Raw genomic sequence first — 53,879 nt, 5'->3', positions numbered from 1 at the left:
TATGCTAGCAACGCCTGAGGCCGCCGCTCTCCGCTAATCACCGCCGCATCTTTGCGTAGATGCTACTATATGGCGAGAGGTCGCCGGTAGTCTGATCTCACGTCAACGGCTGCCAGGCGTGCGCCAGCGACTAGCTTCTCGACACGGTGCTCAAGCAGCCCTGGCGCTAGCGAGGCATTAGTTCGAGTGCCGTCTCCTGCCGTGGTGGGCCCGGCTTGGTCAGCCGCCGTAGATGACGCGCCCACCGAAGCGGCTGGCGATGCGGCGTGCCTCCCTGCAACTCGTCGGAGGCGGTTGCTGACCGGCGGGCCGGTCGTAAAACCACACGCGGCATTCGCCCGGAGGGGGCAGATGGCCAGCCGGGATGGCGCTGCGACGATAACGCCGGCGGTCGCGATCGTCCCAATCGTCGTCGCGCCAATCCCTTCGCCCGTCCCAGCGGTCTCGGTCGCCCCAAGAATAGCCCCGATTGCCGCTCTCGTCGCGGTAGGGATCGGCGAGAGCGGGCGTCGCAACCAGCGACAGGCCCGCCGCGATGATCAACGTCTTCAACATTGTCGGACTCCTCGACCAACAAATGATCCAAGCCGGACGGTTGTTTCAGGTAGCCGCTGAATTGCCGCTGAGGCGAGCTGACAGGAAGGCGCAAGAATGGGCCAGGCCATGAATGAGTAGCCATCGGCCCCCTGGCCCGACAAGTTTGGCGGCCCGTCCTCGCAGTGGGCTGCCCAGTCTCGTGCGTCGCTCTCAATGTCGATGTCGCTAATGAGAATGACTTGCAGCTCTCCGCCGACGTCGATATGGGCCGTCGAAATTTGCAACGGGGAACATCATGAGGTCGATTGCTCGGGTAAGCGTACTAGCTATTGCCATCGCCACGCCGATGTCGGCGGCCGGTGCACAAGATCAGGCCAGCGGAATCGGGCAGACGGCGGAGCGGGCGCAGGATGACGATACGATCCTCGTGACCGCTTCGCGCAGCGGCACGGAGCTGTCCGACCTGCCGATCTCGACCTCGGTCGTAAGCGAGGAGGAACTCGCAGAGCAGCTCGACTTCAGCACCAACATCATGCGCGCGCTGGAATTCACCGTCCCCGGGCTCGCGCCGCAGCGCGAGGCACGCAGCAACTGCTCGCCGAACATCCGCGGGCGGGCCACGGCGATCCTGATCAACGGCGTGCCGGTCAACGAAACCCTGCGCCAAAGCACCTGCAACCAGATGTACCAGCTCAGCCCGTTCGCGGTCGGGCAGGTCGAGGTGATCCGCGGCGGAACCGCGCTCTACGGCGCGGGCTCGCCGGGCGGGATCATCAACTTCGTCACCCGCCGGGCCGAGGGCGATGCGCTCGAAATCGACGTCGTCGCGCAAACCAGCTTCAACACCTCCGAGACCGACGACAGCTTCACCACCGACCTCTATCTCGGCGGCGGACAGGACTTCGGCAGCATCGACTACTACCTCGGTGCCGCCTACACCGACGGCGGCTTGGGCCGCACGCCCGGCGGCGGTTACGTACCGGGACGGATGTACGAAAGCTTCGCGCTCAACGGCTCGGTCGGCGCCGAACTCGCGGGCGGCGAGCTGCGCGCGACCGGCACCTGGTACCGCGAGGATTACGGCAGCGAGTGGTCGGGCGATGGTTCGCAGGGCATCGGCAATTTTGCGCCGGTCGTCCCCGTGGCGCCCCACCCGCAGAACGACGAGGCGGTTCTGCGCTCGACCACGCTGGCGCTGTCCTACGACCACCCTGACCTTCTCTGGGGCCAGTCACTCGCGGTCAGCGGGTTCTACCAGGACCAGCTCTACCGGCAGCGCGACAACTTCTGGTCGGCCGACTTCGGCGACGATTTCTTCGCTTCGGATTCGGATCACGAGCGGCTCGGCCTGCGCTCGACGCTGGTCAAGCGGGCAAGCCTCGGCATGGTCGACTTCGTCGGCAGCTACGGCTTCGACTTCACCCGCAACAGCTACTACCGCCCGGCGATCGATCCGGTGACCGATGCGATCCTCTCGTTCGTCTCGCCCGATGTGACGTTCGACACCTACTCGCTATTCGGCCAGGCAGAGTTCGACTTCGGCCGCCTGAAGTTGGTGGGCGGGGCGCGCCAGGAGTGGTACCGCGGCGAGATCGGCGAGCGCGGCTACGACCCGGCGCTCGGGGGCGCGGCCACCCCTGGAGCATTGGGCAAGACCAGCCTGACGCTGTTCAACGCCGGCGCGGTTTACGACCTGGCCGACCGGGTGCAGCTCTACGGCGGTTTCAGCCAGGGCGCGGAGATCTCGCAGCTCGGCCGCGCCGCGCGCAACCAGACCGATCCCTCGCTCATCTCCCCCGAACCGGCGACTTCGGACCAGTTCGAGATTGGCATTCGTGGACAGCTCGATACGGTGAAGTTCGAGGTCGCGGGCTTCCGTTCGACTTCGGAAAATGCCTCGCTGCTCCAGGCGGACCCGAGCTGCGCCGGCGAGACGCTGTGTCCGCTTATCCCGCTGCGCGCGCCGCAGCGGTTCTGGGGCTTCGAGGGCAGCGCCGACTGGGCGGTCACGCCGCAGCTCGATCTCGGCGCAGTGCTGACCTGGCAGCGCGGCAAGATCTTCGATGACGCCGAGGGGCGCTACATTCCCTACAGCACCGACATCGTCGCTCCATTCCGCCTCACCGGGTCCGCCAATTACCGCCCGGTCGAGCCGCTGCGCCTCTCGCTGCAGGGCACATACTACGGCGCGGCGAGCTACTTCACTGCGGCCGACGAGGCGCTCGGCTTCGTCGCGACGGATTCGCTCTTCCTGATGGACGCAGCGGTGCACTACGACGTCGGTCCGGGGGAAATTTTCGTGGCCGCGTCGAACCTGCTGAACGAGAAATATGTCAGCGTTGCCGACCAGGGCGTGGGGTTCTTCTACTTCCAGTCCGAGGCGCGCCGGGTGACGGTCGGCTTCAAGGGCCGTTTCTGACGCCGCCGTGCGCCGGCGGACCTTCTTCGTCTGGCACAGCTGGATCGGCCTGACCGCCGGACTGCTGCTGTTCGTCGTCTGCTGGTCGGGGACGGTGGCGGTTTTCAGCCAGGACATCGACTGGCTGATCGACGAGCGGCTGCGCGCGCCGCCGGCGGAAAGTGTGGCCTGGCAGGAGATCGCGCAGAATTTCGAAGCGGCCCATCCCGGCTGGCGGCTCAACTCGATCCAGGCTCCCATCGCGCCGGGTCATGCGGCCGAGCTGTGGCTGAACGATCCCGACGGAGTGATGCATCGCGGCTGGGCCGATCCGGGTTCCGGCCGGCTGCTGGCCACGCTCAGCTATTTTAACGTTCAGCGCTTCCTGCGCAGTTTCCACATGTCGCTGTTCATCGGCGAATGGCGTGTTTGGGAGATTCCGTTCGGCTACTGGCTGGTTGGCCTGCTGGCCTTCGTGCTGGCGGCCTCGCTGGTCACCAGCCTGATCTTTTACAAGCGGTTCTGGCGCGGCTTCTTCAAGCTCCAAACTCACCGGGGCGCCAAGGTGTTCTGGAGCGACCTGCACAAGCTGACCGGCCTATGGGGCCTGTGGTTCGTGACGCTGATCGCCGTCACCGGAATCTGGTACCTCGCCGAGTGGAAGATTACCGACGAAGCTCCTTATCCCGACCCGCCCGCGGCGGAAGGCAGCGTGACGCGGACGCTCTCGATCTCGCGCCTGGTCGCGGCGGCCGAGCGGGCATACCCCCGGCTCGAGGTCCGCACTGTGGTGACCGGTCAGATGGATTCCGGACTGTTCGAGGTCCACGGGCAGGACGGTGGCTGGTTCACCCGCGACCGCGGCGCACGGGTCTGGCTCGACGCGCGCGACGGCAGCACCCTCGCAATCCGTCGCAGCGGAGAGATGCGTCCGCTCCACCGCTGGATCGACATGGCAGACCCGCTCCACTTCGGTAACTTCGCCGGCCTGTGGAGCAAGGTGGTGTGGTTCGTGTTCGGCCTCGGGCTTTCGGGTCTTTGTCTCACCGGCGCCTATCTCCAGGCCAAACGCCAGCAACGGCAAGGCCAGGCCGAGTGGCGTAAGGCAGTTCTGACCGCGTATGCATTCACGGTATCGGTACTGCTCGCCTCCGTCTGGTTCGGATACCAGGAAGCGCTGACGTATGGCAGCGCGGGTGGCTTGCCCGAAGTGCCGACGGGCGTAACAGTGACTATCGTTCTTTTCGTACTGACCATGCTGGCGCCACTTGGACTGTGGGTGCGCGCCCTCCGTTGATAGTTTTCAGCGGGCCAGGTTGCCGCTGAGAGGGGCAGCTTTCGGGAAAGATAGCGACCTCAACCGACGACCCTGTTGGGCGCGATCAGTCTCGCCCCGAAGGATTCGAACTTCCTCACCGCTAGGAAGCGCTGCCCACGCTACGCTGTCGTACTTTGGTCGGCCTCTGCGTCGCAGACGGCGGTATTTGGCGCGCCCGGCAGGATTCGAACCTGCGACCCCAAGCTTAGAAGGCTCGTGCTCTATCCGACTGAGCTACGGGCGCGTGGGCCATGCTCTAAAGCACTTCCCGGAAAAGTAGGAACCGGTTTTTCGGCCGCCGGGCGTCGCTCGCGCTTTCACGGAGGGTGGAACGACGCTATTCGTGCCGCAATGCGCAGGGGGGACATCGAAGCGGTAGAGGGCGAGGCGCTGGCGGGCGCGCGCTTTCGCTATTTCGATTTCGTGATGGCGGCGTTCGTCACCATCCTCCTGCTCTCCAACGTGCTCGGCGCCGGCAAGGTCGCCACGGTCAACCTTCCAGTGATCGGCGAATGGCCGTTCGGGGCGGGTATCCTCTTCTTCCCCATATCCTATGTGATCGGCGACGTGCTGACCGAGGTCTATGGCTATGCCCGGGCGCGGCGGTGCATCTGGGCGGGGTTCGGCGCGCTCCTCTTCATGGCGTTCATGGCCTGGATGGTGGTGGCGCTGCCGCCGGCGGCGAGCTGGGAGGGTCAGGCAGCCTATGAGGTGGTGTTCGGCCAGGTGCCGCGCATCGTCCTCGCCTCGATCGTCGCCTTCTGGACCGGCGAGTTCGCCAACAGCTTCGTTCTCGCGAAGATGAAGGTATGGACGGCGGGCCGGTTGCTGTGGACCCGCACCGTCGGCTCGACCATCGTCGGGCAGGGGATCGACAGCCTGATCTTCTACCCGCTCGCCTTCTACGGTGTCTGGGACGATCAGACGTTGCTGATCGTTCTCGTCACCCAGTTCGCGCTGAAGGTGGGTTGGGAGGCGCTGCTGACGCCGGTCACCTACGCGGTGGTGGGCTGGCTGAAGCGGCGCGAGGGCGTCGATGTCTATGACCGGGAAACGGATTTCACGCCCTTTCGGGCCAAGGTGTAACGATGAGTGTATTTCAGGATGCCAAGCTCGTCCTCGTCCAGGCGACCGACCTCAGCAAGGACGCGCTGCATGTCTATGTCGGGCTCGGCGTGATGCTGCTGGTGGCGATCTTGCTGCGGCGGCCGCTGCGTGACTGGCGGCCGCCCGCGGCGGTTGCCCTGGCGGCGGTGGCCGGAGAGATTTGGGACGTTTTGGGGAGTTGATCCCCGGGTTGAGGCCGGCAGCGGGATGCCGCTGCCGGCCTCTTCGATTCAGGTGCCGGGTCAGGCGACCCAGCGGCAAGTTAGGAGCGACCATGAAATGGTTCGGGCGGAAGGCCGGGGGTCAGCCCCGGCCTTTTTTATTGCGTATGTGGCAGGGGTCGGTGGCGGTGGGGGAATGGCCGCGGTCCTACGAGGCGCAGGTGCGGGAGGCGTATCTCGCCAATCCGGTCGCGCAGCGGGCGGTGCGGCTGATGGCGGAAAGTGTGGCGTGGCGCCGGTCTATTCGCTTGTGCGAGCGGTTTACCGGCCAGGCGCTGATGCGCCAGGGTTCATCGAGACGCTGCCCTCGCGCGGTTCGTGGACGCGGCTCGGGATGGCGCCGGTGAGCGTCATCTCAGGGGTGGACGTGCTGGATGCGGACGGGGCGACCACGCGCTTGCTGCCGAGACTTATGCGATCGACATCGACGCCAATGGCGACAGCTGGGTGCGTGTCACGCAGCCGCTGGACGCCGCGCGGGTGCGGGTGAGCTACCAGGCGGGGCTGGCCGCGGACTGGGTGGCGTTGCCCGAGGCGCTGCGGCAGGGGGTGGCGCGGCTTGTCGCCCATCTCTTCACCCATCACGATGCAGCAGATGGCGGCGGCCCGCCGGCGGCCGTGACGGCGCTGTGGCGGCCATGGCGACGGATGCGGTTGGGGTATTCCGGAGGGAAGATGTTCGAGAACCTTTCCGGATGGGTCGAGCGAGCCGCGCGGCGCCTGGTGAAAGCGCGAGCGGAATAGCTGGCCACGCGAATGCGGGGCGCGTTGCCTCGCGGGATCCAAGTCGAGGCCGTCGAGGACGGCATCCGGCTGGTCGGGCGCGATCTCCTTCGCCGGTTCCTGCTCGATCCGGCGCTGCGCTGGCTGGCCCTCGGACAGGCTCGAGGTGAACGGGAGAGCATGAAATGACGGCTCAGGAAGCCCTGGTGACGGCAGCGAAGGCGGCGCTCGCGAGCCTGGCGGGTGTCGGCGTCTACGACGGATTCCCCGGTGCGGGCATCGGTTCCCTAGGCCGTGATCGAGGTCGGACCCGAGACGGACTGGAGCCACAAGAGCGCCGGCGGACGCGAATTGCGGCTGGCCGTCGCTCTGCGCGACAAGGCGAGACGCCGGCGCGCCTGCGGCGGCTGATGGGCGAGGCCGAAGGGGCAATCGCCGGCATGGGAGGGATGGCGGGATGGAGCTTCGCTATGCCCAATTATCTGCGCTGCTGGATCGTCAGGGAAGGCGGCGAGGCGGCGCCACAAGCCTGGGCGGGCGTAATTGAGTTCAGGGTCAGAATGCTGGCGGCGGGCTCCGGCTAACGCGCATCATTCCGGTCGAGTGCCTTGCTCCATGTGAAGGCGGTAGAGGTCCTTGGTGTTCGTCTCCAGATCCTCGATGTCCATGCTGGCGAGTTCCTCCGCCTCGGCGGCACTCGCGCCGGCGGCTTTCTCGCTCGCCATGATGGCGTTGCGGTAGGCGGCCTCCTTGGCGGCACAGGCGGTGGCCAGCCCCTTGTCAAAGGCAGCTGGACTGGTTTTCGAATCGAGATGGGAGCGCACCGCGCGGTTGAGACAGTCGCCATAGGCGCGGCGGGCCTGGGGCAGGCCGGCATCCGCCTGGGCGAGGACCAGCATCGAAGCAAGCGCAAGCGAAATCATCGCGACTCCCCCGTGCAACAGCTTGAACAATAGGAGAATAAACCATGAGCGCGGAAAAAGGTAGCGCGTTTCTGCTGAAGGTGGGGGACGGTGGACAGCCGCCCGTCTACGCGACGGTGGCGGGAATGCGGACGACGCAGATGCAGGTGAACGGCGAGGCCGTCAACGTCACGAAGGATTCGGGTGGCTGGCGCGAATTGCTGTCAAGCGCCGGCGTGCGTTCGATTTCGGTGGCGGCGAGCGGCATCTTTCCGATCGGAAACAGACGCTTTCGGCTGCTTCGCGGCCGGCGGGGCAGCGAGTGGGCTGCCGCGACCCACGCTCCCGGTGAGGCATTCGATCTGCTGGATGTGCCAGCCTGGCCGTGATCGAGCCGCCGCTGGCGCTTCTCGGCGGCGAGGTGCGACTAGGCGCGAGCGGCCTCGGCGACCCCGTGTCGGTGATCGCAAGCCCGACCTTGACGGGCGAAGCGGTGAGACCGCCGGCGCCGGTTACTTCAAGGCGGAGTGGACCGAAGCCGGAGATCTGGCGATCAGTTGGGTGAGGCGAAGCTGCGCCGGTCGGACCTGGCTGAGCGGAACGGACACCTTGGTTGGCGAAGAGAGCGAGACCTACAGTCTCGTCATTTCCGGCACGGGCTACGAACGGACGGTGCCGTATCGGAGCCGCTCTATCTCTATTCGGCAGCCGAGCAGGCCACCGACAACGCGACCGGTGACATCGCGGTGGATGTCCGCCAGCTCGGCACCTTCGCGCCGTCCCGCCCGGCGAACCTCATCGTTCCAGCCCAGTCATGAGTCGAGCGGGCGAAGACCAAGAGCCGCGCCCCATTCCAACAGATCTGCACAATGACACTGAATTCTCTGGAGAACCCATGAGCGAGACCGAGCGATACCAATTGCCTTTCATCCTTCCCGGTCGGGCACAGAAAGAAGTCTATCGTAACGAGGCGCTGACGCGGATCGATGCGGCGCTGCATGCCGCTGTCGAGGAGGGACCGCTCCCGACCCCGCCCCAAACCCCGCAAATCGGCGAAAGCTGGATTGTCGCCATCGGCGCGAGCGGCGATTGGAGCGGCAAGGAAGATGACGTCGCGACGTGGACCGAAGGCGATTGGCGTTTCATCACGCCGCAGGCCGGGATGATGGCGTGGGACAGGGCGCGGGGCCTGTGGCTACACTGGAACGGCACCGGCTGGAGCAGCGGGGAGTTGCCCGTGACCCGTCTGCTGGTCGATGGCCAACAGGTCGTGGGCGCGCGTCAACCGGAAGCGCCAAGTCCTTCAGGAGGAACGACAATTGACCCGGAGGCCCGTACAGCGATCGACGCGATCATTGCGACATTAATGTCACATGGGTTGATCGATTGATCTTTTTTGTTCCTGCAATGAAACCGACGCGGAGGAGTGTCGTTTGAGGGGCGTCTGGCGAGGGGCCTTGGTTCTGATAACGATGAACTGAGGCATTTCGGCAACAATTGGAGGGATAAGCGTGCTTGCACGGAAACTCCGCTTACCGTATTGAGTTCAAGGTCGTTCCGTTGGGACGCGAATAAGAAAGGGGAAAGATTTATGCGGAAGCTCGCCATAGTTGTGGCGCTGTCATCCACCGTGCTCGCGACTCCGGCACTTGCGCGCGATGGCGCCTGGTATGTCGGCGGCGAATTCGGCGCGATGCTCGTCGAAGACTACGATGTCAGGATCGCCGGTTCAGCCGGAGACGAGAACCTGCCAGGCTCGAACGGCCAGATCCGTGTCTATCACGATTTCGGTTATGACGGCGCACTGTTCGCTGGTTACGATCTTGGCGGCGCCAGGATCGAAGCGGAAGTGTCCTACAAGAAGGCCCAGATCAACGATGGCCGGTTCGCCGTTCCCGTGCCCGGAGATCCTCTCGTAGGCGGCCCGCCCGATGATGACGCGACTGGCTCCACCAGCGCGCTCGCCTTCATGGTAAACGGCATGCTGGACATCGGCGACGATGACGGCCTGCAGGGCTTTATCGGTGGCGGTATCGGTTACGCCAAGATTAAGGCGAACAACTGGCGTCGCTTCGACAATGCCGCGCCTTTCCTGGACGACAGCGATTCACGTTTGGCCTGGCAGGCCATCGCTGGTGTTCGTGCTCCGCTCACCGAGAATATCGACGTTCAGTTGAAGTATCGTTTCTTCAACGTCGCCGATCTGGAGTATGTGGCGTTCAACGGCGCGCCGGCGGAATATCGCTTTCGCTCGCACAGCCTGCTCGGCGGCATCGTCTTCAACTTCGGGGCTGCTCCTCCGCCTCCTCCGCCTCCTCCGCCTCCTCCGCCTCCGCCGCCTCCGCCGCCTCCGCCGCCTCCGCCGCCTCCGGCGGTTCCGGCCGGGCCGTTCATCGTGTTCTTCGACTGGGATAAGTCGGACATCACGCCGCAGGCGGCCGCCATCCTCGACAACGCCGCCGCTGCCTACCAGCAGACGGGCCAGGCGCAGGTCGTGCTGGCGGGCCACGCGGACCGTTCGGGTCCGGCGGACTACAACGTTGGTCTGTCGCAGCGTCGTGCCGACGCGGTTCGCGCCTATCTGGCCGGTCGCGGTGTGCCGGAAGGCGTCATGACCACCGAAGCGTTCGGCGAGAGCCGCCCGCTGGTCGAGACCGCCGATGGCGTTCGCGAGCCGCAGAACCGGCGCGTGGAAATCACCTTCGGCCCGGGTTCGGGCATGTAAGGTGGTCCCTGGCAGCTTCGGCAGCCGGGAGCCAAGCGAAAAAAGGGAGTCGGTCCGAAAGGGCCGGCTCCTTTTTTCTTTGGACGACAGCCCGTCGGGCTGACCGGAGCTGAACTGCCGGTCTGCAACCGCGAAGGGCCTGTTCTGGAGCGACCGCCTTTGTTAAGCGGATCCGGCATTTATCTGATCAGGGAATATCCATGCGCATCGCAATGATCGGGACCGGCTATGTGGGGCTGGTTTCCGGAGCCTGCTTCTCCGACTTCGGCCATGACGTGACCTGCGTCGACAAGGACGCAGCAAAGATAGAAGCGCTTCGCCAGGGCATAATGCCGATCTTCGAGCCTGGGCTGGACGAACTGGTGGAGCGCAACGTGGCGGGCGGTCGGCTTTCGTTCGCGACCGATCTCGCGCCTGCCGTCGCCGCGGCGGACGCGGTGTTCATTGCCGTGGGAACGCCATCGCGCCGCGGCGATGGGCATGCCGATCTCAGTTATGTCTTCGGAGCCGCCGAGGAGATAGCGCGCGCGCTCAGGAAACCGGCGGTGGTGGTGACTAAATCGACCGTGCCGGTGGGGACTGGCGACGAGGTCGAACGAATCATCCGCGAAGCGGCGCCGGCGGCAAAGGCTCGAGTGGTTTCTAATCCGGAGTTTCTGCGCGAAGGCGCGGCGATCGAGGATTTCAAGCGGCCAGACCGCATCGTCGTCGGCACTGAGGACCACCTGGCGGCCGAGGCGATGCGCGAGATCTACAGGCCGCTCTATCTCAACAAGGCGCCGCTGGTCGTTACCAGCCGCCGGACGGCCGAGCTCATCAAATATGCGGCCAACGCCTTCCTCGCGACCAAGATCACTTTCATCAATGAGATCGCCGACCTGTGTGAGATGGTCGGCGCGGACGTGCAGGATGTGAGCCGCGGGATCGGCCTCGACAACCGCATCGGATCGAAGTTCCTCCACGCCGGACCGGGCTATGGCGGCTCCTGCTTTCCGAAGGACACGCTGGCGCTGCTGAAGACGGCCGAGGACTATCAGTCGCCGCTCCGGATCGTAGAGTCGGTGGTCAAGGTAAACGATCTCAGGAAGCGGGCCATGGGCCGCAAGGTGATCCGGGCCCTGGGTGGCGACGCGCGCGGCAAGACGGTGGCGTTGCTCGGCCTCACCTTCAAGCCCAACACCGACGACATGCGCGAAGCGCCCTCGATTGCGATCGTCCAGGCGTTGGAGGACGCCGGAGCTAAGATACGGGCCTACGATCCCGAAGGCATAGAACAGGCGCGGCCGATGATGCCGGAAATCGAATTCTCGACCAGCCCCTATGAAGCGGCCAAAGGCGCTGACGCTGTGGTGCTGGTCACCGAATGGGACGTGTTGCGCGCGCTCGACCTCAAACGGCTGGCGGCGGCGATGGCCGAGCCGGTATTCGTCGACCTTAGAAATATCTATCCGACCGAGGAGGTGGAAAACGCGGGGTTTCGATCTCACGGAATCGGGCGGGCGACGGAGATGGAGACTTGATCGGCCGCGCCCGAAACCGTTCCGCCTCCGGCCCGTTCGGAAGGTGAAACAGGAGGAGAGACAAGATGAAAGCACATATTCTCGCCCTCGGCGCCGTCGCGTCCATTAGCCTCGTCGGCTGTGCGGCTACCGATTATGGCGTGGAGCCGGATGACGATTTTCCGCAGGCATTGACGGCAAGCGCGCAGTTGCTCGACGCCTCGGGCCGGGCGATGGGGACTGCCACGGCCACCCAGTCGGGCGACAGCATCCGCGTGCGGATCGAGGGCGTGGGTCTGCCGTCAGGCGCGCACGGCGCCCATGTCCATATGACCGGGCAATGCATCGCGCCGGGCTTCGACAGTGCCGGCGGGCATTGGAACCCGACCAACCGCGGGCACGGCAGCGAGAATCCCGCCGGCATGCACAAGGGCGACATGCCCAACATCCTTATCGGCACCAATGGCGCTGGCACGCTGGAATATACGATCGCCGCCGCCCGGATCTCCGGGAGCAGTGACGCCCTTCTCGACGAAGACGGCGCGGCGATCGTTATCCATTCCGGCCCTGACGACTATCGCTCCGATCCTTCCGGGAACAGCGGGGCGCGAATTGCCTGCGGTGTTTTCGCGGCGGCGTAGGGCGGCCCGCGGCATAAGGGCGTGATAGCCCAGCAATAAGGTTCGGCGCGATGGTCAAGTCCGTGTTGTTCGTCTGTCTCGGCAACATTTGTCGCTCCCCGCTCGCCGAGGCGGCGTTCAGCCGGGAAGCGAGGCGGCTTGGGCTGGATGTCGATATCGATTCCGCCGGGACGGGCACATGGCACATCGGCCATCCGCCGGATAGCCGCGCCTCGGCCGTGGCGGCGCGAAATGGCGTCGATATCGCGCATTTGAGAGCGCGACAGGTGACCGCCGACGATTTCCGCAGGTTCGATTACATCGTTGCGCTGGATGCCGAAAACCTCACCGACCTGCGCCGCATGCGGCCTGCGGACGGCAAGGCGGAACTGTCGCTGCTGCTCGACCATGTAGAGGGGCGAGTGGGGCAGGCGGTGGCGGATCCCTATTATGGCGGAGAAGAGCATTTCGACGTCACCTGGTCCGACGTGACCGAAGGCGCGAAGGGACTGGCGCGGAGGATCGCCGGGCGGTGAGCGTCTTCGCCCGCAGGGTCGCCGCTCTGACCGGTGCCCCGGAGGAGCGGCTGCAGCGGCTCGCTGGCGGCGATCTGTCGGAAGTGCTGCTGCTTCGTCGAGGCGACGGGCGGTGCACGGTCGCGAAGGGCGGCCCGGCCGTCGCTACCGAAGCGGCGATGCTGCGAACATTGGCCGCCGCCGGCGTGCCAACGCCGTTGGTCGAGGGCGAGCATGAGGGCGTGCTTCTGCTTCAGCATATCGACAATGATGGCGTGTTCAGCCCCCTTGCCTGGGCGGACATCGGCGCGGCAACGCGCGAGTTGCACGCCGTCACCGGGGAGAGTTACGGATGGTCGGTAGACTATGCGCTTGGCTCGGTAGCGCTCGACAACCGGCAGCGGAGCGATTGGCCGGGCTTCTGGGCCGAGCAAAGGCTGCTTGCGACCGCCAGGGTGCTTGATCGGCCCTGGCGGGAGCGGGTCGAGCGGTTAGCGAAGCGTTTGGGCGACCTGCTTCCCCCCGATCCGCCCCTCTCGCTTCTCCATGGAGATTTGTGGAGCGGCAACATCCTCGTCAGGGATGGGCAGCTCGCCGCGCTGGTGGATCCGGCCTGTTATCACGGCCATTCAGAGGTCGATCTCGCGATGGTGACCCTGTTCGACGCGCCGCCGCCTGAATTTCAGGAAGCCTATGGTTCGCTGGAACCCGGCTGGGGCGAGCGGCGAGATGTCTATCAGCTCTTTCCTGCTTTCGTGCATCTCCGGCTCTTCGGCACCGGCTATGCCGGCATGGTCGAACGGCTGATGGATCGGCTGGGCGCCTAATCCAGCCTGTAGCGTTCCACGATCGAGTAAACGGCGCCTTCGGGGGTGAGCTCGCTTTCGTAGAGGCCGAAGCTGTCGACCGGGAAGGGCGCGCTGGAAAGGCCGCCCGACTGTTCGAGGAGGCCGGCAATCGGTCCGGCCGCACGATTGAGGCGGCCCAGCGTGATGTGAGGCAGATAGGCGCGCTGGTCCGGCGCGATGGCGGCGCGGGCGGCGGCCTGATCGACCTTGTTGTGGAGCGCCTTCAGCGGCTCGTGCGGCGTAACTCCGGCCCACAAGGTTTCCGGCTGACCGCGCCGTTCGAAGCTGCCTATGCCGCTCAGCGCTATTTCGAAGCGCGGATGATGGATCGCACCGAGCGCGGCGTGGAGATCCTCCGCCAGATGCCGGTCTACTTCTCCTATGAAGCGCAGCGTGAGGTGCAGCTGGTCGTCGCTCTGCCAGCGTGCCCCACGCACGCCGCCCATGACGTCGAGCAACAGTTCGCGAACGGGGCGGGGTGGCCGGATGGCGACGAACAAGCGGTGCATGATGCCATCAGCCCATAGCGTTTCGAGAGAATGACGGGGAGGGGGCGATGTCCGGTTTTCCTTGAAAGGTACGCCGATTCACCCGATATTGACGGGCGACGGCGATGGTTTCGCCGCAAAGGAGAAGTTTGAAATGGCAAATGGATTTGACCCGCGGGTGAACGCATCGCCGCAGACGACGACGCGCCCCCGCGAAGGCGTGGCCTTCGACGCGGGCCTGCGGTCCTATATGCTCTCAGTCTACAACTATATGGCATCGGGGGTATTGCTCACGGGCATCGTCGCGCTGCTGTTCGCCAGCAGCGGCTATGCCGCCCAGATTCTGATGGGGCCGGGCATCCTCAAATATGTCATCATGTTCTCGCCGCTCGCCTTCGTGATGGTGCTGAGCTTCGGCATCAACCGGCTTTCGACGGGCACCGCCCAGCTCCTCTTCTGGGCTTTCGCGACGGTGATGGGCCTTTCGATGGCTTCCATCTTCCTAGTCTTCACCGGCACGTCAATCGCGCAGACCTTCTTCGCGACGGCCGCGGCCTTCGCGGGCCTGAGCCTCTGGGGCTATACCACGAAGAAGGACCTGTCGGGCTTCGGCACCTTCCTCATCATGGGCGTCGTAGGGCTGCTGGTCGCGATGATCATCAACCTGTTCCTGCAATCCTCGACGATGCAGCTGGTGATCAGCTTCATCGGCGTGCTGCTGTTCGCGGGGCTCACCGCATATGACACACAGCGCATCAAGAGCCTCTATTTCCACGTCGCCGGCAGTGATATGATCGGCAAGGTGGTGATCATGGGCGCGCTGTCGCTATATCTGGATTTCGTAAACATGTTCACCTTCCTCCTCCAGTTCATGGGCAGCCGCGAATAGGCATGGTCCTGATGGAGAAGGGGAGAAGGCCCGGTGACAACGCCGGGCCTTTTTCCTATTCCGGAAGGTCGAGGCCGATCGTGGGTATCTCCCCCGTCTCGTCGGCGGAGGCGGCATGCCGGCGCCCTGCGGGGCGGGGCGCGCCTACAGTGGTGTCTTCGTCCGTCTGAAGCTCAATCTCGGCGTTGAGCTTCGCGCCGAGCAGCAGGATGAAGGCCGAAAGGTAGATCCATAGCTGGAGCACGACGACGGCGGCGAGCGAGCCGTAGCTGATGTCGTAGCGGCCGAAGCGGGCGATATAGAAGCCGAAGGCGAAGGTCGCGAGCAGCCACAGGACGGTCGTCGTGAGCGCGCCGGGAAGAATCCAGGCCCAGCGCGCGTGACGACGCGAGGGCGCGTAGCGATAAAGGAGGGCGCTGCCGACGCTGATGCCAGCGGTGATCAGCAGCCAGAAACTGAGCTTCGCCACGCCCCATCCGAGCGGCGTGCCCTCGGGCATCAGTTCTCCCACATAGCCGAACAGGGCGATCGCCAGCAGCGCCAGCAGCATGAGCGCCGCGCTGCCCAGAGCCAGCAGGATCGGGATGCCCCAGCGCCTGGCGAAGCGCTGCACGTCCCCCTCCCCGTAAATGACGTTGAGCGCGGCCGTGATCGATCGCGCGCTCCGCGCGCCGCCGTAGATGGTGAGCAGCAACGCGAGCAGCAGGGCGAGACCGCCGCCGCGATGGTCGGTGATGACCTCGACGACCCGCCTGGCGACCAATGGCTGAGCCGCCTCGGGGATGATCGACACAAGCTTGCCCACGTCCCGGACCACCTCGGCCGGCGCGCGCACCAGGCCGTATATCATCGCCGTCGAGGCGATCAGCGGCAGCAGAGCCAGAAAGGCGTAGAAGGCAATGCCGGCGGCGAGAACGTTGAGATTGTCGGCCTTGGCGTTGCGCCAGACCCGGATCACGATGTCGCGCCAGCCCACCAGCGGAATGGCGAGCGGCGACTCCGCGCGGCGGCCGCGGTCGCCGGAACCTCTGCTGAGCAACAGCGCCAGCCATCTGACCGTCCTCGTCATGGTCGATAGTCTTTCACTTCGGCGCGGCGGGTCTCTCGGTCAGTCGTTGGCTCCGCGCCGTTGCCAGACCATGAGCGCAGGGAAGGCGGCCAGGGCGGCGAGGAGATAGATGGCGGCGTTGCCGGTGTAGACGGCGGTGCCGATCAGGACCAGGATCGCGGCGACGGCGAGGACGAGCATCGCCCTGCGGGTATTGTCCATTTCTGCTTTCCCCCCTTCGATGCGTATCAGCCGAGATGACGGCCAAGAAAATCCATGGTCCGCCTCCAGGCGAGATCCGCAGCCGCCTTGTCGTACCGTTCCGCCGATGTGTCGTTGTTGAAGGCGTGCTCGACGCCCGGATAGGTGTGGGCGGTGACGTTCGCGCCCGCCTTCTTGAGCGCGGCGGCCCAGGGCCCGCCCGTCTTGTTCACCCGTTCGTCGTTCCCGGCATAGTGGAGCAGCATCGCCGCCTTGACCTTGGCGGCTTCCAACGGATCGGGTGCCGGGCCGTAATAGGCGACCCCGGCATCGAGCCCGTCGCCGGCGGCGACGGCGAGGCGGTTGACGAACGCTCCACCCCAGCAGAAGCCAACGGCGCCGACCTTGCCGTTGCTGTGATCAAGGGCACGCGTCGCGCCGAGCAGGGCGACGGCATCGGCGACGCTGCCCTGCAGTTCCAGGCGCCCGATCATCTCGCGCGCCTTGTCCTCGTCGGCGGGCGTGCCGCCCATCTCCGAAAGGAAATCGGGCGCGACGGCGAAATAACCGCCCAGGGCCACGCGGCGAGCCACATCTTGGATATGGCGGTTGAGGCCGCGATTCTCATGGATGACGATGACGCCGGGAATCTTCTTTCCGGCAGCGGCCTTGGGCGTCGCGACATAGCCGTTCAGCGCGCGCCCCTTGAGGCCGAGCGAGCCCCGGCGGATGATGAGCCGATCGTCATTCTCGGGAACGATGGCCGCGGCGGCCGGACTGGCGGCGATGCCGAGGAGCAGGGCATTGGCCGCGGCAGCGCTGCCGGAGATCCTGGTGAGCTCGGCCATGAAGGCGCGACGGTCTAGGCCCTCATGGGTGAAGCGGTCATAGAGCCTGATAGCGGCCGCGCGGACGTCCTCACTCATCTTTCGCTCCTTTCGGTCAGGCGGGCTGAGGCTCCGGCTTTGGCATCGCGGCGTCATCGAGCTCGTTCGCGCGTCTTGCCGCGGGGCGCGACTGCAAGCGGCCGACATAAGCCTCGAAAGCCGGCCGCTTCTCGATCGTCCCGAACATCAGACCCCAGCCGATCTGAGATCCCACGTAAACGTCGGCGGCGGTGAACTGATCGCCGCAGATATACGGAGCACCAGAGACGGCGCGCTCGAGCGTATCGATCGTCTCCTCGTAGCTGCCGTAGCCGGCCATTTGCTTTTTGTCGGCGGGCGCAAGCAGCCCAAGAGCCTTGCTGGTTACCGCCGGCTCGACGCATCCGGCCGCGAAGAACAACCAGCGGAAATAGGGTCCGCGCCGCGGATCGGCGAGCGGCGGTGCCAGACCCTTGTCGGGAAAGGCGTCGGCCAGATAGGCGCAGATGGCGCCGGCCTCGGTGACGATCGTGTCGCCATGCTTGATCGCGGGCACCTTCCCCATCGGGTTGATCGCGAGATAGTCCGCGTCCTTCATCGTCGTGCCATAGTCGAGGATGACGGTGTCGTAAGGCTCGCCGACTTCCTCGAGCATCCAGCGAGCGATTCGCCCACGCGATTGGGGATTGGTGTAGAAGGTGAGGTTGGGCATCGCCACGCTCCTTCAATGGGAGCGGCACAATAGCGTCAGTCACGGCAAAGCGGGAGTCCACTTGTCATGGGCGTCGAACGACCGGTCCCGCCCGTCGGGGCCGCCAGCGGACGCTCGTCATTGCGAAGACCGGACCCGATCCGGGGGACGAAGCAATCCAGCTGCTCAGCTTGCTGGATTGCTTCGCTATGCTTCCAATGACGACTAGGCCTTCTGCTCTTCGGTCTTCTTCTTGCCTCCACCCTTCTTTTTTCGCGAGGGCTTGGGCGCGGCGGGGACGATCTCGAAGGCGGGCGCGTCGTCCTTGATCGTGACCTTCACCTCGCCGCCGTTGAGGAGCTTGCCGAACAGCAGTTCCTCGGCCAGCGGCTGCTTGATCTTCTCCTGCATCAGCCGCCCCATCGGCCGGGCGCCGTAGAGACGATCGTAACCGCGCGACGTGAGCCACTGCTTCGCCTCGTCGTCGAGGCTGATGTGGACATTGCGGTCCGCCAGCTGGAGCTCCAGCTGAAGGATGAACTTGTCCACGACGCGGGCGACGACCTCGGGCGGCAGATAGCCGAACGGCACCACCGCATCGAGGCGGTTGCGGAATTCCGGCGTGAACATCCGCTTGATCGCTTCCTCGTCCTCGCCCTCGCGAGTGATAGCGCCGAAGCCGATCCCTTCCTTGGCCATGTCGGACGCGCCCGCATTGGTCGTCATGATGAGGATGACGTTGCGGAAATCGACCGTCTTGCCGTGGTGATCGGTCAATTTGCCGTTGTCCATCACCTGGAGGAGGATGTTGAACAGGTCCGGATGCGCCTTCTCGATCTCATCGAGCAGCAGCACGCTGTGCGGATGCTGGTCGACCGCGTCGGTGAGGAGGCCGCCCTGGTCGTAGCCGACATAGCCCGGGGGCGCGCCGATCAGGCGGCTCACCGAATGGCGCTCCATGTATTCGGACATGTCGAAGCGCTGGAGCGGAATGCCCATGATCGAGGCGAGCTGACGCGCCACCTCGGTCTTGCCGACGCCGGTGGGGCCCGAGAAGAGATAGTTGCCGATCGGCTTGTCGGGATCGCGCAGGCCCGCGCGCGAAAGCTTGATCGCCGACGACAGCGTTTCGATCGCCTTGTCCTGACCGAACACGACGCGCTTCAGGTCGCGGCCGAGATGCTCCAGTGCCTTCTTGTCGTCGGTCGAAACCGACTTCGGCGGGATGCGGGCGATGGTCGAGATGACCGCCTCGATCTCCTTGGTGGTGATCGTCTTCTTGCGGCGTGATGGCGGCACCAGCATCTGCATCGCGCCGACCTCGTCGATCACGTCGATCGCCTTGTCGGGCAGCTTGCGGTCGTTGATGTAGCGCGCCGACAGCTCGACCGCAGACTTGATCGCGTCGGACGTGTAGCGCACCGAGTGATGCTCCTCGAACGCCGAGCGCAGACCGGCGAGGATCTTGATCGTGTCCTCGACCGTCGGCTCGTTGACGTCGATTTTCTGGAAGCGCCGGAGCAGCGCCCGGTCCTTCTCGAAATGGTTGCGGAATTCCTTGTAGGTGGTCGAGCCGATGCAGCGGATCGTGCCGCCCGACAAAGCGGGCTTCAGCAGGTTGGACGCGTCCATCGCGCCGCCGCTGGTGGCGCCGGCGCCGATCACCGTGTGGATCTCGTCGATGAACAGGATGGAATTGGGCAGCTTCTCCAGTTCCGTCACCACCGCCTTCAGCCGCTCCTCGAAATCGCCGCGATAGCGGGTGCCGGCGAGCAGGGCGCCCATGTCGAGCGCGTAGATCACCGCTTCCTTCAGGACATCGGGAACGTCGCCCTCGACGATCTTGCGCGCGAGACCTTCGGCGATGGCGGTCTTGCCGACGCCGGGGTCGCCTACATAGAGCGGGTTGTTCTTCGAGCGGCGGCAGAGAATCTGGATGGTGCGGTCGACCTCGGGCCCGCGGCCGATCAGCGGATCGACGCGGCCAGCCTCGGCCTTCTCGTTCAGATTAACGGTGAATTGCTTTAGGGCACTTTCGCTCTTCTTCTTGCCGCTCTCTTCCTTCTTCTCCTCCTCGGCGCCCTTCACCTCGACGGGCTCGGCCGCGGTTTCGCCCTTGCCGACGCCGTGGCTGATGTAGCTGACGGCATCGAGGCGGCTCATGTCCTGCTGCTGGAGGAAATAGACGGCGTAGCTCTCGCGTTCCGAGAAGAGCGCGACGAGGACATTGGCGCCGGTTACCTCGTCCCGCCCGGAGGACTGGACGTGGAGGATGGCGCGCTGGACGACGCGCTGGAAACCGCTGGTGGGGGAGGGGTCGGTCTCGCCCTCCACCTTCAGCGCTTCGAGCTCATTGTCGAGATAGAGGCGGACGCCTTCGCGCAGCTCCTTCAAATCGACGCCGCAGGCCGACATGACCTTTGAGGCATGAGCATCCTCGACGAGGGCGAGCAGAAGGTGCTCGAGCGTCGCATATTCGTGCCTGCGGCCGCTCGCTTCGGCGAGCGCCGTGTGGAGCGTCTGTTCCAGTTCACGGGCGAATGATGGCATTAACTTACTCCTTGCGGCCCGCGACAGGTTTTCACGGGCAACTTATCCTTAATGTCGGGGCGCGTCGCTCGGGCATCAAGGACTCGCTCCTATTAACGGCGGGGATCATCGGCGGTTGCCCCCGCCTGCTTCATTTCTTGAATAGTTCATCCGCGCTTGCGCGATGGTTAACGGCGGCTTCAATCTTTGCCTTCACGCGCGCGATCTCGCTTTCCAGGATGGCGATGCGGGCGTGGAGCTCCTCGACCGACAGTGGATCGAGGTCCTGCTTGACGAGCAAAGTCAGCGGGTCGCCTGGTTTGTCCGGAAAGAGCTCATCCAGATCCATGGCGCCAGAGTCCGCCGACCGCACGTTGGTGTCAATCGCCAGCGCGACATATCCCCAGATTTCTTGTCCGCTGTGTGACCGCTGGGCACTCGCTTGGACGGCTGGCGCTGAATTGCCTGGTGGCTTAATAGTCGGTCATGATCCGGCGCCCGCTCCAGCGGCTTGTTTCCGCCTTCGAATCGCCCTCGATCGAAAGCCGTCAAGGCCTGGTCCTGCTCGCGGGCGTGAGTCTGGTCGGCTGGACACTGGCGGCGCTCCTTTTCGCCGGCCAGGCCTATATCTTCAGCCTCTTTCGCGGATCGCCGCAAGCGTGGTGGCCGACATTCGGCTATGTGATGGCAATCTTCTCGATCTGGGCGCTCGTTACGCCGCCGCTGGTCCTGCTCGTCCGCCGCGTGGAAACAAGCGGCTGGGGTCTTTCCCGGCGCGCCGCTCTCTACATCCTCGGTCTTCCGGCGACAATCCTGTTGCACGTCCTCCTTTTCGCGGGCCTGTTCTGGCCGACCTACAACAATGATGGCCGCCTCCCCACGCGCTGGGCGATGGCAGAGCGCATGCTCCTGTCCAATCTCGACAAGAATCTGCTGCTCTACGCCGGATTGGTCGGAGGCGTGGTCGCGGTCATCGCCTATCGGCGAAGGCATCAGGGATGGCAGATCGATCGAGCGCGTCTCGCGGCCAGCGTCAATGCTCCTCGGCCGTGGCTGCGCGTTCGTTCGGGAGGCACACAGCGCGCCATCGCGCTCGACCAGATCATATGGATCGAGGCGGCCGGCAATTATTCGGAAGTTCACACCGCCGGCGGCTCCCACCTGATCGACGAATCCCTCTCAGCTTTGGATAGGCTGCTTCCACCTGATGCGTTCGCGCGGGTTCATCGCCGCGCGATCGTGCATTTCGACCGTATTCAGCAGGTGCGTGGCATCGGGCGTGGCGATGCTCTCATCGCACTCGATGACGGCACCCAGCTTCGTCTCAGCCGCCGCTTCCGCGACCAGCTCAGACCCTGGCTCTCGGCCGAAAAGGCTTAGCCGGTCCCGCTCGCCATCTCCGTAGTCCCGTTCACGGATCGCCCTCTCCCCGATCGCCAGCACATTGCTCTTAGGGTTTCGTCGGCCAGCGCAATTCCGCCGGCGCGGAACGATAAACACCGGGAAATGAAGATGAAAAGAGCTGCCCTTTCGGCATTCCTCCTAATCACGGCTGGGCTCTCCTGCTCCAGCGCGGGTATAAGCCAGACGCAAGAACCTGTACGGCAGAGCTTCGATGTGCAGGTCCCGGTCTCGCCCGTGCCGGTGCGGATCGGCGACGCGACACGGCTGCGCTACGAGCTCCACCTCACCAACTTCGCCTCCAGGCCCCTGACGCTAATGCGCGTGCGGATTCTGGACGCTGCGACGGGAATGGTCATGGCTGGCTACGAGGGCGCGGAGCTGCGCCGGCACTTGGGAGGGCCGGGCGCAACGGCCGAGACGGGCGTTATCGCCCCGGGAATGCGCAGGGTAGTCTATCTCGGCGTTCCCCTTACCGGGGCGCCAGGGAAGCTTCTCCACCGCATCGAATTTCATGCGGAAGGCGGCGAGCCAGTCACGCTCGAAGCCGGCGCGGTGGACATAGACCGACGGCCGGTGCCGGTCCTCGGACCGCCCTTGCGTGGCGGGCCTTGGGTGGCGGTCTATGAACCGGCGATGGAGCGGGGGCACAGGCGGGTCGTCTATGCGGTGGACGGTCGGGCGCGCATACCGGGTCGTTTCGCGATCGACTGGATGAAGCCCAGGGACGGCGACGTCGCTCTTGGCGCCGACGTGCTCGCGGTGGCGGATGCCATTGTCGTCGGAACCCGTGACGGGATGGCGGCGCCCGCCGGCGATGGCGACTTTCGCGGCAGCCTTGGCGAAGCGGCCGGCAACTACATCGTGCTCGACCTGGGCGAGGGACGTTATGCCACTTACGAGCATCTGAAACCGGGCCTGCTGGTCGAACCCGGCGACCGGGTCGAGAAAGGCGAGGTCATCGCGGCGCTCGGGATGACCGGCCAGGCCACGGGGCCGCACCTGCACTTCCATGTCAGCGATGCGGCGGAGCCGTTGCCCGCCGAAGGGCGGCCCTACCTCTTCTCCGATTTCACTATTGTCGGCTCCTATCCGACCATGGATGCCTTTTCCCGAGGCGATCCCTGGCACCGGCGCCCGGCGCCATTGAATATCGAGCATTCCTTTCCATCGCCCAATGTCGTCGTCCGGTTTCCCGAGGGCTGAGCCGGCTTGTGCCGACAAAGGGCCGCCCCTATCGACATTTTCCCGAGGAGGGCGACCCGATGACCGGCCTGCCGGCTACCATGACTGCGATCGACCCGGCGGCGCCCGGCGGACCCGAGGTCCTGGTGTCGCTGGAACGGCCGGTGCCGAAGCCTGGAGCCGGCGAGGTGCTGGTGAAAGTGGCGGCGGCGGGCGTCAATCGGCCGGACGTGGCGCAGCGGCTCGGCCTCTATCCACCGCCGCCGGGCGCGCCGACCATTCCGGGGCTGGAGGTCGCGGGCGAGGTTGTGGCGGTGGGCGATGCCGTCGATTCGGCGGTGGTGGGGCAGAAGGTCTGCGCCCTGGTCTCGGGCGGCGGTTATGCTGAATATTGCGTAGCGCCTTATGGCCAATGCCTCCCCGTGCCGGCGCCGCTCGACATGGTCGAGGCGGCTGCTCTTCCCGAAACCTTCTTCACGGTCTGGAGCAACCTCTTTCAGCGGGGCGGCGCGCGGGAGGGCGACACGGTTCTCGTCCACGGTGGTACCGGCGGCATCGGCACCGCCGCCATCCTGCTGGGCAAGGTCTTCGGCCTCACCGTCATCGTCACCGCCGGCTCCGACGAGAAATGCGCCCGCGCCCGGGAAGTCGGCGCGGCTCACGCCATCAACTACAAGACCCAGGATTTCGTCGAGGAAATCAAGCGGATCGCCCCCGGGGGAGCGGCCGTCGTGCTCGACCTGATCGGCGGCGACTATGTGCCGCGCAACCTCTCCTGCCTCGCCGAGGAAGGCCGCCACGTCTCCATCGCCGCTCAGTTAGGGCCCAAGGCCGAAATCTCGCTCTGGCCCATCATGGCCAGGCGCCTCACCCTAACCGGGTCCCTCCTCCGCCCCCGCTCGGTCGAGTTCAAGACGCATCTGGCCGAAGACCTCGAGCGCGACGTCTGGCCGCATCTGGCAGCCGGCCGAATCAGCCCGATCATCGACAGCACTTTCCCCTTGGTCCGCGCCGCCGACGCGCATCGCCGCATGGAGGGCAACGACCATGTAGGGAAGATCGTGCTGGAGGTATGAGCAGCCGGAAACGCGCTACTCCACCCAATCCAACCCGATATCCCGATAGAGCCCCCGATCTTCTTCCCAGTCCGGCTTCACCTTGACGTGGAGGAAGAGGTGGACCTTTCGCCCGAGTAGCTTCGCCAACTCCTCGCGGGCCGCGGTTCCGATCTGCTTTAGTCGTGCCCCGCCCTTGCCGAGGACGATCGCCCTTTGCGTCGGGCGTCCGACCAGGATCTGCTGGTGGATGACGACGGAGCCGTCCTTGCGCTCCTCATATTTCTCGGTCTCGACCGCGCTCGCGTAAGGGAGCTCGGCGTGGAGCTGGTGATAGAGCTGCTCGCGCGTCACCTCGGCGGCGAGCATGCGGTCGGTGGCGTCGGAGACCTGCTCCTCGGGGAAGTGCCAGGGGCCTTCGGGCATGCGGGCGGCCAGCGCGGATTTGAGATCGGCCACGCCGTCGCCCGTGGTGGCGGAGACCATGAAGATTTCCTCGAAGTCGAGGCGTTCGGAGAGGCGCGCCGTCAGCGTCAGCAATTCCTCTTTCGGAGTCACGTCGACCTTGTTGAGGATCAGGACCTTGGGCTCCCGGCGGCTCTTCAGCGTGTCGAGCATCTCCTCGATGCGGGTCGAAAAGCCGGTCTTGGCGTCGATGACGAGGGCGATCAGGTCGGCGTCCTGCGCTCCGCCCCAGGCCGCCGCCACCATGGCCCGGTCGAGCCGACGGCGCGGCGCGAAGATGCCGGGCGTGTCGAGGAGGAGGATCTGCGCCTCGCCTTCGATTGCAATGCCCATTAGGCGGACGCGGGTCGTCTGCGCCTTGGCGCTGACGATAGCGACCTTCTGGCCGATCAGCGCATTGACCAGGGTCGACTTGCCAGCATTGGGTGCGCCGACCACGGCGACGAGGCCGCAATTTTCCGTCATGTCAGCTTCTCCAGCAATGCCCTGGCCGCCGCGGTTTCGGCTTCCTGCTTGGAAAGCCCTTCGGCGCTTGCCGTTCCCACGCCCTTGATCTCCACATCGACGATGAACCTGGGCGCGTGATGCGGCCCTGAGCGGCCCTTGAGCTGATAGACAGGCGGCCGCTTGTCGTGGGCGGCCGCCCATTCCTGGAGGGTGGATTTGGGATGCTGGGGGGCCTGATCTCCCCGGTTCAGGCGGTCGGACCAGGCGCGGCGGATGAAAGCGGTCGCGCTGCCCAGGCCGGACTCCAGGTAGAGCGCGCCGATCAGCGCCTCGACGACATCGCCCAGCACATTGTCGCTGTCGGCGGCGCCGTCGTCGCGGGCCTGCTTTCCGAGGATCACCTGCCCTCCGACCCCGAGCGTACGCCCGACCTCGGCACAGGTCTCGCGCGAGACGAGCGCGTTGAACCGCCGCGAGAGCTTGCCTTCCGGTTCCTCGGGAAAGAGCTCGTAGAGCCAGGTCGCCATGATGACGCCCAATACGCGGTCGCCGAGGAACTCGAGCCGCTGATAATGATCGTCGCCGCGGCTGCCATGGGTAAGGGCGCGGGTGAACAGGGCGACGTCCTGTGGACGGTGCCCCAACGTCCGTTCGACCCAGGCGGCGACATCATGCGATCCGCTCATGCTCAGAACGTCTCCCCGATCCGCTGCCAGCGGGCGGCGGAAACCCAGGTCCAGGGCGCCAGCCATTCGGCCGAGCCGTCGGTCGAGAAAAAGATGATCAGCGCCTCGCCGATCAGATAGTCGGCGGGAAGGTCGCCCACGCCCTCGGCGGCGAGGGCGAAGCGGCTGTCGAGGCTGTCGTCTCGATTGTCGCCCATCATGAAGTAATGGCCGTCCGGGACGATATGGACCGGCGTGTCGTCGGCGATGCCGTCCATCTGGTCGAGCACATAATAAGAGCGGCCACCGGGGAGCGTCTCGCGATACCGCTCGAAGGCGCAGAAGCGGTTGCCCGCCTCGTCCGTGACGACGCGCGCCGCCTCGGGGATGACCGTCCGACAGGGACTGTTGGGGCTCATCGGCATCAGATAATCGGCGACGCGAACACGCGGCACTTCCACGCCGTTGAGCCAGAGCGTGCCGTCCCGCATCTGGATCGTATCGCCCGGAAGGCCGATTACCCGCTTCACATAATCGTCCTCGCCGCCGCCTGGATAGCGGAAGACGGCGATGTCGCCTCGGTCGGGCGTATCGGCGAGAATGCGACCGTCGAAACTGCCGAGCCCGAAGGGCAGGCTGAACCGCGAATAGCCATAGGGCCATTTGGCGACGAACAGATAGTCGCCGATCATCATCGTCGGCAGCATCGATCCCGACGGGATGCTGAATGGCGCGACGATGAAGCTCCTCAGGATCAGCGCGAACAGGAACAGCAGCAGGAGGAATCGGGTCGTTTCTCTCAGCCCCCCCTCCTTCTTTTCGGCCGGCCGCACCGAGGGCCGGGCTTCGAGGCTGGTGTCACTCTCCATCGCCCCCGCTTTCGCGTGGCGCGCGGGAACGGTCAAGCGGTCAGGCGATCAGCCCAGGCACCAGGCCATGAACTCGCCGAGCGAGATCATCGCGCCCTGGTCGCGCCAGAGCCACAGCCCGACGAGGAGCAGGGGCGAGACGGCGGCGAGAATGAGGAGATGGAGCTTCATGCCGGCGCGGGCTCGAGCCGGGCGATGGCCCGGTCGCTGATGGGCAGGTGAATGAGCGCCGCGACGAAGCCGAGGGCGATGGAGGCGGCCCAGGCGGCGTCGTAGGAGCCGTTTCGGTCGTAGATGAGGCCGCCGAGCCAGGCGCCGAAGAAGCTGCCGAACTGATGGCTCATGAACACGATGCCGTAGAGGGTGGAAAGGTAGCGGACGCCGAAAATCTGGCCGACGAGGCCGCTGGTGAGCGGCACCGTACCCAGCCAGAGGAAACCCATGGTCGAGGCGAAGACGAGGGCGCTGGCGGGCGTCAGCGGCAGGGCGAGGAACAGGATGATGACGAGCGCGCGAGCCGCGTAGATGCCGCTCAGCACATATTTCTTGCGCAGATAATCGCCCGACAGGCCGAAAATGTACGAGCCGAAGATGTTGAACAGGCCAATGAGGGCGAGCGATTGGGCGCCGACCGCGAGGCCGAGGCCATGGTCCGTCAGATAGGCCGGAAAGTGGGTGGCGATGAAGACGAGCTGGAACCCGCAGACGAAGAAGCCCGCGTTTAGTAGCCAGTAGCCACGATGTCCCGCGGCTTCGCGCAGGGCCGCGCGAAGCGACTGCTTCGGCCCCTCCGACTGGCCTTCGGGCCGGCCGGCAACGCCGAGAGCGAGGACCGCGACGAGCGCGACCATTCCCGCCAGCACGACCAGGGTCAGTCGGTAGCCCAGCTCTCCGAGCAGCATCTGCGCGCCCGGCACGACCAGGAACTGGCCGAGCGACCCGCCGGCGGTGACGATGCCGAAGGCGAGCGTCCGCCGTTCCGCGGAGACGACTCGTCCGACGGCGCCGAGCACGATGACGAAGGTCGTCGCCGCCAGCGCGACCCCGATGAGCAGGCCGAAGGAAAGATGAAGGCCAAGGGCGCTCCCCGTCCAGGCGGCGAGGATTAGGCCCGCCACATAAACGAACGCGCCCCAGAAGATGACGCGGCCGGCGCCGTGCCGGTCGGCGAGGGCGCCGACGAAGGGCTGGGCTAGACCGAACAGCAGATTCTGAATGGCGATGGCGAGGCCGAAGCTCTCGCGGCCGATGTCCAGCGCCATGCTCATCTGCGGCATGAACAGGCCGAAGGACTGGCGCACGCCCATGGCGAGCGTGACGATCAGCGCGGCGGACAAGACGACGATCCAGGGCCGCCGCATGGTCATACCCGCATCTCCTCTATGCGATCGAGAATCTCGAAAAGTCGCGGGTGGTCCGGACCGAGAGCGGCTTCGACCCGTGCCTGCGCCTCTTCCCATCGGGGCTGGGCACGGCGCATCGCTTGTTTCGCCTCGTCGGTGATGGAGACGATCCGGCTGCGCCGGTCCTTGCCCGGTTCGGAACGGATGAGGCCCTTCTCTTCCAGAGTGCCCAGCGTGCGGTTGAGCGTAGTCCGGTCGTAGCAGCTCGCCGCCGCGAAATCGCTGAGCGAGGAGGGGCCGGCCCGCTGCAGCATGCGGAGCAGCGAGAATTGCGCGACCGTCAGCCCCGATGGCGCCAGCGCCTCGTCATAAAGAGCGCTGACGATGCGAGTGGAGCGGCGGAGCTTGTTGCAGGCGCACACGGTCGAAAGCATAAAGCGTGCAGATACACCTATTTCGGGTGGGGTCAATTGGCTTTGTGGCCAAGGGTCCCTAGATAGGCCGCGAACAGGAGGAAGAGCGGATGCGCGATGCTTGGGCCAATGTCGAAAAAGCCGAGACCCAGCCGCTCAGCGACCTGTTCAAATCCGATTCCGATCGACTGACAAAGCTCACGATTGAGGAAGCCGGCATCCGGTTCGATTTCTCGAAGACTCATTTGAACGGCTCCCTAGTCTCCGCTTTCGAGGCGCTCGCCGAGGCGCGCGACCTGGCTGGCGCGCGCGAGGCGCTCTTCTCGGGGAAGCAAATCAATGTCACCGAAGGCCGCGCGGCCGAGCATACCGCCGAACGCGGGCAGGGGACGCCGGAGAGCGTCGCCCGCGCTCAGGGTTTCCACGCCCGGATGCGCGCCCTCGTCGACGCGATAGAGGCGGAGGCGTTCGGGCCGATCCGCTCGATCCTCCACATCGGCATCGGCGGATCGGCACTCGGCCCCAAGTTCCTGATCGACGCGCTCGGTCGCGACGAGCAGCGTTATAAGACCGCCGTCATCTCCAATGTCGACGGCGCCGCGCTGGAGGAAGCCATCGGCGGCTTCGATCCGCAGACGACCCTGCTGGTCATCGCCTCCAAGACCTTCACCACCTCGGAAACGATGCTGAATGCCCAGTCGGCCCTGCTCTGGATGCAGGAGGGCGGGGTCGCCGATCCTTACGGCCGCATCGTAGCGCTCACCGCCAACCCCGGCAAGGCGATCGCGTTCGGTGTCGACGAGACCCGCGTCCTGCCTTTCGCCGAGACGGTGGGCGGACGCTACTCGCTCTGGTCTTCACTCGGCTTCCCCATCGCCCTCGCGCTCGGCTGGGAGGCGTTCGAGGAGCTGCTGGAGGGCGCGGCAACGATGGACCGCCATTTCCGCCTCGCGCCGCCGGCGGCGAATGCGCCTGTGCTCGTCGCCTTCGTCGACCGATATTACGCCAATGTCCGCGGCTCCGAGACGCGCGCCGTCTTCGCCTACGACGAGCGGCTGCGGCTGCTCCCCTCCTACCTCCAGCAACTGGAGATGGAATCGAACGGCAAGCGCGTGACCACGGACGGCAAGCCCGTCGGCCGTGCCACCTCACCCATCGTCTGGGGCGGCGTCGGCACGGACGCACAGCATGCGGTTTTCCAGCTCCTCCACCAGGGGACGCATCTCGTCCCCGTCGAATTCATCGCCGCGATCGAGCCGGAGCACGGCCTCGCCTTCGACCACCACCGCCAGCTCCTAATCAACTGCTTCGCCCAGGGGGCGGCGCTGATGGCCGGGAAGCAGGCCGACGATCCCGCGCACAGCTACCCCGGCGACCGGCCCTCGACGACCATCCTCCTCGACCGCGTCGATCCGGCGACGCTCGGCGCGCTCCTCGCCTTCTACGAGCACCGCACCTTCGTGAACGCGGTGCTGCTCGGCATCAATCCGTTCGACCAGTTCGGGGTCGAGTTCGGCAAGGAAATCGCCAAGGCCATCGACAGCGGCGACGCGTTCGACTTCGATCCCTCCACCAGGGCCTTGATCGAACGCGCATTTGGGGAAGCGGAATGACCAAGAAGTTCGATTACGACCTTTTCGTCATCGGCGCGGGTTCGGGCGGCGTGCGTGCCTCTCGCGTTTCCGCCGCCCACGGCGCCAGGGTGGCGGTCGCCGAAGAGCACAAGGTTGGCGGCACCTGCGTCATTCGCGGCTGCGTGCCCAAGAAACTGCTCGTCTACGGCGCCCATTTCGCCGAGGATATCGCCGATGCCCGCCGTTTCGGCTGGGAGGTGTCCGACTGCAAGTTCAACTGGCCGACCTTGCGCGACAATGTCCTCGACGAAGTGTCGCGGATCGAAGGGTTGTACACGGAGAATCTCGAGCGTCACGACGTCGATATCATCAAGGAGCGCGCCACCGTCGCCGGTCCGCACGAGGTCGCGCTCGCGAGCGGCCGCACCGTCACCGCCGGCAAAATCCTGATCGCCACGGGCGCGACGCCGGTCATGCCGGACTTTCCGGGCGCCGAGCATGGCATCTCGTCGAACGAGGTGTTTCACCTGGACGAGTTGCCGAAGCGGATCGTGATCGCGGGCGGCGGCTATATCGCCAACGAATTCGCCGGCATCTTCCACGAATTCGGCAGCAAGGTGACGGTGGTGAACCGCTCCGACGTCATCCTGCGCGGCTATGAGGAAGCGTTGCGCGACCGGCTGCTGCAAATCTCGATCACCAAGGGCATCGACTTCAAGTTCAACGCCGCCTTCCAGACGGTTGAGAGAGCCGAGGACGGGACACTCACCGTCTACCTCACCGGTTGCGATCCGATCGAGGCCGATGCCATTCTTTTCGCAATAGGGCGGACGCCGAACACCGATGGCCTCGGCCTCGAAACGGCCGGAGTCGAAATCGATGAGAAGGGTGCCGTTGTGGTCGATGCCGACAACAAGTCCACCTGCGACAGCATTTACGCGGTTGGCGACGTCACCAACCGTGTGCAGCTGACCCCGGTCGCCATTCGCGAGGGCCACGCCTTCGCCGATACGATGTTCGGGGACAAGCCGACGCGCGTCGATTATGAGAGCATTCCGTCCGCCGTCTTCAGCCATCCGCCGCTGGCCGGGGTCGGCCTCACCGAAGGCCAGGCGCGCGACCGGCTCGGCACGATCAAGACCTACACGGCGGATTTCCGCCCGATGAAGAATGTGCTCGCCGGCCGCAACGAGCGCGCGCTCTACAAGCTGATCGTTGACGGCGAGACGGAGGAGGTGGTCGGCATCCACATGATCGGCCCCGACGCTCCCGAAATCCTCCAGGCGGCCGCCATCGCGGTCAAGGCCAGGCTCAAGAAGAGCGATTTCGACGCCGTGGTTGCGCTCCACCCGACCATGGCCGAAGAACTGGTGTTGATGCGCTGAATGAGGAGAGAGGCCGTGGCGACGGACGGTTACATGAGCGGCTTCGGCGGCCATTTCGCTACGGAGGCGGTGCGGGGTGCCCTTCCCGAAGGCCGTAATTCGCCGCAGCGGCCCGCGCACGGCCTCTATGCCGAACAGCTTTCCGGCACGGCTTTCACGGCGCCCCGCCATGAGAATCGACGCTCCTGGCTCTACCGCATGCGCCCCAGCGCCGAGCATCCGCCCTACCGCCGCTACGAAGGCGCCAAATTCTTCTCCCCTGGCACGTCGGATGCGCCGCTCGCGCCCAATCGCCTCCGCTGGGATCCGCTTCCCATTCCCAAGGAGGCGACCGACCTCATCGATGGCATGACGACGATGGTCGCCAATCGCGATCCGGCTTCGCTGGAAGGCGCCGCCGTCCACATCTACCGTGCCAATCGCGACATGGAGGATCGCTTCTTCGTCGATGCGGACGGCGAACTGCTCTTCATTCCGCAGTTGGGTCGTCTCACGCTCCTCACCGAGCTGGGCCGCATCGACATCGCGCCGGGCGAGGTCGCGCTGGTGCCCCGCGGCGTCCGTTTTCGCATATTGCTGCCGGACGGGGAGGCGAGGGGCTATGTCGCCGAAAATCACGGCAGCCTGTTCCGCCTTCCCGAGCTTGGCCCGCTAGGCTCCAACGGCCTCGCCAATGCTCGGGACTTCGAGACGCCGGTCGCCGCCTATGAGGACCGCGACGGCGAATTCGAGCTCGTCCAGAAATATCTGGGCTCGCTCTGGACTACCACGCTGGATCACAGCCCGCTCGACGTCGTCGCCTGGCACGGCAATCTCGCGCCCTGGAAATACGACCTCGCCCGCTTCAACGCGATGGGGACGGTCAGCTTCGACCATCCCGATCCGTCCATCTTCACCGTCCTCACCTCGCCCAGCGACGTGCCCGGCCGCGCCAATGCCGATTTCGTCATCTTCCCGCCGCGCTGGATGGTGGCCGAGGACACGTTCCGCCCGCCCTGGTTCCACCGCAACGTGATGAGCGAATGCATGGGCCTCATCCACGGCGCCTATGACGCCAAGGCCGAAGGGTTCGCGCCGGGCGGCATGAGCCTGCACAACATGATGTCCGGCCACGGTCCCGACGTCGCGAGCTGGAAGGCGGCGAGCGAGGCGGAGCTCAAGCCCCACAAGATCGAGGGCACGCTCGCCTTCATGGTGGAAAGCTGCTGGCCCTTCCTGCCCACGGAGTTCGCGCTGGAGTGCGAGCAGATGCAGCTCGATTACGACGAGGCCTGGGGTGGATTCCCGAAAGCCATGCTGCCTTAGCCACCTGTCATCCTGAACCTGTTTCAGGATCCATCTTGTCACCCGCGATGGGGGCGGCGGACTGGATGCTGAAACAAGTTCAGCATGACGAAAGGAGGATCGTCGCCCCTCGACTTCGCTCGGGACGAGCGGCTAGGGAGCGGGCGAGATCAGGAGACCGCACCGATGAAAACCCGCGCCGCCGTTGCCTTCGAAGCCAAAAAGCCGCTCGAGATCGTCGAGCTCGATCTCGAAGGGCCGAAGGCGGGCGAGGTGCTGGTCGAGATCATAGCGACGGGCATCTGCCACACCGACGCCTACACGCTGGACGGCTTCGACAGCGAGGGCATCTTCCCGTCGATCCTCGGTCATGAAGGCGCGGGGATCGTGCGCGAGGTCGGGGCGGGCGTCGCCTCGGTGAAGCCTGGCGACCACGTCATCCCGCTCTACACGCCCGAATGCCGCCAGTGTAAGTCCTGCCTCTCGGGCAAGACCAACCTCTGCACCGCTATCCGCGCCACGCAGGGCAAGGGCCTGATGCCGGACGGCACCAGCCGGTTCAGCTACAAGGGCCAGACCATCCATCATTATATGGGCTGCTCGACCTTCTCGAACTTCACCGTCCTGCCCGAGATCGCTGTCGCCAAGATCCGCCAGGACGCGCCTTTCCAGACGAGCTGCTATATCGGCTGCGGCGTCACCACGGGCGTCGGCGCTGTGGTGAACACCGCCAAGGTCGAGCCGGGCGCCAACGTCGTCGTGTTCGGCCTCGGCGGCATTGGCCTCAACGTCATCCAGGGTGCGAAAATGGTCGGCGCCGACAAGATCATCGGCGTCGACATCAACCCGGAACGCGAGGAATGGGGCCGCCAGTTCGGCATGACTCACTTCCTTAACACCAAGGGTCTGTCGCGCGAGGAGACCGTCGCGAAGATCGTCGAGCTGACCGACGGCGGCGCCGACTATAGCTTCGACGCGACGGGCAATACCGAGGTGATGCGGACCGCGCTCGAATGCTGCCATCGCGGCTGGGGCGAGAGCATCATCATCGGCGTCGCCGAAGCCGGCAAGGAAATCGCCACACGCCCGTTCCAGCTCGTCACCGGCCGCGTCTGGAAGGGCACGGCCTTCGGCGGCGCCAGGGGACGCACCGACGTCCCGAAGATCGTCGACTGGTATATGAACGGCAAGATCGCCATCGACCCGATGATCACGCACGTGCTGAGCCTCGAGGAAATCAACAAGGGCTTCGACCTGATGCACGCGGGCGAGAGCATCCGCAGCGTCGTGGTCTATTGAAGACATCGCCAAAAGGGAGACGGGAAGATATGTTTTCACACGTGATGCTCGGCGCCAACGACGTCGACAAGTCCAGGGCCTTCTACGACGCGGTCCTCGGCGCCCTCGGCGCGAAGTCGGGTCGCGTCGACGACAAGGGCCGCGTGTACTACACGCACAATGGCGGGCTTTTCATGATCTCGAAGCCGATCGATGGGGAGGCCGCCTGCCATGCCAATGGCGGAACGGTCGGCTTCGCGGGAGCGTCGCCCGATGAGGTCGATGCCTGGCACGCTGCCGGCCTCGCCAGCGGCGGGACGACTTGCGAAGACCCGCCGGGTTATCGCGAGGGCGGCTTCGGCAAGCTCTATCTCGCCTATCTGCGCGACCCCGCCGGCAACAAGCTTTGCGGCCTCTATCGCCCGCCGCAAGAATGACCCTCGAAACCCTCTCCACCAACAAGAGCTTCGGCGGCGTTCAGGGCGTGCACCGGCACGCCTCGGCCGAGACGCGGACGGACATGACCTTCGCCGTCTATGTCCCGCCGCACGCGAAAGGCGCGAAGCTGCCGGTCGTCTGGTATCTCTCCGGCCTCACCTGCACCCACGCCAACGTCATGGAGAAGGGCGAATATCGCCGCGCCTGCGCGGAACTGGGCCTGATCTTCGTCGCGCCGGACACCAGTCCGCGCGGCGATACCGTCCCTAACGACGAAGCCTATGATTTCGGCAAGGGCGCCGGCTTCTATGTCGATGCGACGGAGGCACCCTGGTCGAAGCATTTCCGCATGGAAAGCTATATTACCCGCGACCTGCCGGCGCTGATCGCGGAGCAGTTCCCGGCGAACATGGCGCGTCAGGCGATCACCGGCCATTCCATGGGCGGTCACGGCGCGCTCACCCTCGCGCTCAAGAACCCGGACCGATTCAAGTCCGTCTCTGCCTTCGCCCCGATTGTGGCGCCGGCGCGCGTGTCTTGGGGGGAGAAGGCGCTGACAGGTTATCTCGGCTCCGACCGGGCGTCCTGGCGCCGCCACGATGCCACGGCTCTGATCGAGGATGGCGCGAGAGTACCTGAAATCCTCATTGATCAAGGCACAGCCGATAATTTCCTGGAAGGGCAGCTACGGCCCGAGCTTCTCTCCGAGGCCTGCGAAAAGGCCGGCATCCCCCTCACCCTCCGCCTGCAGGAGGGCTACGACCACAGCTACTATTTCATCTCCACCTTCATGGAGGATCACCTCCGCTGGCATGCGGAACGGCTGGGGCGCTGAGCCTGTTCAGTCGCGGGCGAGGCGCACGACCTCATCGATCGGCAGCGCTTCGATGCGGCCGCGGTGGCCCTCCATCGCTTCCGAGGCGAACAGCGAGTTGATCACTGCCTCCTCCGTGGCCTCCACCGTCGCCTGAAACAGCGGCGACATCATCTCGTTGGGAAGCTCCCCGATCGTGCCAGCCGCTTCGCGCCGCGCCGGCGTGCGCCGCGCCGCCTCGTTGGTCGAGAAGGCCACCGCATAATCGCCCGAGCCGTTAGTGATCGGCGACCCCGTACGCGCGATGCCCACGAAGGCCCGGCGGGCGAGGCGCTTCAGGTTTCGGTCGGAGAGCGGCGCGTCGGTGGCGATGACGATGATGACCGAGCCGTCGGCGGCGTCGGACGCGACCTCGTCCTTCAGATAATATTGGCCGAGCGCCTCGCCGACGGGCGCCCCGTCGACGACCAGGTTGCCGCCATAATTGCTCTGGACGAGTACGCCGACCGTGTAGCCACCGAGGTTCGCGGGCAGCTTGCGGGAACTGGTGCCGATACCGCCCTTCCAGCCGAACGCGATCGTGCCCGTGCCGGCACCAATCGAGCCTTCCGCCACCGCCCCCGGCCGCGCCGCTTCGATGGCGGCGACCGCGTCTTCCTTGCGTACCCGGCGGGCGCGGATGTCGTTGAGATAGCCGTCGTTGGTCTCGCCCACCACGGCATTGACGGAGCGGACATCCTCATTGCCCGGCTGCGCGATCGTCCATTCGATAATGCCCGCCGCCGCCTCGGGAACGGACATCGTGTTGGTGAGGAGGATCGGCGTCTCGATTTCGCCCAGCTCGTTTATCTGGGTCGATCCCATGAACTTGCCGTAGCCGTTCGCCACCGCGAAGCCGGCCGGAACCTTGTCCTGGTAGAGATTGCCGCCATGGGGAAGAATCGCCGTCACGCCGGTGCGAATCGTCTCGCCCCCGACCAGGGTGACATGCCCGACCTCGACCCCCGTCACGTCGGTAATCGCGTTGAGCGGCCCCGGCGGCAGGATGCCGATTCCGATCCCCGCCTCGCGCGCTCGCGGCCTAGCGTCGCTCATCGACGGCACGAAGAGCAGCAACGCGCCCAGGAAAAGTGCTCGCATGATGCCCCCCGCATCGCTCTCAAATGATCGGATGCCGTTCCCAATTGGGCCCGTCGGTGCGTTTGGCGATGCCGCGGTGCATGTCCTTCACCGTGTCGCTCGCCGTGTGGACGAACAGGAAGGGAAACACCGCATGGATCAGGCAGGCGATTCCGCTGCCGACCAGCCGCAACCCCGATTGCCCCGCATGGGCGAGATGCTCGCCATAGCTTTCGCCGACCTCGTGCGGATGGTTGGTGAAGGGATTGCCCGCCATTTTTTACTCGCTCGTCGATGTAACCGACTGAAGGCCTCTTGCCTCCGCCGTCGTAACGCTCTCATAGCGGCTTCCGTCCTGGCTATCCAGACTAAGGGGTTCGCCGCATGTTCGATCGCTTTCCGGAACCGCTCGCCGATCCGCTCCACGCGGTGATGGCCAGATTCCGCGCGGACCCGCGGCCGGAGAAAATGGACCTCGGCGTCGGCGTCTATCGCGACGACAGCGGTCACTCACCGATCATGGCGGCCGTGAAGGAGGCCGAAGCCGCCATCCTGGCCGAGGAAGACAGCAAGGCCTACCAGGCGCTCCACGGCGACGACCGCTTCGTCGCGGGGATGACGGAGCTGATCTTCGGCACGGATCATCCCGCCGTGCGCGACGGCCGCATCGCCGCGATCCAGGGAACGGGCGGAACCGGGGCGCTCCGCATCGCGGTCGATTCCGCCTTCGCCGCCTATCCGGCGTCTCGCCTGCACCTGGGTCTGCCGAGCTGGCCCAACCACGCCACCCTTGCCGGCGCGGCCGGGCTGGAGCTGGTCACCCATCGCTATTTCGACATCGACCGCCAGGCGATCAATATCGAAGCCATCACCGAGGCGGCGGAGAGCGCCGAGGCCGGCGACCTATTCGTCTTCCACGGCCCCTGCCACAATCCAACGAGCGCGGACCTTTCGCGCGACCAACGGCGAGAGCTTCTCGCCATGCTGGTGGAACGCGGCGCCGTGCCGATCATCGATGCCGCCTATTACGGCTTGGGCGGCGGCCTCGAGGCGGACCTGGACATCATCCGCGAGGCCGCCGCCACGCTGCCGCGCGCGCTCATCGCCGTTTCCTGCTCCAAGGCGTTCGGCCTTTATCGCGAGCGGGTCGGCATTCTCTTCGCGCTCTGCGTCGACGCGGACGAGCGCGCCCGCGTGCAGGGGCAGATGGAGCGGATCAGCCGTTCCCTGGTCTCGATGCCGCCCGCTCACGGCGCCGGCACCGTCGCCCACGTCCTCCATGACCCTCCTCTGCGGACGCTTTGGGAGGAGGAGCTCGCCGCCATGCGCCGCCGCCTTCTCGGCCTTCGCAGCGATCTCGGGGTCTATTCGGGCGAAGTGCCGATGCTCCGCCATATCCAGTCACAGCGGGGCATCTTCTCGATGCTGCCGCTGACAGCCGAGCAGACCGAAATCCTCGGCCGCGACCACGCCATCCACATGCCCCAGTCCGGCCGCATCAACATCGCCGGCTTGAAGAAGGGAGATCCCGCGCGATTTGCCGAGGCCTTGTCGGCCGTTACCGCCGTCTGACCGGCACCCTGTAGGCGGAGCCTCCCAGTTGCTAATGAAGCCGCATGTCTGACTCGACGACCCAAGCCGCCGTGATGCTTGAAATCAATCCGGCTCTCGACCGGGCTCGCCTGGCATCCTCTTCGCCGAGCATAGGAGGATACAGATCAAGGACGAGCTTACGTCTGAATCGGCCAGCGCCATCGCCATGCTGCTGATCCAGAACACGCCTTGGGGCATGTCCTGGAACGCGGCCGAGGATGGGCCGCGCAAGCTGCGCCGCGAACAGAGCGCCACCCTGCCTCCCGATCAGATGCGGGCGATCGGCGACAAGGTCGGCGCCGTGATGCAGGGACAGGGCTTTGCCTTCGTCTATTCGCAATATCAGATGTACGACGCCTCGATGGCCGGCTGGTCGGCAAGCCCCGCCCACGACCGGTTGATGGGCGACATCAATTCGGCGCCGTTTCTCGATCTCGTGCGCGAGGTAACGGGGCGGCCCAGCTCAAATGGGCCGATGCCCAGGCGACTCTCTACGCGCCGAACCAGTTCCTGTCCTGGCATCAGGACATCAAGGATGAAGAAGGCTGGCTGGTCGCCTATGTGCTGAACTTCTCGCGGCCCGATTGGGGCGGTTACCTCAACTTCTTCGATAAGGAAGGCAACATCGTCGCGGGCTACCGGCCGCGATTCAATTCGCTCAACATGTTCCTCGTTCCGCAGGACCACAACGTGTCCTACGTGCCCCCGTTCGCACCCTACGGCCGCTTCGCGATCACCGGCTGGTCCGGGACCGCTGGCCCGGCCGTCCGAAGACGGCCGGGCCACGATCATCAGGCGACGGGTTCGGCATCCATCGCGTGTTCGATGGCGGCGACGTCGATCTTGCGCATCGTCATCATCGCGTCCATCGCCCGCTTCGCGGCGGCACGGTCGGGATTGTCCATCGCCTCTAAAAGCACGCGGGGCGTGATCTGCCAGGAGAAGCCCCAGCGATCCTTGCACCAGCCGCAGGCGCTCTCCGCGCCGCCATTGTTCACGATCGCGTTCCAGTAGCGGTCGGTCTCTTCCTGATCCTCGGTGATGACCATGAAGCTGACCGCCTCGTTGGGCTTGAAATTGGGCCCGCCGTTCAGGCCGACGAAGGATTGGCCGAGCACGGTGAACTCGACGGTGAGCTCATTGCCCTGCTCGCCACCGGGATAGTCGGAGGCGGCCCGGTGCAGCGGGCCGACCTGGCTGTCGGGGAAGGTCGCGGCGTAGAATTCCGCCGCCTTGCGCGCTTCGCCATGGTCGAACCACAGGCAGGTGACGATTTTATTGTCTGACATTTCTTCTCTCCTTTGAATTTGCGTGGGCGTTTTCAGGCGTGATTCCCCACCAGGCCGCGACCGCCTCGCCGAAGAACCATCGCACTTCCCGGGCCGTGCACCGCCGCGAACAGCAAGCCAGCGATGAAGGTGAAGTGGTCCACGAAGAACCCGAACTCTGTCTGGTTGCCGGTCCAATGCGCGGGGCCGTGGAAGGCGAACGCCAGGAACAGCACATAGGCGGTGGCGAGCAGCGAGGCTTCGCTGAAGAACAGGCCGGTAAGGAACGCGATGACCAGCGCGATTTCGAAGAATGCCGCGAGCCAGGCAAACAGCAATGGAGCCGGGAAGCCGATCGACGCGATGTATTCGGCCGTCGCGTTCATGTCGGCGAACTTGAACCCGGCCGCCATTGCGAACACTCCGGCGAAGATCAGCCTTGCGACGAGGATTGCGGCGGTCTTCATGGCGCACTCCTTATATTTTGGGGCCGACCAGCCCGAATGCCGCGCCCTGGGGATCGACGGCGTTGACGGCATATTCGCCGCCCGGAATTTCTTGCGGGCCGAAGGTGATGGTACCGCCATTGGCGCGAACCGCTTCGGCCGCCTTGTCGATATCCGGCACGCCGAAATAATAGTTCCACATCGGCCGCTGCTTGCCGTCCATCCGGTTCATGACCGCGCCGATCATCTCGCCATGATGGTCGATGAAGCGATAGTCGCCCGCTTCGCCCATCGGCATGGCGTCGCCCTTCTCCCAGCCGAACTGGTCGATATAGAAATCGAGCGCGGCCGCCTGGTCGCTGGTGACGAGCTCGTTCCAGCGGCAATGGCCGGGGGTCATGCCGGCAAAGGCCGTGCTCGCCTCCTCGCCGTCGCCACGCATGACATAGAAGACCACGCCCTGGGGATCGGCGACCATCGCGAACCGGCCGACATTCGGAATGTCGGTGGGGGGCAAATGCACGTCCCCGCCGACCTGCTTGATTTTCGCCACGGCGGCATCGACGTCGTCGACGCCGATATAGCCGAGCCAGACGGGCGGCGGCATGGCTTCGGACCGTTTCATCAAGCCGCCAATGTCCGCGTCCGGCGCCGAGAACAGGCGGTAGTCGATGCCCGGCTGCCCGGAATCGCGCGTTTTCCATCCGACGACCTTGCCGTAGAAATCGGCGGCCGCGTCCGGGTCGGTGGCGAGCAACTCATACCAGATGAAGCTGCCGTGAGGGTTTGGACCCGGTTTCGTACCGGTTGGCTTGGTCGCGGTGTCTGCAAGTTCGGACATGGGCAGTCCTTTCATACGGAGGGGGCGCCGTCTCCCCCGGCGGGAGGGAGACGGCAGGGGTTCAGGCGGGCTCGCGTTCCGGCGCGCGCGCGGCTTCGATCCTGCTCGAGCCGGACTGGAAGATCGGCGTGAAGCCACCGAAGATCATGCGCTTGCCGTCGAACGGCATTTCGGCCGGCGGCTTCATGCGCGGGTCTTCCATCATGCGCTTCTGGCCGTCGTCGCGCACTTCCCTGGAAGGCCAGACGATCCAGGAGAAGACGATCTTCTCGCCCTCCTCGGCGTCGACCGCGCGGCGGAAGTCAGTGGCCTTGCCGTCGGGCACGTCGTCCTCGAAACATTCGACGATCTCGAGCGCGCCATATTCCATGAAGAACGGCGCCACCTCGGCTGTCATCTTGCGGTAGGCCTCCTTCTTGCCCGGCGCCACGGGGATCACGAATCCGTCAATGTAGGTCATCGGTGGGTCTCCTTCGTTTCTACCTGGGCACCCGGTTCCGCCCCCGCGTGGGGACGGAACCTTGTGTGGGACGTTCTAGGCGTCCAGGATCGGCGAGAATCCGCCATAGATCATGCGCTGTCCGTCGAACGGCATGTTGGCGTGATCGGGCTTCATCCGCTCGTCCTCCATGATCTTGGGCCAGGCTTCGTCGCGGGCCTGCTTGGACGGCCATTCGACCCAGCTATAGACGACCTTCTCGTCGCCCTTCGCCTTCACCGCGTCCTTGTAGTCGGTGACCTTGCCGTCCGGGACGTCGTCGCCCCACGCCTCGACCACCCGGGTCGCGCCATATTCCTTGAACACGTCCGCGGCCTTCTGGGCCATCTCGCGATAGGCCTGCTGATTGCCGGCCGGAACCGGAACCAGATAGCCATCGACATAACCGCCCTTCGCGCCTGACGCCTCCTCGACGATCGGGGAGAAGCCGCCGAAGATCATGCGCTGGCCGTCGAACGGCATCGACGCGCCCATTTCCTTCATTTTGGGATCGGATCTGATCTTCTCGTTGGCCGCGTCACGGGTCGCCTTGTCGGGATATTCGATCCACGAAAAGACGACGGTCTCGTCGTCCTTCGCCTTTACGGCTCCCTTGAAGTCGGTAACCTTGCCTTCGGGCACGTCATCGCCCCAGGCCTCGACCATGCGGGTAGCGCCGAACTGCTTGAAGAGCGGAGCAGCATCGGTGGCATGCTTGCGATAGGCCTCCTTGTTCGCGGCGGGAACGGCGGCCACAAATCCTTCGACATAGGTCACGGCTTTTCTCCTTCCTTGGATTGATGCAGGTTAAACCGCTTCGGCGGGTTCATGTTTCGCGAATACGGCGAGCTGTGCCTCCAGCGCGCGCCCGAAGGCGGGCCGTGCCTCGCAGCGCGCCTGATAGGCGGCGAGATTGGGATGCTCGGCGACAAGGTCGGTGCGGCGCAGGATGCGCAGCACCGTCGTCATCATTAGGTCGCCGGCGGTGAAGCGGTCCTCCAGATAATCACGTCTTCCAAGCCGGGCGGACACCTGGCCGAGCCGCCGGCGGATCGCGTCCTCCACCTCGGGGCGGCGCAGGCGGCCCCATTCGGCGCCGGCGGAGATGTTGATCTCGACGAGATTCCAGATCGGCTTCTCGACGCTGTCGATCGCGGCGATCACCCAGGCGAGCGCGCGGGCGCGGCCGGCAGGGTCGGACGGCATCAGCGCGTCCGAACGCTGGGCGATGTGGAGCACGATCGCGCCGCTTTCGAACAGATGCACGTCGCCTTCCCGGTAGGCCGGCACTTGGCCGAAGGGCTGGGCGCGAAGATCGTCCGCCGAGCGTTCGCCCAGGAAGTCGAGCAGGCGTTCTCGGTAGGACAAGCCCGCCTCCTCGAGCGCCCAGCGGACGCGGAGGTCGCGCACCAGACCGTGGGCCATCTCCGGCACCCATTTGAGGGCGGTGATCTCGATCTCGGCGTTAGGATCGACGGGCATGGTGCTCTCCCTCCCTTTCGGCGGCTCAGGCCGCCTGACTCTCGGCCGTCACCTCGGCTTCGGCGAGTTCCGCGAGCTGGTTGGCGACCTGGCCCCAGCCTTCGTGGAAGCCCATCGCCTCATGCGCCTTCAGGGCCTCCTCGTCCCAGTGACGGACGCGGGCGGTGTAGCGGGTGCCACCGCCCTCCGCTTCGAAGGTCATAATCGCGACCATGCCGAAATCGCAGCCTTCGCCGCTGAGCATCTGCGGCACCCAGCCGGCGGTGAAGGCGTTGGTGAAGACGATCTTCTCGTTCGGCACGACTTCCAGGAAGATGCCGTCGTGCGGCATGTCCTCGCCCTCCGGCGAGCGCATCACCGTGAAGGCGCGTCCACCGGCCTTCAGGTCCCATTCGACCACCGGCGTCGTCCAGGGCCTGGGGCACCACCATTCGCCGGTGCGCTCGGTCCAGACGCGATAGACGGCCTCGGGCGGCGCATCGATGAAGCGGGTGATCGACAATTCATGTTGTGCGGGCATTTCGCCTCTCCTTGTTCTCAAAGGGTTGATCAGGCCTCGGCCGTCTCGCCGGCCATCGCGGCCTGAGCGGCTTCGACGTCCATCCACATCACTTCCCAGATGTGGCCGTCCGGATCCTCGAAGCTGCGGCCATACATGAAGCCGTAATCCTGCTGCGGCGTCGGATCGATGACCGCGCCCGCCTGCCGCGCCTTCTCCGTAATCGCATCGACCGCCCCGCGGTTGTCGCGCGACAGCGCCAGCAGGACTTCGCTCTGGCTCTTCGCGTCGACGATTTTCTTCGACGTGAACTGATTATATTTCTCGTGCGTCAGCAGCATGACATTCACGGCTTCGGAAAAGGACATCATGGCCGCCGTTTCGTCGGTGAACTGCGGATTGTTGGTCGCGCCGATGGCGGAATAGAAGGCCTTCGACTCCTCCAGATCGGTGACGGGGAGGTTTACGAATATCATCTGGGTCACGGTCTTTTCCTCTTGAAATCGGATCAATATTGCAGCTTCGGGTACCAATCGGTCCCGCGTCCCTCGGGCGTCATGTCGAGGATGTTCCACAAAGGCGTCGGATCGGGCGCGAGGTGCGGGTCGAAGCCGGGATCGGCGGTCTCGAAGCCGCCTTCGGCCGCCCAGAACAGGCGCACCTTGTCGCCATCCCGCTTCCAGACGAGCACGGCCGCTCCTTCGTCGATCCCTTCCTCGCCATCCGTCAGCGCGCGATAGTCGCGGGCGAAATCGTCGCCGATGGTCTGGTAGAATTTGAGGTGCGTCCATCCGCGCTCGCGGGCGAAGGCGAGCTGGCGCTCGACCGGAGAGCGGCCGACGATCGCCAGCGCGATGCGCTGCTCGATGTCGGGCGCGGGAATGTCGAGCGAGCCGACGAACGAGGTGCACATGGGACAGGGACGCTCGCGCTCGGGCCCGTACATCCAGAAATAGGTGAAGAGCGTGTCGTGCTCGCCGAATAGGTCGATGAGCCCGAGCTCGTTTCCATCCTTGTCGAGGAAGCGATAATCCTTCGCCACCGGGCCGGGCGGCAACGCGCGGCGCTGCGCCGCGACATGCTGGATCTGGCGGCGAAGCTCGATTTCCTCCGCGAGCAGCGAGGTGCGTGCCTCGCGATACTTCTCGCTCTCTCCGGCGAAAGGCTTGCTGCCTTTCTTCGCCAGTTCGGCGGCCGGAGCGAGGTTTTGGGCATCGGCCATCGTCATTCTCCTCGCGATCCGATCAGTCGTGATCCCGCCCCGGCGTTCTCCTGGCCGTAGGCGATCTTGGGAAAGAAGGTGTCGCCGCGCCCTTCAGGCGTCGTGTCGAGCAGTCCCCATACGGCATCGGCGAAATCCAGCCCGCGGTGATCCTGGGCGGGATCTTCGGGGGTGAAAACCAGCTCGCTGCCCCAGAAATGGCGAATCGTGTTCTCGTCCTTCCGAAAGACGTTGAGCATGGGCTCATCCCAATTCTCGTTGTCCTTGTAACCGCGCTGCGCCCGCATCGCCGGCGTAAGCGCCGCGGTGTTGCCGTAATAATGGGCGCTGTAGCTGTTGCCGGCGGTGGAGAGCAGCTCAAGATTGTTCCAGCCGCGCGTGTGCGCCCAAGCGGCGAGTCGTGCGATCGGCGACCTGGCGACCACATAGAGTGGTGCACGCTGGGGCACATGCCGTGCCGCGCCTTCAATACAGTCGAGCAAATGCGTGCAGCCGGGACAGGGGCTGTCACGCTCCGGTCCGAACATATAGCTGTAAATCAGGATCGTCGGGAATTCGCCGAACAGCTCGGAGAGCCGGACCTTCTTGGGCCGGAAGTTGGCGCCGATGCGCTCGAAGACATAATCCTCGGGCACCTCGCCGCCGGGCGGAAGCGTGCGGCGCATCTCGGCCACGACCTCGGTTTGGCGACGGAGCGCGATTTCGGCGTCGAGCAGCGCGTCTCGCGCCTCGCGATACGCGGAGCTTTCATTGGGGAAAGCCATGCGAGCAAAGCTGAACCCCGCCGCTGCTTCTGGTTTCCGCTCGGTGGCCCGCGTCATTTCTGAACTGTCGTTCACCCGAAATTCCTTATCCGCGAATCACTATTTGACCCAGATGCACCTGTGAGTTATAAAAAGCAACTATGGAGTCACAAAAAGTAACTAGCGTACGGCAAGCCGCCGCGAAAAGGCGTTACGACGATGCCTGCGGCACCGCCCATGCCCTCGACCTCGTGGGGGAGCGTTGGGCCTTGCTGGTGATGCGGGAGTTAATGCTCGGGCCGAAGCGCTTCTCCGACCTTCGCGCCGATCTGCCCGGAATAAGCGCCAACGTGTTGACGCAGCGACTCGAGGGGCTGGAATCGTCGGGACTTCTCGCCCGCCGGAAGCTTCCAGCCCCCGCCTCGACCCAGGTCTATGAACTGACCGAATGGGGTTATGAGGCTGAACCGATCGTCCAGAGTCTCGGCCGCTGGGCCGCCCGCTCGCCCCAGCATGATCCGGCGCTGCCGATCAGCGCGACCTCGATCATGCTGAGCTTCCGCACCATGTTCGACGCAGAACGGTCGAAGGGAATGACGGCGCGCATTGGCTTCCGCCTCGGCGGCGAAGACTTTCTGGCGACGATCGAGAACGGGATTTTCCAGGCGGCCCGCGGCGAGCCGGATGACGCCGACGCCGTCTTTACCGGTTCGGCCGCCACGCTCGCGGCCGCGGTTTACGGCGGTCAGCCGCTTGACGCGCTGGCCAAGGCAGGGGCGCTCGAAACCACGGGCGATCGCGCCCTGGCCGAGCGCTTCATCACCCTGTTCCCGCTGCCGCCCAAGGTCGATGGTGGGAGGGCCGGGACGGCGAGGTCCTAGTCAGCGAAATCAACCGAGCGAGCGACGGCGGCGGCACGTTCGCAGGCTGCCGCGTCGGCAGGTGCCGAGATTGCCGTAACGCCCGTAGTCGAAGCTGGGTCGAGCGGCTTCGTCGTTCCGGCAATCCGCATTCACTTCGGGCCCGATCGTCGCTAAGGCTTCACATAACGTCACAGAGGACAATAAATGAAACTGGATGGTTCAATATCGGCGGTCGTCACGGGCGCCGCTTCCGGCCTCGGCGAGGCTACCGCGCGGGCTTTGGCCGAGAGGGGGGTGAAGGTCGCCGTGTTCGACCGCGACGTGGAGAAGGGCGAGAAGGTCGCCGCCGGGATCGGCGGCGTGTTCTGTGAAGTCGACGTCACGTCGAACGAAGCCGTCGACGCCGCCTTCGCCAAAGCGCGCGAGGCGCATGGGCAGGAGCGCCTCTGCGTCAATTGTGCCGGTGTTGCCAACGCGGTTAAAACCGTCGGCCGCGACAAGCAGACCGGCGAGATCAAGCGCTATCCGATCCACCAGTTCGAGCTGGCGATCAACATTAACCTCATCGGCACCTTCCGCGTCCTCGCTGCGTCCGCCGCCGGCATGGCCGATCTGGAGCCGCTGGAGGACGGTGAGAAGGGCCTCATCATCAACACCGCCTCGGTCGCGGCACAGGACGGGCAGATCGGACAGGCCGCCTATTCCGCCTCGAAGGCCGGCGTGCTCGGGATGGCGCTCCCGATCGCCCGCGATCTGATGAACGAGGGTATTCGCGTCAACACGATCCTGCCGGGCGTGTTCAAGACGCCGATGGTCGCGATGATGCCCGAGAATGTGCAGGAAGCACTCGGTGCCCAGGTGCCTTTCCCGAAACGCCTCGGCCAGCCTCAAGAATATGCGCGTCTGGCCGTATTCATGGCCGAGAACCCGTATCTCAACGGGGAATATGTGCGGCTGGACGGCGCCATCCGAATGGCACCGCGCTAAGCTGCGTTATTCAACCAATCGGTTTCACTAATAGATAGTAAACCATCTGGTTGAAGATCATTTGAGGCCTTGCCCCTTCGCGGCCCTCGCGCCAGCATGAGTCGATGAAGCACATCGGCATCCTGGCTCATAGCGCCGAAGGCGCGACGCTCTGCTACCGCACCGCCTGGATGGAAGGCGTCCGGCGCCTCGGGGCTCATAACCACCCCGAAATCACCTTGACCGGGACCGCCATGTATCAGGCCCTCGATGCGTGGGAGCGGCGCGACCTGCCCTCGCTCCGCGCCCTCTTCATGGGAGATGCCCGAAAGCTCGCCTCGGCCGGGGCGGACTTCTTTGTCCTTCCCGACAATACCGCCCACATCGCGCTGGAAGCGCCGGGCGAGCCCTTTCCCATTCCTTGCCTCCACATCGGTGAAGTGGTGGCGGACCAGGCGCGGGCCGATGGCCGTCGCCGTATCGCTATCCTCGGCACCAGCTGGACGATGGAGGGCCCGGTCTATCCCGGCGCCTTCGGTCGCCGCGGCCTTGCCTGGGAGATTCCCGACGAACCCGATCGCAAGATCATCCACGACATCATCTTCGACGAGCTTTGCCTCGGCGTGTTCACTGAAGCCTCCCGGGCGGAATATGTTCGCATAATCGGGCGGATGGCCGAGCGCGGCTGCGACGCCGTCGCCCTCGTCTGCACCGAAATTCCGCTGTTGATCACAGGGGATGTCTCGCCCTTGCCTATCCTTGACTCGACGCGCCTCCTCGCCGCTGGGGCCGTCGACGTGGCGCTGGGCGACCGGCGGATGCCAGAGTGGCGGGGCGGTCCGTTGTGAAGCCGCTCGCCGGCATTCGCATCGTCGAACTCGCGGGTCTCGCGCCGGCGCCTTTCGCGGCGATGATGCTGGCGGATCACGGTGCCGAGGTGGTGCGGATCGAGCGGGCGGGCTGGAATCCGCCGATCCCTCCGGACAAGGACATCCTTCGGCGTAACCGCGCGGAGATACTGACACTCGACCTCAAGGACGGCATCGACGTGGCGCGGGTGTGGGAGCTGGCACGCACCGCCGACGGGCTGATCGAGGGCTTCCGTCCCGGCGTGACGGAGCGGCTGGGGATGGGGCCGGAGGTGCTGTGCGCGGACAATCCCCGCCTCGTGTATGGCCGCATGACCGGCTGGGGACAGGAGGGACCGCTCGCCCAGGCCGCCGGGCACGACATCAACTACATCGCACTCGCCGGCAACCTGCACGGCTATGGCCGCGCCGAGGGCAAGCCGACGCCGCCGGTCAACGCTGTCGGCGATTTCGGCGGCGGCGGTATGCTGCTCGCCTTCGCCATGCTGGCCGGCATCCTCTCCGCCCGGGCGACCGGAAAGGGCAGCGTGATCGACTGCGCGATGGTCGACGGCGCTGCTCTCCTCGCCGCTCAGACCTGGAGCCTTCTCGCCGCCGGCCTATGGAAGGACGAGCGCGGCGCGAACCTGCTCGACGGCGCCGCCGCCTTCTACGACAGCTATGAATGCGCCGACGGCAAGTTCATTGCATTGGGCGCGCTGGAGCCGCAATTCTTCGCCGCCCTGTCGGAAAAGCTCAACCTTTCGGTTTCACAAGCCGACCCCGAGCTCAGTGCCCGCCTGACGGAGCTGTTCCGCACCCGGCCGCGCGACGAATGGTGCGCGCTGCTGGAAGGCACCGACGCTTGCGTAGCGCCGATCCTCTCGATGGCCGAAGCTCCCGCTCACCCCCACAACGCCGCCCGCGGCACGTTCGTCGAAACGAATGGCGTCATACAACCGGCCCCGGCGCCGCGCTTTTCAGGGCGAGTGGAAGGCGAACCCCCCGGCTGATAGACTCCCTTCATGTCGTGTTTCCCGCCTGCCGATCCATTCTTCGCCGTGGCCGTCGCGGCGGCGATCATGGCCGTCCATTCTCCCTCGCTGGATCGGCATCAGGATAAGCGGCTCCTGCTGGAGCGTGAGCGGGCTGAGTTGCGCGCCAGCATCGAGGACCCGGCCTGGATGCGTGACCACGGCCGCGCGACGCTGGCCCGCCTGTCGGTCGAACGGGGCTGGCGGCGATGCGCCGAGAATGAAGCTGCGGCCTCGGCGAAAAGGTCCGAAAAGCCGGCGAGGCTGTTGGCTGAGGAGGCGCTCGCCAAGTGTGGCGAGTGGAAACGACTCCTTCGCCTCGCCCTCGATAACGGAGCCTATCCCTATCTGAAAGGACATGTGACGAAGGATGACATGATTGCGCGGGCGGAGCTGGAATCCCGCGATGGCGCGCTGGCTCGGATATCCATGTGGAGAGCCGGGTCGCTCGCCTCGGTGGCGGACGATGATGACAGCAGCCGCCGCGAGCCCGGTCTCACACCGTCGCTGCCGGCCGCAGCCGGCAGGTCGACCGCGGCGACGGTCCCGCGCTCCACCGAGGGCCCTGAGTCGCCGGCGGCAGAGGAGGGCGATGAAGAGACGATCGTCGTCACCGCGAGTCGCAGGTGGGGCTGTAGGGTGAGGCTCGCCGACCGTACGCTGACCGAGCGGCAGCTTGAGGCCAACGCGAAGAAATGGGCCGCCAATAAAACACCGCTCCGCGTGATCCGACCCCCCGGCGCGGACTATAATTGCCTCGCGAAAATCGTCTGGAGCCTGAGCAAGCACGGGGTGAAATTATTTCATTTCGTCCGCCCGTCCGAGGCGAAATGAGCCGCCCGCGGCGTCGCGATCCTCACCCGCCTATCGGTTGCGCCGCCCTTCGATAAGACTGTCCACCAGCGCCGGCTCCGCCAGCGTGCTGGTATCGCCCAGATTGCCGAACTCGTTCTCCGCGATCTTCCGGAGGATCCGCCGCATGATCTTGCCGGAGCGGGTCTTCGGCAACGCGGGCGTGAAGTGGATCAGGTCCGGAGTCGCGATCGGGCCGATTTCCTTCCTCACATGCTGTTTGAGTTCCGCCGCCAGTGCCTCGCTCGGCTCCTCGCCGGCGATCAGCGTCACGTAGCAGTAGATTCCCTGTCCCTTGATGTCGTGCGGATAGCCGACCACCGCCGCCTCGGCGACCAGCGGGTGGGAGACGAGGGCCGATTCCACCTCCGCCGTGCCCATGCGGTGGCCGGAGACGTTGATCACGTCGTCGACCCGACCAGTGATCCAGTAATAGTCGTCCTCGTCGCGGCGGCAGCCGTCGCCGCTGAAATATTGGCCGTTGTAGGTCGAAAAATAGGTCTGAACGAAGCGGTCGTGGTCGCCATGGAGGGTCCGCGCCTGGCCGGGCCAGCTTCGGGCGATGCACAAATTGCCCTCGGCCGCGCCTCCCTGTCCTGAGCCTGTCGAAGGGGCCTGCACCCGGCCGTTCGCGTCGACCAGCTCCGGCACGACGCCGAAGAAGGGCTTGCCCGCCGATCCGGGCTTCATGTCGTGCGCGCCGGGCAGGGTGGTGATCATGATGCCACCCGTCTCGGTCTGCCACCAGGTGTCGACGATCGGGCAGCGCTCGTCGCCGACGACCTTGTAATACCAGAGCCAGGCCTGGGGATTGATCGGCTCGCCGACCGTGCCGAGGATGCGGATGGAGGAGCGGTCATGCTTCTTGACCGGCCCCTCGCCCTCCCGCGCCAGTGCGCGGATCGCGGTCGGCGCGGTATAGAAGATGTTGACCTTGTGTCGCTCCACCATGTCCCAGAAGCGGCTGGAATCCGGATAATTCGGCACGCCTTCGAACATCAGGCTGGTCGCGCCGTTGGCGAGCGGGCCGTAGACGACGTAGCTGTGCCCCGTCACCCAGCCGACATCGGCCGTGCACCAGAAGATCTCGCCGGGTCGATAGTCGAACACATAGTGGAAGGTGAGCGCGGTCCACACCGCATAGCCGCCGGTCGTATGGAGCACGCCCTTGGGCTTCCCCGTCGACCCTGACGTGTAGAGGATGAACAGCGGATCCTCCGCGCTCATCGGCTCGCAGGGGCAATCGCCCTGCAAGTCCGCCGCCACGTTGTGATACCAAAGGTCGCGGCCCTCCATCATGGCGACGTCGTTACGGCAGTGCCGGATGACCAGAACCGCGTCGACCTCCGGCCCGCCCTGGAGCGCCGCGTCGACATTGGCCTTCAAGGGCACCAGCTTTCCGCCCCGCGCCCCTCCGTCGGCGGTGACGACGATGCGGCTGCCGCAATCCTCGATCCGCCCCCTCAAGGCCTCGGGCGAGAACCCGCCGAACACCACCGAATGGACCGCGCCGATCCGCGCGCAGGCGAGCATCGCCACCGCCGCCTCCAGGATCATCGGCAGGTAGAGAGTGACGCGGTCGCCCTTCTTCACGCCGAGCGATTTGAGGCAGTTCGCCATGCGAACGACCTCGGCATGAAGCTGACGATACGTAAGGCTCCGCGTCACGCCCGGCGCGTCGGCCTCCCACAAGAGCGCGACCTGGTCGGCCCGCTCGGGCAGATGTCGGTCGACGCAATTGTGGCAGAGGTTGAGGACGCCGTCCTCGTACCAGCGTATGTCGACCGGATCGAAAGACCAATTGCCGGCCTGGGTCGGAGATATGAACCAATCGAGCCGCTTCGCTTGCCCCACCCAGAACCTGTCCGGTTCCTCAATCGACTGGCGATAGAGCGCCTCATACTCCTCAGGGCTGCAATGGCTCCCCTGTATCGCCTGGGGCGGAGGGGAAATGCGCTCGTTCATGGTGCCTCCGACATGTCTTTCGGGTCGTCGGGCGACTGTAGCGATCCGATCGTGGGGAGGCCAGACGGCGGTTCCGGACGCGAGATCAGAAGGCAGTCCCTAGCCTCAAGCCCGCGCCGACATCGGGCGAGCCCTCCGACAGGCCGGCCGCCCCGTAGAGGCCCAGCGACAGCCGATCCGAAAGCCCCGCATTCACGCCCGCCGAGACTTGCTGCTCGTCCGGCACCAGCGGGCTGAAGCTCCGGGCATAGCCATAAGCGACATGGCCGCGCACCCGCCTCGCCATCTGCACCGCCGCACCGGCCCGTGCGGACAGGCTGTTCCGAAGCTCGAACGCTTCCGGATCGCCCGGCATCGTATAGCCCACGCCGACGAAGGGTGTGACGCTCCCGAACGTCTTGGAAAGCTCCGCGCCCACGGCATAGTCCATCTCGCCCGTGCCAAGCCCTTTGCTTGTCGAGGCGGTTGGAACCTTCACTTGGCCTGAGAAAGTGATCCCGATGTCATCGGTCGGCACGACATAAGCCGCGCCCAGCTCCAGGTCGCCCACGCCGTCGCGGCGGACACGCTCGGGCGGCTCGTTCGGATCGATGATGATCGGCAAGCCGAGGATGCCGCCACCTCCGCCGACCACGTTGCCGGGCGCGTCGACGCGGAGATAGGGGAGGGTGGCGCTCAGGATGACCTGTCCGGACTGGACGCGCACGCTCGTCGGCACCGTCCAAATCTCGATGCTCTCGCCGGTGCCATATTCGCCCTCTTGATATTCGAGGCCGGTCGAAAGCTCGACCGTAGGCTCGGCCAGGGCGGGCGCCGCGACCGCCGATGCCGCGATCAGGATGGACGAAATACGCATGGGCTCACTCCCGCCGAAATTGTCGTTCGGGAAGGGAACGGCGGGCGCGGCGGCTTTAATCCCGAAGCGTGCCCGATTCTTTCCAGCCGGCCGCCATCGCCGCCCGTTCGGCCTCGGCGTCGAGCGGCGCTCCGGCCATCATTTCCTGGGCGGCCGCAAGGACGATCGACGAGCCGGCCTGGCGATATTGCGCCGCATTGCTGGCCTCGGAGGGCGCCGTCATCACTACCCGCCAGTTCCCGCCCTGCTGGCAAGCCAGCCCGGCCAGGTCGGCGGAATCGAACGATCGGCAAAAGCGGCCCTGCCGGTCCGCGAAGCTGACGCCGATCCGGGTCGCCGCATCCGGTGCCTGGGCCGAGGCGAGCTGCGTATCCAGCGCTTCGGCGAGGCCGCCTTGGGCGACCAGCGCGCCCTCCTCCACGCCTATGGGACCGCCCCGCTGGAGCGGGATCAGCTGTCCCGCCATCAACCCTACCGCCAGGCTCGCCGCGATAGTGCCGAGGTTGCGCCACAGGGGCCGACGTCGCTTCTCCCGCGCCGCGCTGAGCGAGGCGACATCGTCCCTCGTGTTGCGCGCGCCAAGCACCGCCAGCAGGCGATCAGGCACCTCTTCGGCGGCGACAGGGCCATAATGTCCCGACAGCGTCGCGCGCAGCCGCTGCTGTTCGGCCAGCTTCTCGCGCAGCCCGGGATCCTCGGCGAGCGCTTGTTTCACCGCCTCGCGCTCGGCGGCATCCAGCTCGCCGTCGGCATAGGCCATCAGCCTGTCGTCATCGATCTGCATCATGCCGCCTCCAGCCGCCGGACCAGCGCCTGCCGTCCCCGCGTAAGCCGCGAGGTCAGCGTTCCCATCGGTATGTCGAGTATCTCCGCCGCCTCTTTGTAGGCGAGCCCTTCGACCAGTACGAGCGCGATCACCTCGCGCTGCTCGTCGGGAAGCGCGCCCATCGCGCGGTCAACATCGTGCATCTCGGCCCTGATCTCCGCGTCGCCTGCCACGCCGACGCCGTGGCCCGCTTCCTCCGGGGCGAAGGTTTGGGCGCGGCGCGTTCGGGCGCGCACCTCGTCGATCCAGCAATTGCGTGTAATTCGGTACATCCAGGCATCCAGTCTCGTTCCGGCCTGCCACTGATCCTTCGCCTTGAGCGCACGCTCCAGCGCTACCTGGCACAGGTCGTCGGCGTCGGCCGCGTCGCGGGCAAGCGAGCGGGCGAACCGGCGGAGCCGGGGCAGCAGTGTCAGCAGCTCGCGTTCGAAGGCCTGAACAGGCGTCTCCATTGGCTTCGTGGGAGGAAACGGGCGGTCTGGCACGTTTAATCCCCGAGACAGAAAAAATATGCAAAGGAGGCGGCGTTATGAGGCTTGGCCGGCGGTTCGCGACAATGACGCTCGGCGCGCTTGCCCTTCTGGGCGCGAGCGCGGCCGGGGCGCAGCTTCTGCCCGGCGGCGGCCTTGGGCGGGCGCTTCCGGGCAGTGTCGGGCAGGTGCTGGACCGCGTCAGCCGGACGGGAAACGACGCCGTCGACAGCGCCACGCGGGCCGCGGGCCGCATCGGCGAAACCGCCCGGAAACTCGCCGACAGCCGCATCGGCCGCATGCGCGACCTGGTTCGCGCCCATCCCGACCTGTTGGAGATGACCGATGTCGGCCCGGCGGTTCGCGGCGAGATCATCGCCGTCGATCCCGATCCGGCCGCGCTCGCCGCCGCTCGGGAAGCGGGCTTCACGATCGTTGGGGAAGACGACTTTCAGGAGCTCGGCCTCCGCTCCGTGACGCTCGCCGCGCCGCGCGGCCTTTCGCTCGAAGAGGCGATGGAGCGGCTCGAGGATGTCGCGCCCGGCGGCGACTTCACGGCCAACCACATTCATATGCGAAGCGGTGCCGCGCCCGTCACGGCCGCCGCCGCGGCAGCGCTGGCACAAGGCGGCGGTGGCGGACACCCCGACATCGGCATCATCGACGGCGGCGTCGGCGCCCATGCTTCCATCACCGGCGGGGTCGAGCAGAAGGGGTTCGCGGCCGGCGCCCCGGTCGCCAGCACACACGGCACGGCGGTCGCCTCC

Annotated in this window: 62 protein-coding genes, 1 tRNA gene and 3 pseudogenes; 34 read left to right on the top strand and 32 right to left on the bottom strand. The window is 65.6% G+C overall.

What is annotated here, in order from left to right; translation table 11 throughout:
- Positions 1-219: 219 nt before the first annotated feature.
- Positions 220-555 carry a hypothetical protein gene (locus VIR62_RS13085; protein ID WP_431871939.1) on the bottom strand — a complete coding sequence of 112 codons (336 nt, stop codon included), beginning with the start codon at positions 553-555 and terminating at the stop codon, positions 220-222.
- Between the two features lie 277 nt (positions 556-832).
- Here VIR62_RS13085 and VIR62_RS13080 point away from each other — a divergent pair, with 277 nt between their 5' ends.
- On the top strand, positions 833-2,956 hold the full coding sequence (locus tag VIR62_RS13080; protein WP_431871937.1) for a TonB-dependent receptor: 2,124 nt from the start codon (positions 833-835) through the stop codon (positions 2,954-2,956).
- 7 nt (positions 2,957-2,963) lie between these two features.
- Entirely contained in the window at positions 2,964-4,232 is a 1,269-nt protein-coding gene (locus VIR62_RS13075) for a PepSY-associated TM helix domain-containing protein (RefSeq protein ID WP_431871935.1), read from the top strand.
- Positions 4,233-4,420: 188 nt separating this feature from the next.
- On the opposite strand, the gene VIR62_RS13070 is transcribed toward VIR62_RS13075, so the two are convergent.
- A tRNA-Arg gene (locus tag VIR62_RS13070) sits at positions 4,421-4,497 on the bottom strand.
- A gap of 107 nt (positions 4,498-4,604) precedes the next feature.
- Here VIR62_RS13070 and VIR62_RS13065 point away from each other — a divergent pair.
- From VIR62_RS13065 to VIR62_RS13040, 6 genes and pseudogenes are all read left to right on the top strand, one after another.
- Positions 4,605-5,339 carry a queuosine precursor transporter gene (locus VIR62_RS13065; protein ID WP_431871933.1) on the top strand — a complete coding sequence of 245 codons (735 nt, stop codon included), beginning with the start codon at positions 4,605-4,607 and terminating at the stop codon, positions 5,337-5,339.
- A 2-nt stretch (positions 5,340-5,341) separates the two neighbouring features.
- Positions 5,342-5,542: a hypothetical protein gene (locus VIR62_RS13060; RefSeq protein ID WP_431871931.1), complete on the top strand. Its 201-nt coding sequence runs from the start codon at positions 5,342-5,344 to the stop codon at positions 5,540-5,542.
- Between the two features lie 92 nt (positions 5,543-5,634).
- Positions 5,635-5,802 (top strand): annotated as a pseudogene (locus tag VIR62_RS13055) (phage portal protein); the annotation flags it as partial.
- Positions 5,803-5,899: 97 nt separating this feature from the next.
- A complete protein-coding gene (locus tag VIR62_RS13050; protein ID WP_431871929.1) occupies positions 5,900-6,325 on the top strand; it encodes a hypothetical protein in 426 nt (141 codons plus the stop codon).
- Between the two features lie 24 nt (positions 6,326-6,349).
- Positions 6,350-6,493: a hypothetical protein gene (locus tag VIR62_RS13045; RefSeq protein WP_431871927.1), complete on the top strand. Its 144-nt coding sequence runs from the start codon at positions 6,350-6,352 to the stop codon at positions 6,491-6,493.
- The gene (locus VIR62_RS13040) at positions 6,490-6,888 is read left to right on the top strand and encodes a hypothetical protein (protein WP_431871925.1); all 399 of its coding nucleotides are present in this window, start codon (positions 6,490-6,492) and stop codon (positions 6,886-6,888) included. Before VIR62_RS13045 ends, VIR62_RS13040 begins: the two co-directional genes overlap by 4 nt.
- 6 nt (positions 6,889-6,894) lie before the next feature.
- On the opposite strand, the gene VIR62_RS13035 is transcribed toward VIR62_RS13040, so the two are convergent.
- Positions 6,895-7,227 (bottom strand): hypothetical protein, encoded by a 333-nt coding sequence (locus tag VIR62_RS13035; RefSeq protein WP_431871923.1) that lies wholly within the window; start codon positions 7,225-7,227, stop codon positions 6,895-6,897.
- A 44-nt stretch (positions 7,228-7,271) separates the two neighbouring features.
- Here VIR62_RS13035 and VIR62_RS13030 point away from each other — a divergent pair, with 44 nt between their 5' ends.
- The 7 genes from VIR62_RS13030 to VIR62_RS13000 all read left to right on the top strand — a co-directional run bounded on the left by VIR62_RS13030 (position 7,272) and on the right by VIR62_RS13000 (position 13,392).
- The gene (locus VIR62_RS13030) at positions 7,272-7,595 is read left to right on the top strand and encodes a phage tail tube protein (protein WP_431871921.1); all 324 of its coding nucleotides are present in this window, start codon (positions 7,272-7,274) and stop codon (positions 7,593-7,595) included.
- 506 nt (positions 7,596-8,101) lie between these two features.
- Positions 8,102-8,596: a DUF2793 domain-containing protein gene (locus VIR62_RS13025; protein WP_431871919.1), complete on the top strand. Its 495-nt coding sequence runs from the start codon at positions 8,102-8,104 to the stop codon at positions 8,594-8,596.
- A 201-nt stretch (positions 8,597-8,797) separates the two neighbouring features.
- Positions 8,798-9,931 carry an OmpA family protein gene (locus VIR62_RS13020; protein ID WP_431871917.1) on the top strand — a complete coding sequence of 378 codons (1,134 nt, stop codon included), beginning with the start codon at positions 8,798-8,800 and terminating at the stop codon, positions 9,929-9,931.
- Positions 9,932-10,131: 200 nt separating this feature from the next.
- Complete coding sequence (locus VIR62_RS13015) at positions 10,132-11,451, top strand: UDP-glucose dehydrogenase family protein (RefSeq protein WP_431871916.1); 1,320 nt, start codon at positions 10,132-10,134, stop codon at positions 11,449-11,451.
- A gap of 65 nt (positions 11,452-11,516) precedes the next feature.
- Positions 11,517-12,071: a superoxide dismutase family protein gene (locus tag VIR62_RS13010; protein ID WP_431871914.1), complete on the top strand. Its 555-nt coding sequence runs from the start codon at positions 11,517-11,519 to the stop codon at positions 12,069-12,071.
- A 50-nt stretch (positions 12,072-12,121) separates the two neighbouring features.
- A complete protein-coding gene (locus VIR62_RS13005; RefSeq protein WP_431871912.1) occupies positions 12,122-12,586 on the top strand; it encodes a low molecular weight protein-tyrosine-phosphatase in 465 nt (154 codons plus the stop codon).
- On the top strand, positions 12,583-13,392 hold the full coding sequence (locus VIR62_RS13000) for a fructosamine kinase family protein (RefSeq protein ID WP_431871910.1): 810 nt from the start codon (positions 12,583-12,585) through the stop codon (positions 13,390-13,392). Before VIR62_RS13005 ends, VIR62_RS13000 begins: the two co-directional genes overlap by 4 nt.
- On the opposite strand, the gene thpR is transcribed toward VIR62_RS13000, so the two are convergent.
- Positions 13,389-13,922, bottom strand: coding sequence for an RNA 2',3'-cyclic phosphodiesterase (thpR, locus tag VIR62_RS12995; protein WP_431871908.1), 534 nt, complete (start codon positions 13,920-13,922; stop codon positions 13,389-13,391). The genes VIR62_RS13000 and thpR overlap by 4 nt on opposite strands.
- A gap of 133 nt (positions 13,923-14,055) precedes the next feature.
- Between thpR and VIR62_RS12990 the strand changes: the two genes are divergently transcribed.
- A complete protein-coding gene (locus VIR62_RS12990) occupies positions 14,056-14,790 on the top strand; it encodes a Bax inhibitor-1/YccA family protein (RefSeq protein WP_431871907.1) in 735 nt (244 codons plus the stop codon).
- A 55-nt stretch (positions 14,791-14,845) separates the two neighbouring features.
- On the opposite strand, the gene VIR62_RS12985 is transcribed toward VIR62_RS12990, so the two are convergent.
- From VIR62_RS12985 to VIR62_RS12960, 6 genes are all read right to left on the bottom strand, one after another.
- On the bottom strand, positions 14,846-15,859 hold the full coding sequence (locus tag VIR62_RS12985) for a YihY/virulence factor BrkB family protein (protein ID WP_431871905.1): 1,014 nt from the start codon (positions 15,857-15,859) through the stop codon (positions 14,846-14,848).
- 39 nt (positions 15,860-15,898) lie between these two features.
- Complete coding sequence (locus VIR62_RS12980; protein WP_431871903.1) at positions 15,899-16,060, bottom strand: hypothetical protein; 162 nt, start codon at positions 16,058-16,060, stop codon at positions 15,899-15,901.
- A gap of 26 nt (positions 16,061-16,086) precedes the next feature.
- Positions 16,087-16,965 (bottom strand): dienelactone hydrolase family protein, encoded by an 879-nt coding sequence (locus tag VIR62_RS12975; protein WP_431871902.1) that lies wholly within the window; start codon positions 16,963-16,965, stop codon positions 16,087-16,089.
- 16 nt (positions 16,966-16,981) lie between these two features.
- Positions 16,982-17,617 carry a glutathione S-transferase family protein gene (locus VIR62_RS12970; RefSeq protein WP_431871901.1) on the bottom strand — a complete coding sequence of 212 codons (636 nt, stop codon included), beginning with the start codon at positions 17,615-17,617 and terminating at the stop codon, positions 16,982-16,984.
- Between the two features lie 204 nt (positions 17,618-17,821).
- A complete protein-coding gene (clpA, locus tag VIR62_RS12965; protein WP_431871899.1) occupies positions 17,822-20,146 on the bottom strand; it encodes an ATP-dependent Clp protease ATP-binding subunit ClpA in 2,325 nt (774 codons plus the stop codon).
- Between the two features lie 130 nt (positions 20,147-20,276).
- The gene (locus VIR62_RS12960; RefSeq protein ID WP_431871897.1) at positions 20,277-20,474 is read right to left on the bottom strand and encodes a DUF1192 domain-containing protein; all 198 of its coding nucleotides are present in this window, start codon (positions 20,472-20,474) and stop codon (positions 20,277-20,279) included.
- Between the two features lie 137 nt (positions 20,475-20,611).
- On the opposite strand from VIR62_RS12960, the gene VIR62_RS12955 reads away from it, so the two are divergent.
- The 3 genes from VIR62_RS12955 to VIR62_RS12945 all read left to right on the top strand — a co-directional run bounded on the left by VIR62_RS12955 (position 20,612) and on the right by VIR62_RS12945 (position 23,787).
- A complete protein-coding gene (locus VIR62_RS12955) occupies positions 20,612-21,505 on the top strand; it encodes a LytR/AlgR family response regulator transcription factor (protein WP_431871895.1) in 894 nt (297 codons plus the stop codon).
- Between the two features lie 132 nt (positions 21,506-21,637).
- Positions 21,638-22,732: a M23 family metallopeptidase gene (locus VIR62_RS12950; RefSeq protein WP_431871893.1), complete on the top strand. Its 1,095-nt coding sequence runs from the start codon at positions 21,638-21,640 to the stop codon at positions 22,730-22,732.
- 59 nt (positions 22,733-22,791) lie between these two features.
- Positions 22,792-23,787, top strand: coding sequence for an NAD(P)H-quinone oxidoreductase (locus VIR62_RS12945; protein WP_431871892.1), 996 nt, complete (start codon positions 22,792-22,794; stop codon positions 23,785-23,787).
- A gap of 15 nt (positions 23,788-23,802) precedes the next feature.
- On the opposite strand, the gene era is transcribed toward VIR62_RS12945, so the two are convergent.
- The 6 genes from era to VIR62_RS12915 are packed head-to-tail and all read right to left on the bottom strand — an operon-like array spanning position 23,803 to position 27,989.
- A complete protein-coding gene (era, locus tag VIR62_RS12940; RefSeq protein ID WP_431871891.1) occupies positions 23,803-24,696 on the bottom strand; it encodes a GTPase Era in 894 nt (297 codons plus the stop codon).
- A complete protein-coding gene (gene rnc, locus VIR62_RS12935) occupies positions 24,693-25,364 on the bottom strand; it encodes a ribonuclease III (RefSeq protein WP_431871890.1) in 672 nt (223 codons plus the stop codon). The genes era and rnc overlap by 4 nt, the downstream gene beginning before the upstream one ends.
- A gap of 2 nt (positions 25,365-25,366) precedes the next feature.
- Positions 25,367-26,212, bottom strand: coding sequence for a signal peptidase I (gene lepB, locus VIR62_RS12930; protein WP_431871889.1), 846 nt, complete (start codon positions 26,210-26,212; stop codon positions 25,367-25,369).
- 48 nt (positions 26,213-26,260) lie between these two features.
- Positions 26,261-26,383 carry a hypothetical protein gene (locus VIR62_RS12925; RefSeq protein ID WP_431871887.1) on the bottom strand — a complete coding sequence of 41 codons (123 nt, stop codon included), beginning with the start codon at positions 26,381-26,383 and terminating at the stop codon, positions 26,261-26,263.
- The gene (locus tag VIR62_RS12920; protein WP_431871885.1) at positions 26,380-27,579 is read right to left on the bottom strand and encodes an MFS transporter; all 1,200 of its coding nucleotides are present in this window, start codon (positions 27,577-27,579) and stop codon (positions 26,380-26,382) included. Before VIR62_RS12920 ends, VIR62_RS12925 begins: the two co-directional genes overlap by 4 nt.
- Entirely contained in the window at positions 27,576-27,989 is a 414-nt protein-coding gene (locus VIR62_RS12915; RefSeq protein WP_431871883.1) for a MarR family winged helix-turn-helix transcriptional regulator, read from the bottom strand. The genes VIR62_RS12920 and VIR62_RS12915 overlap by 4 nt, the downstream gene beginning before the upstream one ends.
- Before the next feature lie 89 nt (positions 27,990-28,078).
- Here VIR62_RS12915 and pgi point away from each other — a divergent pair, with 89 nt between their 5' ends.
- The 6 genes from pgi to fghA all read left to right on the top strand — a co-directional run bounded on the left by pgi (position 28,079) and on the right by fghA (position 34,762).
- A complete protein-coding gene (gene pgi, locus VIR62_RS12910) occupies positions 28,079-29,581 on the top strand; it encodes a glucose-6-phosphate isomerase (RefSeq protein WP_431871882.1) in 1,503 nt (500 codons plus the stop codon).
- Positions 29,578-30,927, top strand: a complete 1,350-nt coding sequence (gorA, locus tag VIR62_RS12905; RefSeq protein ID WP_431871881.1) for a glutathione-disulfide reductase — start codon at positions 29,578-29,580, stop codon at positions 30,925-30,927. Before pgi ends, gorA begins: the two co-directional genes overlap by 4 nt.
- Before the next feature lie 33 nt (positions 30,928-30,960).
- Positions 30,961-32,232, top strand: coding sequence for a homogentisate 1,2-dioxygenase (gene hmgA, locus VIR62_RS12900; RefSeq protein ID WP_431871945.1), 1,272 nt, complete (start codon positions 30,961-30,963; stop codon positions 32,230-32,232).
- A gap of 165 nt (positions 32,233-32,397) precedes the next feature.
- Positions 32,398-33,510 carry an S-(hydroxymethyl)glutathione dehydrogenase/class III alcohol dehydrogenase gene (locus tag VIR62_RS12895; protein WP_431871879.1) on the top strand — a complete coding sequence of 371 codons (1,113 nt, stop codon included), beginning with the start codon at positions 32,398-32,400 and terminating at the stop codon, positions 33,508-33,510.
- 29 nt (positions 33,511-33,539) lie between these two features.
- Positions 33,540-33,926: a VOC family protein gene (locus tag VIR62_RS12890; RefSeq protein WP_431871878.1), complete on the top strand. Its 387-nt coding sequence runs from the start codon at positions 33,540-33,542 to the stop codon at positions 33,924-33,926.
- Positions 33,923-34,762, top strand: a complete 840-nt coding sequence (gene fghA, locus VIR62_RS12885) for an S-formylglutathione hydrolase (RefSeq protein ID WP_431871877.1) — start codon at positions 33,923-33,925, stop codon at positions 34,760-34,762. The genes VIR62_RS12890 and fghA overlap by 4 nt, the downstream gene beginning before the upstream one ends.
- Before the next feature lie 6 nt (positions 34,763-34,768).
- Here fghA and VIR62_RS12880 read toward each other — a convergent pair whose 3' ends face one another.
- Together VIR62_RS12880 and VIR62_RS12875 are read right to left on the bottom strand one after the other, a co-directional pair.
- Complete coding sequence (locus tag VIR62_RS12880; protein WP_431871875.1) at positions 34,769-35,881, bottom strand: P1 family peptidase; 1,113 nt, start codon at positions 35,879-35,881, stop codon at positions 34,769-34,771.
- Between the two features lie 19 nt (positions 35,882-35,900).
- A complete protein-coding gene (locus VIR62_RS12875; protein WP_431871873.1) occupies positions 35,901-36,137 on the bottom strand; it encodes a DUF6356 family protein in 237 nt (78 codons plus the stop codon).
- Positions 36,138-36,244: 107 nt separating this feature from the next.
- Here VIR62_RS12875 and VIR62_RS12870 point away from each other — a divergent pair, with 107 nt between their 5' ends.
- From VIR62_RS12870 to VIR62_RS12860, 3 genes and pseudogenes are all read left to right on the top strand, one after another.
- Positions 36,245-37,432, top strand: a complete 1,188-nt coding sequence (locus tag VIR62_RS12870) for an aromatic amino acid transaminase (protein ID WP_431871871.1) — start codon at positions 36,245-36,247, stop codon at positions 37,430-37,432.
- A 187-nt stretch (positions 37,433-37,619) separates the two neighbouring features.
- Positions 37,620-38,021: a hypothetical protein gene (locus tag VIR62_RS12865; RefSeq protein ID WP_431871947.1), complete on the top strand. Its 402-nt coding sequence runs from the start codon at positions 37,620-37,622 to the stop codon at positions 38,019-38,021.
- A pseudogene (locus VIR62_RS12860) lies at positions 37,964-38,137 on the top strand (2OG-Fe(II) oxygenase); the annotation flags it as partial. The gene VIR62_RS12865 and the pseudogene VIR62_RS12860, both read left to right, overlap by 58 nt.
- A 107-nt stretch (positions 38,138-38,244) precedes the next feature.
- Here VIR62_RS12860 and VIR62_RS12855 read toward each other — a convergent pair.
- The 10 genes from VIR62_RS12855 to VIR62_RS12810 form a co-directional block, all read right to left on the bottom strand.
- Positions 38,245-38,742, bottom strand: a complete 498-nt coding sequence (locus VIR62_RS12855) for a VOC family protein (RefSeq protein ID WP_431871870.1) — start codon at positions 38,740-38,742, stop codon at positions 38,245-38,247.
- A 32-nt stretch (positions 38,743-38,774) separates the two neighbouring features.
- Entirely contained in the window at positions 38,775-39,188 is a 414-nt protein-coding gene (locus VIR62_RS12850) for a DoxX family protein (RefSeq protein WP_431871868.1), read from the bottom strand.
- Positions 39,189-39,198: 10 nt separating this feature from the next.
- Positions 39,199-40,008 (bottom strand): VOC family protein, encoded by an 810-nt coding sequence (locus VIR62_RS12845; protein WP_431871866.1) that lies wholly within the window; start codon positions 40,006-40,008, stop codon positions 39,199-39,201.
- Between the two features lie 61 nt (positions 40,009-40,069).
- On the bottom strand, positions 40,070-40,468 hold the full coding sequence (locus tag VIR62_RS12840; protein WP_431871864.1) for a DUF1428 domain-containing protein: 399 nt from the start codon (positions 40,466-40,468) through the stop codon (positions 40,070-40,072).
- 75 nt (positions 40,469-40,543) lie between these two features.
- A complete protein-coding gene (locus VIR62_RS12835; protein ID WP_431871862.1) occupies positions 40,544-41,263 on the bottom strand; it encodes a DUF1428 domain-containing protein in 720 nt (239 codons plus the stop codon).
- A gap of 30 nt (positions 41,264-41,293) precedes the next feature.
- Positions 41,294-41,968, bottom strand: coding sequence for a glutathione S-transferase family protein (locus VIR62_RS12830; protein ID WP_431871860.1), 675 nt, complete (start codon positions 41,966-41,968; stop codon positions 41,294-41,296).
- Between the two features lie 25 nt (positions 41,969-41,993).
- Entirely contained in the window at positions 41,994-42,488 is a 495-nt protein-coding gene (locus VIR62_RS12825) for an SRPBCC family protein (RefSeq protein ID WP_431871858.1), read from the bottom strand.
- A 29-nt stretch (positions 42,489-42,517) separates the two neighbouring features.
- Positions 42,518-42,943, bottom strand: a complete 426-nt coding sequence (locus VIR62_RS12820; protein WP_431871943.1) for a VOC family protein — start codon at positions 42,941-42,943, stop codon at positions 42,518-42,520.
- Positions 42,944-42,975: 32 nt separating this feature from the next.
- Positions 42,976-43,689, bottom strand: coding sequence for a DUF899 family protein (locus VIR62_RS12815; RefSeq protein ID WP_431871856.1), 714 nt, complete (start codon positions 43,687-43,689; stop codon positions 42,976-42,978).
- A 2-nt stretch (positions 43,690-43,691) separates the two neighbouring features.
- Positions 43,692-44,528 (bottom strand): DUF899 family protein, encoded by an 837-nt coding sequence (locus VIR62_RS12810; RefSeq protein ID WP_431871854.1) that lies wholly within the window; start codon positions 44,526-44,528, stop codon positions 43,692-43,694.
- 65 nt (positions 44,529-44,593) lie between these two features.
- On the opposite strand from VIR62_RS12810, the gene VIR62_RS12805 reads away from it, so the two are divergent.
- From VIR62_RS12805 to VIR62_RS12785, 5 genes are all read left to right on the top strand, one after another.
- Positions 44,594-45,313, top strand: coding sequence for a winged helix-turn-helix transcriptional regulator (locus tag VIR62_RS12805; RefSeq protein ID WP_431871852.1), 720 nt, complete (start codon positions 44,594-44,596; stop codon positions 45,311-45,313).
- 186 nt (positions 45,314-45,499) lie between these two features.
- On the top strand, positions 45,500-46,282 hold the full coding sequence (locus VIR62_RS12800; protein ID WP_431871851.1) for an SDR family oxidoreductase: 783 nt from the start codon (positions 45,500-45,502) through the stop codon (positions 46,280-46,282).
- A 104-nt stretch (positions 46,283-46,386) separates the two neighbouring features.
- A complete protein-coding gene (locus VIR62_RS12795) occupies positions 46,387-47,109 on the top strand; it encodes an aspartate/glutamate racemase family protein (RefSeq protein WP_431871849.1) in 723 nt (240 codons plus the stop codon).
- Positions 47,106-48,122, top strand: coding sequence for a CaiB/BaiF CoA transferase family protein (locus tag VIR62_RS12790; RefSeq protein WP_431871847.1), 1,017 nt, complete (start codon positions 47,106-47,108; stop codon positions 48,120-48,122). Before VIR62_RS12795 ends, VIR62_RS12790 begins: the two co-directional genes overlap by 4 nt.
- A 12-nt stretch (positions 48,123-48,134) precedes the next feature.
- Positions 48,135-48,977 carry a hypothetical protein gene (locus tag VIR62_RS12785; protein WP_431871845.1) on the top strand — a complete coding sequence of 281 codons (843 nt, stop codon included), beginning with the start codon at positions 48,135-48,137 and terminating at the stop codon, positions 48,975-48,977.
- 30 nt (positions 48,978-49,007) lie between these two features.
- Here the strand turns inward: VIR62_RS12785 and acs are convergent, their stop codons facing one another.
- The 4 genes from acs to VIR62_RS12765 form a co-directional block, all read right to left on the bottom strand.
- Positions 49,008-50,960 carry an acetate--CoA ligase gene (acs, locus tag VIR62_RS12780; RefSeq protein ID WP_431871844.1) on the bottom strand — a complete coding sequence of 651 codons (1,953 nt, stop codon included), beginning with the start codon at positions 50,958-50,960 and terminating at the stop codon, positions 49,008-49,010.
- An 85-nt stretch (positions 50,961-51,045) separates the two neighbouring features.
- A complete protein-coding gene (locus tag VIR62_RS12775) occupies positions 51,046-51,816 on the bottom strand; it encodes a transporter (protein WP_431871842.1) in 771 nt (256 codons plus the stop codon).
- 55 nt (positions 51,817-51,871) lie between these two features.
- On the bottom strand, positions 51,872-52,603 hold the full coding sequence (locus VIR62_RS12770; RefSeq protein ID WP_431871840.1) for an anti-sigma factor family protein: 732 nt from the start codon (positions 52,601-52,603) through the stop codon (positions 51,872-51,874).
- Complete coding sequence (locus tag VIR62_RS12765) at positions 52,600-53,094, bottom strand: RNA polymerase sigma factor (RefSeq protein WP_431871838.1); 495 nt, start codon at positions 53,092-53,094, stop codon at positions 52,600-52,602. The genes VIR62_RS12770 and VIR62_RS12765 overlap by 4 nt, the downstream gene beginning before the upstream one ends.
- A gap of 77 nt (positions 53,095-53,171) precedes the next feature.
- Here VIR62_RS12765 and VIR62_RS12760 point away from each other — a divergent pair.
- Positions 53,172-53,879 (top strand): annotated as a pseudogene (locus VIR62_RS12760) (S8 family serine peptidase); the annotation flags it as partial.

Source organism: Allosphingosinicella sp., assembly GCF_036570505.1.
Taxonomy (GTDB): domain Bacteria; phylum Pseudomonadota; class Alphaproteobacteria; order Sphingomonadales; family Sphingomonadaceae; genus Allosphingosinicella.
The sequence above is the reverse complement of the archived record's forward strand: the minus strand, read 5'-3'. Positions and strand labels throughout refer to the sequence as shown.

Bases quoted from the DNA above. Each gene is read 5' to 3' on its own strand.
- VIR62_RS13085 (WP_431871939.1), bottom strand. From the start codon at position 555: ATGTTGAAGACGTTGATCATCGCGGCGGGCCTGTCGCTGGTTGCGACG.
- VIR62_RS13080 (WP_431871937.1), top strand. From the start codon at position 833: ATGAGGTCGATTGCTCGGGTAAGCGTACTAGCTATTGCCATCGCCACG.
- VIR62_RS13065 (WP_431871933.1), top strand. From the start codon at position 4,605: ATGCGCAGGGGGGACATCGAAGCGGTAGAGGGCGAGGCGCTGGCGGGC.
- VIR62_RS13060 (WP_431871931.1), top strand. From the start codon at position 5,342: ATGAGTGTATTTCAGGATGCCAAGCTCGTCCTCGTCCAGGCGACCGAC.
- VIR62_RS13040 (WP_431871925.1), top strand. From the start codon at position 6,490: ATGACGGCTCAGGAAGCCCTGGTGACGGCAGCGAAGGCGGCGCTCGCG.
- VIR62_RS13035 (WP_431871923.1), bottom strand. From the start codon at position 7,227: ATGATTTCGCTTGCGCTTGCTTCGATGCTGGTCCTCGCCCAGGCGGAT.
- VIR62_RS13030 (WP_431871921.1), top strand. From the start codon at position 7,272: ATGAGCGCGGAAAAAGGTAGCGCGTTTCTGCTGAAGGTGGGGGACGGT.
- VIR62_RS13025 (WP_431871919.1), top strand. From the start codon at position 8,102: ATGAGCGAGACCGAGCGATACCAATTGCCTTTCATCCTTCCCGGTCGG.
- VIR62_RS13020 (WP_431871917.1), top strand. From the start codon at position 8,798: ATGCGGAAGCTCGCCATAGTTGTGGCGCTGTCATCCACCGTGCTCGCG.
- VIR62_RS13015 (WP_431871916.1), top strand. From the start codon at position 10,132: ATGCGCATCGCAATGATCGGGACCGGCTATGTGGGGCTGGTTTCCGGA.
- VIR62_RS13010 (WP_431871914.1), top strand. From the start codon at position 11,517: ATGAAAGCACATATTCTCGCCCTCGGCGCCGTCGCGTCCATTAGCCTC.
- VIR62_RS13005 (WP_431871912.1), top strand. From the start codon at position 12,122: ATGGTCAAGTCCGTGTTGTTCGTCTGTCTCGGCAACATTTGTCGCTCC.
- thpR (WP_431871908.1), bottom strand. From the start codon at position 13,922: ATGCACCGCTTGTTCGTCGCCATCCGGCCACCCCGCCCCGTTCGCGAA.
- VIR62_RS12990 (WP_431871907.1), top strand. From the start codon at position 14,056: ATGGCAAATGGATTTGACCCGCGGGTGAACGCATCGCCGCAGACGACG.
- VIR62_RS12985 (WP_431871905.1), bottom strand. From the start codon at position 15,859: ATGACGAGGACGGTCAGATGGCTGGCGCTGTTGCTCAGCAGAGGTTCC.
- VIR62_RS12980 (WP_431871903.1), bottom strand. From the start codon at position 16,060: ATGGACAATACCCGCAGGGCGATGCTCGTCCTCGCCGTCGCCGCGATC.
- VIR62_RS12975 (WP_431871902.1), bottom strand. From the start codon at position 16,965: ATGAGTGAGGACGTCCGCGCGGCCGCTATCAGGCTCTATGACCGCTTC.
- VIR62_RS12970 (WP_431871901.1), bottom strand. From the start codon at position 17,617: ATGCCCAACCTCACCTTCTACACCAATCCCCAATCGCGTGGGCGAATC.
- clpA (WP_431871899.1), bottom strand. From the start codon at position 20,146: ATGCCATCATTCGCCCGTGAACTGGAACAGACGCTCCACACGGCGCTC.
- VIR62_RS12960 (WP_431871897.1), bottom strand. From the start codon at position 20,474: ATGGATCTGGATGAGCTCTTTCCGGACAAACCAGGCGACCCGCTGACT.
- VIR62_RS12955 (WP_431871895.1), top strand. From the start codon at position 20,612: ATGATCCGGCGCCCGCTCCAGCGGCTTGTTTCCGCCTTCGAATCGCCC.
- VIR62_RS12950 (WP_431871893.1), top strand. From the start codon at position 21,638: ATGAAAAGAGCTGCCCTTTCGGCATTCCTCCTAATCACGGCTGGGCTC.
- VIR62_RS12945 (WP_431871892.1), top strand. From the start codon at position 22,792: ATGACCGGCCTGCCGGCTACCATGACTGCGATCGACCCGGCGGCGCCC.
- era (WP_431871891.1), bottom strand. From the start codon at position 24,696: ATGACGGAAAATTGCGGCCTCGTCGCCGTGGTCGGCGCACCCAATGCT.
- rnc (WP_431871890.1), bottom strand. From the start codon at position 25,364: ATGAGCGGATCGCATGATGTCGCCGCCTGGGTCGAACGGACGTTGGGG.
- lepB (WP_431871889.1), bottom strand. From the start codon at position 26,212: ATGGAGAGTGACACCAGCCTCGAAGCCCGGCCCTCGGTGCGGCCGGCC.
- VIR62_RS12925 (WP_431871887.1), bottom strand. From the start codon at position 26,383: ATGAAGCTCCATCTCCTCATTCTCGCCGCCGTCTCGCCCCTGCTCCTC.
- VIR62_RS12920 (WP_431871885.1), bottom strand. From the start codon at position 27,579: ATGACCATGCGGCGGCCCTGGATCGTCGTCTTGTCCGCCGCGCTGATC.
- VIR62_RS12915 (WP_431871883.1), bottom strand. From the start codon at position 27,989: ATGCTTTCGACCGTGTGCGCCTGCAACAAGCTCCGCCGCTCCACTCGC.
- pgi (WP_431871882.1), top strand. From the start codon at position 28,079: ATGCGCGATGCTTGGGCCAATGTCGAAAAAGCCGAGACCCAGCCGCTC.
- gorA (WP_431871881.1), top strand. From the start codon at position 29,578: ATGACCAAGAAGTTCGATTACGACCTTTTCGTCATCGGCGCGGGTTCG.
- hmgA (WP_431871945.1), top strand. From the start codon at position 30,961: ATGAGCGGCTTCGGCGGCCATTTCGCTACGGAGGCGGTGCGGGGTGCC.
- VIR62_RS12895 (WP_431871879.1), top strand. From the start codon at position 32,398: ATGAAAACCCGCGCCGCCGTTGCCTTCGAAGCCAAAAAGCCGCTCGAG.
- VIR62_RS12890 (WP_431871878.1), top strand. From the start codon at position 33,540: ATGTTTTCACACGTGATGCTCGGCGCCAACGACGTCGACAAGTCCAGG.
- fghA (WP_431871877.1), top strand. From the start codon at position 33,923: ATGACCCTCGAAACCCTCTCCACCAACAAGAGCTTCGGCGGCGTTCAG.
- VIR62_RS12880 (WP_431871875.1), bottom strand. From the start codon at position 35,881: ATGCGAGCACTTTTCCTGGGCGCGTTGCTGCTCTTCGTGCCGTCGATG.
- VIR62_RS12875 (WP_431871873.1), bottom strand. From the start codon at position 36,137: ATGGCGGGCAATCCCTTCACCAACCATCCGCACGAGGTCGGCGAAAGC.
- VIR62_RS12870 (WP_431871871.1), top strand. From the start codon at position 36,245: ATGTTCGATCGCTTTCCGGAACCGCTCGCCGATCCGCTCCACGCGGTG.
- VIR62_RS12865 (WP_431871947.1), top strand. From the start codon at position 37,620: ATGCTGCTGATCCAGAACACGCCTTGGGGCATGTCCTGGAACGCGGCC.
- VIR62_RS12855 (WP_431871870.1), bottom strand. From the start codon at position 38,742: ATGTCAGACAATAAAATCGTCACCTGCCTGTGGTTCGACCATGGCGAA.
- VIR62_RS12850 (WP_431871868.1), bottom strand. From the start codon at position 39,188: ATGAAGACCGCCGCAATCCTCGTCGCAAGGCTGATCTTCGCCGGAGTG.
- VIR62_RS12845 (WP_431871866.1), bottom strand. From the start codon at position 40,008: ATGTCCGAACTTGCAGACACCGCGACCAAGCCAACCGGTACGAAACCG.
- VIR62_RS12840 (WP_431871864.1), bottom strand. From the start codon at position 40,468: ATGACCTACATTGACGGATTCGTGATCCCCGTGGCGCCGGGCAAGAAG.
- VIR62_RS12830 (WP_431871860.1), bottom strand. From the start codon at position 41,968: ATGCCCGTCGATCCTAACGCCGAGATCGAGATCACCGCCCTCAAATGG.
- VIR62_RS12825 (WP_431871858.1), bottom strand. From the start codon at position 42,488: ATGCCCGCACAACATGAATTGTCGATCACCCGCTTCATCGATGCGCCG.
- VIR62_RS12820 (WP_431871943.1), bottom strand. From the start codon at position 42,943: ATGATATTCGTAAACCTCCCCGTCACCGATCTGGAGGAGTCGAAGGCC.
- VIR62_RS12815 (WP_431871856.1), bottom strand. From the start codon at position 43,689: ATGGCCGATGCCCAAAACCTCGCTCCGGCCGCCGAACTGGCGAAGAAA.
- VIR62_RS12805 (WP_431871852.1), top strand. From the start codon at position 44,594: ATGGAGTCACAAAAAGTAACTAGCGTACGGCAAGCCGCCGCGAAAAGG.
- VIR62_RS12800 (WP_431871851.1), top strand. From the start codon at position 45,500: ATGAAACTGGATGGTTCAATATCGGCGGTCGTCACGGGCGCCGCTTCC.
- VIR62_RS12795 (WP_431871849.1), top strand. From the start codon at position 46,387: ATGAAGCACATCGGCATCCTGGCTCATAGCGCCGAAGGCGCGACGCTC.
- VIR62_RS12785 (WP_431871845.1), top strand. From the start codon at position 48,135: ATGTCGTGTTTCCCGCCTGCCGATCCATTCTTCGCCGTGGCCGTCGCG.
- acs (WP_431871844.1), bottom strand. From the start codon at position 50,960: ATGAACGAGCGCATTTCCCCTCCGCCCCAGGCGATACAGGGGAGCCAT.
- VIR62_RS12775 (WP_431871842.1), bottom strand. From the start codon at position 51,816: ATGCGTATTTCGTCCATCCTGATCGCGGCATCGGCGGTCGCGGCGCCC.
- VIR62_RS12770 (WP_431871840.1), bottom strand. From the start codon at position 52,603: ATGATGCAGATCGATGACGACAGGCTGATGGCCTATGCCGACGGCGAG.
- VIR62_RS12765 (WP_431871838.1), bottom strand. From the start codon at position 53,094: ATGGAGACGCCTGTTCAGGCCTTCGAACGCGAGCTGCTGACACTGCTG.